The sequence below is a fragment of the Kitasatospora sp. NPDC088264 genome, from assembly GCF_040685715.1.
Classification (GTDB): domain Bacteria; phylum Actinomycetota; class Actinomycetes; order Streptomycetales; family Streptomycetaceae; genus Kitasatospora.
The window spans coordinates 1-56,213 of sequence record NZ_JBFBIR010000005.1; the positions used below are offsets into that span (position 1 = coordinate 1).

Genomic DNA, 56,213 nt, shown 5'->3' on the forward strand with positions numbered 1-56,213 from the left:
GCGGGGGGCGGGGCGGGGGGGGGGGGGGCGGCCCCCCCCCCCCCCGCCCCCCCCCCCGCGGCCGCGCGGGTCGAAGACGAGGATCCGGCGGTCGCCGTCCAGCAGGGCGCGGTAGCGCTCGGCGCGGGTGCGGGCCTGCTCGTGGTCCTGCGGGGTGAGCGCCGGGTCGGTGGCTCGGGCGAGTTCGCGGCCGAGCTCCGCGGTGAGGGCCAGCGTGTTGGCCCGGTACCGGAGTTGGACCGGGGCGCCGTCCAGGTTGCCGACCACCAGTGGGTGCCGGACGGCCAGCGCGTCCTGCTGGGCGGGCGTCAACTCGGCGAAGAAAGCGGCGACTTCGGCCGGGGTGGCGGTGGCCGGGTCGGGCGGGTGGACGCCGAGCGCGGTGTCGGCCACCCAGGCGGCGCTGCCCGGCGGCGGGCCGGTGACGGCCTGTTGGGCATCCGTGGAGAAGCCGCCGAGACCGAGCACCGCGGCCAGCATCACCGTACTGGCCGCGATGGCTCTCTTGACCCGAAACTTCCCCATGTCCGGCCCCTCCCTCGTCCGTTCGACTTCGACGGAAAGGAAGGTAGAAATGCGACGGCCCCGCGGACGTCACACCGCGGGGCCAACTCCCGGGTGCTACCGGGGTACTACTCGGGGTATCGCTCGGGGTACCACGGGGGTGCCGCCCGGGGGGCGGTGGCCGGGACCACCGGCCCGGCGGGCGTCACTGGCCCGGCGTCACGAGGCCGGACTCGTAGGCGAGGACGACGGCCTGGGCGCGGTCGCGCAGGTCGAGCTTGGCGAGGATGCGCCCGATGTGGGTCTTGACGGTCTGCTCGGCCAGGACCAGCCGGCCGGCTATCTCCTGGTTGGACAGGCCGCGGGCGATCAGCTCCAGCACCTCGGTCTCGCGCGGGGTGAGGCCGTTGAGCCGCAGTTTGGGGTCCCGCCGCCGGGCCGGCCGGTTGCGGGCGAAGTCCTCGATCAGCCGGCGGGTCACCGAGGGGGCGAGCAGCGCCTCGCCGGCCGAGACCACCCGGACCGCGGAGATCAGGTCGGCCGGCGGGGCGTCCTTGAGCAGGAAGCCGCTGGCCCCGGCGCGCAGCGCCTCGTACACGTAGTCGTCCACGTCGAAGGTGGTCAGCATCATCACCTTGGGCCGGTGCGCGCCGGGGACGGCGGGGTCGAGCAGTCGGCGGGCGGCCTCCAGACCGTCCATGACGGGCATGCGGACGTCCATCAGCACCAGGTCCGGGTGGGTGCGGCCGCTCACCTCCAGGGCCTGCGCGCCGTCCGCCGCGTCCCCCACCACGTCGATGTCGCTCTGGGCGTTGAGCAGGGCGGCGAAGCCGGCCCGCACCATGGCCTGGTCGTCGACGATGATCACGCGGATGGTCATGCGGGCTTCTCCCGGGGGGTTTCGAGGGGCAGGACGGCGGCGACCTTGTAGCCGCCGTCCGGCATCGGGCCGGTCTCCAGCCTGCCACCGACCAGCCGGGCGCGTTCCCGCATTCCGATCAGTCCCTGTCCGGTGCCCTCCATAGAGGCCTCCAGCGACTCGGTGTGCTGGGGCGGGGGCGTGTTCACCACGGTCAGCAGCAGGGTGGCGCCCTCGTCGACCAGGGATATCCGGGCCCGCGAACCGGGCGCGTGGCGCACCACGTTGGCCAGCGCCTCCTGCACGATCCGGTACGCGGACAGGCCGACGGCCTTCGGCACCGCCTCGGCCAGCCCCGGATCCACCGTCAGCTCGGCCGGGACCCCGGCCCGCCCCACCGTCTCGATCAGCTGCGGCAGCTGCTCGATCCCGGGCTGCGGCACCTTCTCGGCGGCGGACTCCTCGCTGCGCAGCACGCCCAGCAGCCGGCGCATCTCGGTCAGCGACTCGCGGGCGGTGCCGGCGATGGCGGTGAACTCCTCGGTGGCCGCGGCCGGTACGCCGGTGATCCGGTACGGCGCGCTGGCCGCCTGCACGGCGATCACCGACATGTGGTGGGCGACCACGTCGTGCAGTTCCCTCGCGATCCGGGCGCGCTCCTCCAGCAGGGTGCGCCGCTCGCGTTCGGCCTCGCTGATGTGCTCCTGTTCGGCGAGCAGCCGGCGGGCCTCGGTGCGGTCCTGGACGGCCCAGCCGAGCAGCAGGGCGGCGCCGCCGAGGGCGACCAGCAGCATGGTGGTGCCGTCGTCGGCGTGCGGGAAGCCGAGCGTGGTGGTGAGGAGGGTGAGCAGGATCGTCGCGATCCAGACCGCGATCAGGGTGGCCCGGCTCTCCCGCAGCGCGAGCGCGATCAGCAGGAAGACGTACGCCAGGACCATCGGCGCCGTCCACGGCCAGGTGCCGCCGAACTGGTGGTGCCGGGCGGTGATGGAGGCCGTGGTGACGAGGGTGGCCGCGCTGATCCACCAGGCGGCCAGCGGCCGGGTGATGGCGAGCAGCAGCGGTGCGGTCTGGGCGACGGTGAGCGCGCCGGCGATGGGCACGGCGACGCCGTAGAAGTCGACCAGCGCGACGATCCCGGTGGGGATCAGCGAGGCCTGCATGATCAGCGCGACGACGTACGGAAGCCGGCGCAGCCAGGCGCGGGGCGAGTCCCCGAGCAGCGGGGCGTACCCGCCGGTCGGGGTGGTGAGGTGGTGCCGGAGCGAGCGGAGCAGCCGGAGGGCCTGCGCGCGGACTTCGGTCGTGGTGATCGTCTTCATCGCGGGCCAGCCTAAGAGGGTGCCGTCCGCCCGTCGTCGCACTGGGGTCGAACATCGGAGTGCTACCGGAGTAGGGGGTGCTACCCGGGTACTACTGCTCCCGGCACGGTTCCGGGGCCGGGAGTGGTGCCCGCGGTACTACCGCGGGCCGGTACTACCGCGTGGCCGGTACTACTGCGGGCCGGTGCGCCAGTGGCCGGCCAGGGCCGGGCCGAGCTGGTCGAAGTGGCGCTCGATGACGGCGACCATGCCCTCGGGCCCGGCGGGCTCCTGGTCGGGGGTCCAGGACAGGTGGGCGGCGCGCAGCACGCTGCCGAAGACGGCGGCGAGCACGGTGGGGCGCAGGTCCTCGGCCGGGTCGAGGCCCTCGCGCTCGGCGAGCACCCGGACGACCACCCGTTCCTGCTCGGTGACCCGGCGCAGGTGGGTGGCGAGCAGGGTGGGGGTCTCCTCGATCATCCGCATCAGTTCGAGGGCGGTGGTGATCGAGCGGGGGCCGCTGCGGTGTTCGGCGCCGAGTTCGCGCCAGGACTGGACGATCGCGGCGCGCAGGGCCTGGAGCGGGGACTCGTGGGCCGGGCGGCGGCACAGGCACTCGATGAAGTAGTCCTCGGCGTCGGCCATCACGGCGAGCGCGACCTCGTCCTTGTTGGCGAAGTAGCGGAAGAAGGTGCGCTGGGAGACCTCGACGGCGGAGGCGATCTCGTCGACGGTGGTGCGGGCGAAGCCCTGGCCGAGGAAGAGCACGTGGGCGGCCTGGACGAGGGCGTCCCTGGTCTGCTGCTTCTTGCGCTCGCGCAGCCCTGGCAGCCGTTCGGGGGTGCCCGGGGCGGCGGTGGGGGTGGGGGTGCGAGCGGCCATGGCGGGGCCTTCCGAGCGCGTGCGGGCGGGGTGAGGAGCACAACCTTAGCGCTCTGACAAATGTCAGCCAGAGTCAGAAGTCAGTGTTTGCCGAATGTCAGTGGCTGACATAATCTGCCGGAAGTGGCGCTCGCCGACCGGGCACTCGTGGGGACGGGTGGGTCGCGGCGCCACGCCCACGTTCCGTTCTCTGCCACGCCCCCGGAGGGCCCCAGATGAGCCAGTCCGTCGTCAAGAACGCCAAGGCGGACGTCCCGCCGCAGCGCACGCCACCGGGCGGGGGAGGGCTCAAGGGGCACCCCTGGCTGACCCTGCTGACCGTCGCGGTCGGCGTGATGATGGTCGCCCTGGACGGCACGATCGTCGCCATCGCCAACCCCGTCATCCAGGCGGACCTGAAGGCCGCGCCCTCCGAGATCCAGTGGGTGACCAGCGGCTACCTGCTGGCCCTGGCGGTCTTCCTGATCACGGCCGGCAAGATCGGCGACCGGTTCGGCCACAAGAACACCTTCCTGGTCGGCGCCGTCGGCTTCGCCGCCACCTCGGCCGCGATCGGCTTCGCCGGCAACATCCAGACCGTGATCGCCTTCCGGGTGCTCCAGGGCCTGTTCGGCGCGCTGCTCCAGCCGGCCGCGCTCGGCCTGCTGCGCGGCGCCTTCCCGGCCGAGAAGCTCAACATGGCGATCGGCATCTGGGGCGGTGTGATCGGCGCCTCGACCGCGGCCGGCCCGATCGTCGGCGGCCTGCTGGTCGAGCACGTCAACTGGGAGTCGGTCTTCTTCATCAACATCCCGGTCGGCCTGATCGCGCTCGGCCTCGGCCTGTGGATCCTCAAGGACGTGCGGGCCGAGAAGGCCGCCAAGTCCTTCGACCTGCCCGGGATCGCGCTGCTCTCGGTGGCGATGTTCGCGCTGGTCTTCGGCATCATCAAGGCCCCCGAGTGGGGCTGGGGCGACGCCCGCACGCTGCTGTTCCTGGGCGGCGCGGTGGTCCTGATGGTGCTCTTCGCGTTCTGGCAGGCCCGGGCGAAGGAGCCGCTGATCCCGCTCAGCCTGTTCCGTTCGGTGCCGCTGTCGGCGGGCACCCTGCTGATGGTGCTGATGGCCTTCGCGTTCTTCGGCGCGATCTTCTTCGTGACCTTCTACCTGCAGAACGTGCACGGGATGTCGCCGGTGTCGGCCGGTGTCCACCTGCTGCCGATGACCGGCATGATGATCATCGGTTCGCCGGTGGCGGGCATCGCGATCGGCAAGCTCGGCCCGCGGATCCCGATCGTGGCCGGCATGCTGATCACCACCACCGCGATGTTCGGCATGTCCACCCTGGACGCGGGCTCCGGCACCGGCGTGATGTCGCTCTGGTTCGTCCTGATGGGCCTCGGCATCAGCCCGGTCATGGTCGGCGCCACCGAGGTGATCGTCGGCAACGCCCCGCTGGAGCTGTCCGGTGTGGCCGGTGGCCTCCAGCAGGCCGCGATGCAGGTCGGCGGCAGCCTCGGCACCGCGGTGCTCGGCGCGCTGATGGCGGCCAAGGTCACCGACGTGCTGCCGGGCAACTGGGCCAGGGCCGGCCTGCCGCCGGTCCAGGGCGCCGAGGCCGAGGGCCTCAAGCAGGCCGCGCAGCTCGGCATCGCCCCGCCGGCCCCGGCCGGCACCCCGCAGCAGGCGGTGGACGCGATGGCCGGCGCCGTGCACGACTCCTTCGTCAGCGGCATGTCGCTCGCCTTCGCGGTCGCCGCCGTGGTGGCCTTCGGCGCCGCCGTGCTCGGCCTGCTCACCCGCCGGGGCACCGTCGACGCGGGCCCGGCCGTCCACATCTGATCCCGCGCGGCCGACGGCCAACGGCCGACGACCAGCGGCCCCGGACTCGATGGAGTCCGGGGCCGCTGCGTGCCCTCATCCGCCGCCGCGGGCCGGTGGGACCAGCGGGACCCGCTCGGGTGCACCCGGGAACGCCGAAGGGCCGGACCTCCGTGGTCGGAGGCCCGGCCCTTCAGGGTCTAGCGGGTGATCAGGCGTCGCCGCCGGCGGCGCCCGGGTCGGCCGCGGCCACGTCGAGCAGCTGGTAGCGGTCGATCGCGTCCTTCAGCGCGCTGCGGTCGACCTTGCCCTGCTTGGCGAGCTCGGTGAGCACCGCCAGGACGACCGACTGCGCGTCGATGTGGAAGAAGCGACGCGCCGCACCGCGGGTGTCGGCGAAGCCGAACCCGTCGGCGCCCAGCGACTGGTACTGACCGGGCACCCAGCGGGAGATCTGGTCCGGCACCGCGCGCATCCAGTCGGACACGGCGACGACCGGGCCCTCGGCACCCTGGAGCTTCTGGGTGACGTACGGCACGCGCTGCTGCTCCTCGGGGTGCAGCAGGTTGAACTCCTCGGCCTCCACCGCGTCGCGGCGCAGCTCGTTCCAGGAGGTCGCGGACCAGACGTCGGCCTTGACGTTCCACTCCTCGGCGAGGATGCGCTGGGCCTCCAGGGCCCACGGCACGGCCACGCCGGAGGCGAGGATCTGGGCCGGGATCTGGCCGGCGGTGCCCGGCGCGTACTTGTGCAGACCCTTGAGGATGCCCTCGACGTCCACGTTCTCGGGCTCGGCCGGCATCTTGATCGGCTCGTTGTAGACGGTCATGTAGTAGAACACGTCCTCGCCGTGCGGGTGCTCGGCACTGGTGCCGTACATCCGCCGCAGACCGTCCTGGACGATGTGCGCGATCTCGAAGCCGTACGCCGGGTCGTACGCGACGACGCCGGGGTTGGTCGAGGCCAGCAGCTGCGAGTGGCCGTCGGCGTGCTGGAGGCCCTCGCCGGTCAGCGTGGTGCGGCCGGCGGTGGCGCCGATGACGAAGCCGCGGGCCAGTTGGTCGGCCATCTGCCAGAACTGGTCGCCGGTGCGCTGGAACCCGAACATCGAGTAGAAGACGTACACCGGGATCAGCGGCTCGCCGTGGGTGGCGTAGGAGGAGCCGGCGGCGATCAGCGAGGCGGTGCAGCCGGCCTCGGAGATGCCGTCGTGCAGCATCTGGCCGGTCGGCGACTCCTTGTAGGCCAGCAGCAGGTCGCGGTCGACCGACTCGTAGGTCTGGCCGAGCGGGTTGTAGATCTTCGCCGACGGGAAGAGCGAGTCCATGCCGAAGGTGCGGTACTCGTCGGGTGCGATCGGCACGAAGCGGTTGCCGATGCCCTTGTCCCGCATGAGGTCCTTGAGCACCCGGACGAACGCCATGGTGGTGGCGATGGTCTGGTTGCCGGAGCCCTTCTTGACCGCCTTGTACGCGTCGTCGCCGGGCAGTTCCAGCTGACGCGGGCGCACCTTGCGGGTCGGCACGTAGCCGCCCAGCTCGCTGCGGCGGTCGTGCATGTACTGGATCTCTTCCGAGTCGCGGCCCGGGTGGTAGTAGGGCGGGTAGCCCTCGTCCAGCTGCTTGTCGGTGATCGGCAGGTGCAGCCGGTCGCGGAAGCGCTTCAGGTCCTCGACCGTCAGCTTCTTCATCTGGTGGGTGGCGTTGCGGCCTTCGAAGTTGGGGCCGAGCGTCCAGCCCTTGACCGTCTGGGCGAGGATGACCGTCGGCTGGCCCTTGTGCTCGCGGGCCGCCTTGAACGCCGCGTAGATCTTCTTGTGGTCGTGGCCGCCGCGACCCAGGTGCTGGACCTGCTGGTCGGTCATGCTCTCGACCATCTTGCGCAGGCGCAGGTCGCTGCCGAAGAAGTGCTCGCGGATGTACTGACCGGTCTCGGTGGCGTAGGTCTGGAACTGGCCGTCCACCGTGGTGTTCAGCTTGTTGACCAGGACGCCGTCGCGGTCCTGCGCGAGCAGCGGGTCCCAGCTGCGGTCCCAGACCAGCTTGATCACGTTCCAGCCGGCGCCCCGGAACTGGGACTCCAGCTCCTGGATGATCTTGCCGTTGCCGCGGACCGGGCCGTCCAGGCGCTGCAGGTTGCAGTTGACCACGAAGGTCAGGTTGTCGAGGCCCTCGCGCGAGGCCAGCGACAGCTGGCCCAGCGACTCCGGCTCGTCCATCTCGCCGTCGCCGAGGAAGGCGTAGACGTGCGAGTCGGAGGTGTCCTTGATCCCGCGGTGCTCCAGGTAGCGGTTCATCCGGGCCTGGTAGATCGCGCCGAGCGGGCCGAGGCCCATGGACACGGTCGGGAACTCCCAGAAGTCCGGCATCAGCCGCGGGTGCGGGTAGCTGGAGAGGCCGTACGGGGCCTTCGACTTCTCCTGGCGGAACGCGTCGAGCTGCTGCTCGGACAGTCGGTCCAGCAGGAACGCGCGGGCGTAGATGCCGGGGGAGGCGTGGCCCTGGAAGAAGATCTGGTCGCCGGACTCGCCCTCGGCGTCCTTGCCGCGGAAGAAGTAGTTGAAGCCGACGTCGTACAGCGACGCGGAGGAGGCGAAGGTGGCGATGTGCCCGCCCACGCCGATGCCCGGGCGCTGTGCCCGGGAGACCATCACGGCCGCGTTCCAGCGGGTCGCGTTGAGGATCTTTCGCTCGATCTCCTCGTTGCCGGGGAAGAACGGCTCGTCCTTGGTCGCGATGGTGTTGACGTAGTCCGTGCTGCGCATCTCGGGCACGGCGACACGCTTCTCGCGGGCGCGCTCGATCAGGCGGAGCATCAGGTAGCGGGCGCGCTCGCGCCCCCGCTCGTCGATGGCCGCGTCAAGCGACTCCAGCCATTCCGCGGTCTCCTCGGGATCGAAGTCCGGGACCTGACTCGGAAGGCCGCCAATGATGATCGGGTTGCGATCGGATCCGGAAGCCACGCTGTTCCTTCACTGTCGGTCGAAACTGAGGTGTGTCGCGCCGCCTCCATCGTGCTACCGCGCTCGGAGATCCGTCATCTCTACCGATCGGTAACCGTTCCGCCTGGTGGGCGGGACGGTCTGGCGGTGCGCGGGTCCGGGCGACTTCGCCCGCCCCGCACACCCCCGGGTGCTACGTACAGAGGTGGTCCGACCTGGTGTCCCGTCCGCCCGATGGCGGGCGGCCGGGGTGAGGGCCAACAGGAGACTCTACGCCCGCGCACGCGCGGACCCGAATGCCGTTCGTATCTCGGGCATCCGTACGCCCTGTGGGCCGGGACCACCCGAAGCATCCTTGTCTCATGCAGAGAAGGGCAAATCGGTGTGATTCCCGACACATCGAACGGCGTGTCCCCGCTGTGGCACGTCAACCTTTGGGGGGGATCGGGGGGCGGGTACTTGCGCGAACCGCCGCGCCCGTGTGGACTACGGCCACAGCCTCGGCATGGACGCCGGGCCGAATACTGGAGGTTATTCCCGTGAGCGCGACCGCGGACCCCGCGGACAAGTCCAACCCGGCGACCCGTCTCGGCTTCGAAGAGGGCCAGATCATCCAGGAGCTGGGGTACGACGACGACACTGACCAGGATCTCCGCGAAGGCATCGAGGAGCTCACCGGGACGGATCTCGTCGACGAGGACTACGACGACGTCGCCGACGCCGTCCTGCTGTGGCACCGCGACGACGACGGGGACCTCACCGACTCCCTCGTCGACGCCCTGGAGTACCTGGCCGAAGGCGGTCTGATCTGGCTGCTGACGCCCAAGACCGGGCGCGACGGCCACATCGAGGCGTCCGACATCGCGGACGCGGCCCGCACCGCCGGTCTCTCCCAGACCAGCTCGATCGCGGTCGCCAAGGACTGGGCGGCCACCCGGCTCGCCACCAAGTCCACGGCCAAGCCGGCCGGCAAGCGCTGAGCGGGCTCTGAGGCCCCGCACCGGGCCCCGCCGGAGGATCCCTCCGGCGGGGCCCGATCGTTTTCCGGGTCCGGAACCGGGGGCGGCGTCGCCCTCGTCGTCACGGAGCGTGGTCGCCCGGGGTCGCGTCCGCCCCGGGGCCGGCCCGGAAACGCGTTCGCCCAGGGCGAAAGCGGTGGAGCGCGCGGGTGCCGCCCTCATCCATTCGGCGGAACGTGCCCGAACGGATGCGAGGATGGCGCTGGCCGCGCCGCCCGCGCGGCGCGGTCGCGTCAGAAAGGTCACGTCCATGGCCATCGAGGTCGGCACCGAGGCTCCGGACTTCGAGCTCAACAACCAGCACGGCGAAGCGGTCCGCCTCTCCGACTTCCGGGGCGAGCGGAACGTCGTCCTGGTCTTCTACCCGTTCTCCTTCACCGGCGTCTGCACCGGCGAGCTCGGCGCCATCCAGCGGGAGCTGGCGCAGTTGCAGAACGACCGGGTCCAGGTGCTCGGCGTCTCCTGCGACTCGCAGTTCACCCAGCGCGTCTTCGCCGAGCGGGAGGGCCTGGAGTTCCCGCTGCTGGCCGACTTCTGGCCGCACGGCGAGGTCGCCCGCGCCTACGGCGTCCTCGACGAGCGGAAGGGCTGCCCCGTGCGCGGCACCTTCGTGATCGACACGGCGGGCACGGTGCGCTGGAGCGTCGTCAACGACCTCCCGGACGCCCGGGACGAGCAGGAGTACCTGAAGGCCCTCGGCGCCCTCTGAGGCCCCGCGTGGAGGCCCGTGGCGGTGGCCGCGGGCCCGGCCCCGCGAACTTCGAACAGCCGCGCCGGGCCCGTTCGCACGTCCGGACGGGAACCGCGCACTACGCTCGGTCCGTTGGCCGGGTGGGGCACGTGAGCCGCTCGCCGGCCGGCGCCTCGAACCGCACCACGGGGGCACCAGGGCGTGCCTCCCGATTCTTGGAGGACAAGTGGGTGTCAGCCTGAGCAAGGGCGGCAATGTCTCGCTCACCAAGGAGGCCCCGGGGCTTTCGGCCGTGGTCGTCGGCCTGGGCTGGGACGTCCGGACCACCACCGGGACGGACTTCGACCTGGACGCCAGCGCGCTGCTCTGCAACGAGCAGGGCAAGGTCGCCTCGGACGGGAACTTCGTCTTCTTCAACAACCTGAAGAGCGCGGACGGCTCCGTCGAGCACACCGGTGACAACCGCACCGGCGAGGGCGAGGGCGACGACGAGGCGATCAAGGTCAACCTGGCCGGCGTCCCGGCGGACGTGCAGAAGATCGTCTTCCCGGTCTCGATCTACGACGCCGAGAACCGCGGGCAGAACTTCGGCCAGGTCCGCAACGCGTTCATCCGCGTGGTGAACCAGGCCGACAACACGGAGCTGGCCCGCTACGACCTCTCCGAGGACGCCTCCACCGAGACCGCGATGGTCTTCGGCGAGCTGTACCGCAACGGCGCGGAGTGGAAGTTCCGGGCCATCGGCCAGGGCTACGCCTCCGGCCTGCGCGGCATCGCCCAGGACTTCGGCGTCAACGTCTGACCGGACGACACCGGACGGCGCGGGGCGGCGGCGGACGACGGCCGGTCGCCCGGCGCGGGAGCCTTCTACGGGGCGGCCCCGGACCTCCAGAGGTCCGGGGCCGCCCCGGCTTCGTGTCGGCTCCGTGCGCTGCGAGGATGTGAGTTCAGGAAGTTCAGCCGGCCAAACGGGGCCGGCCCGGGCCGTGGGGGACTACACCTTGTAGGCGCGCCCCGGGAGAAGGCAAGGGAGGAAGAACAGTCATGGTGGTCACGCTCGCCAAGGGCGGGAACGTCTCGCTCACCAAGGCCGCGCCGAACCTGACGCAGGTCCAGATCGGCCTCGGCTGGTCCGCCCGTTCGACCACGGGCGCACCGTTCGACCTCGATGCGAGCGCCCTGATCTGTGGTGGCGGCCGGGTGCTCGGTGACGAGTACTTCGTCTTCTACAACAACCTCAAGAGCCCCGAGGGCTCGGTCGAGCACACCGGTGACAATCTCACCGGCGGCGAGGACGACGGCGACGACGAGGTGGTCCTGGTCAACCTGGAGCTGGTTCCGGCGCAGGCGGACAAGGTGGTGTTCGCGGTGTCGATCTACGACGCCGAGGCGCGGCTGCAGAACTTCGGGCAGGTCCGCAACGCCTACATCCGGGTCGCCAACTCCCTCGACGGCGAGGAGATCGCCCGTTACGACCTGTCCGAGGACGCGTCCAGCGAGACCGCGATGATCTTCGGCGAGCTGTACCGCTACGCGGGCGAGTGGAAGTTCCGCGCGGTGGGCCAGGGCTACGCCTCCGGCCTGCGCGGCATCGCCCTCGATTTCGGCGTAAACGTACAGTAAGGGCGAAAAGGCGAAAATCAGAACAATCGCACCCAACCTACGATCATGAGAACAGAAGGCAGTGCGGGGGTGACCTGACCGGGCCCGGCCCGGTCAGGGCGTCTCGGGACGAGGCCGCCCCCGGCACGGCCCGAAACCCGAAAGGTAACCAAGTCCCGTGTTCCTCCGCACTTTCGGCTGGTCGTTCGCGATCACCGTCCTAGGCCTGATCGCGGCCGGACTGCTCTGGGGGGCCCAAGGATTCGGCATCGTGCTGATCCTCTCCATCCTGGAGATCTCCCTGTCGTTCGACAACGCGGTGGTCAACGCCACGGTGTTGAAGCGGATGAACCCGTACTGGCAGAAGATCTTCCTGACCGTCGGCGTGCTCATCGCCGTCTTCGGCATGCGGCTGGTCTTCCCGCTGCTGGTGGTCGGCCTCACCGCGAAGCTCAACCCCGCGACGGTCGTCGACCTCGCGCTGCACTCCGACAAGACGCACGCCGGCCTGACCTACGGTCAGTACCTGGAGGCGGCCAACCCCGCCATCGCGGCCTTCGGCGGCGTCTTCCTGCTCATGATCTTCCTCGACTTCGTGTTCGACGACGAGAAGGAGCACAACTGGCTGGGCTGGATCGAGCGCCCGCTGGAGAAGGTCGGCAAGCTGGACGCCTTCTCCAGCGTCGTCGCGCTGGTCGTGCTGGTGCTGGCCTCCAACTTCTTCGCCGGGGAGCACGCTGAAACCGTTCTGCTCGCCGGTGTCCTCGGCCTGATCACCTATCTCGTGGTCGGCGGCCTCTCCTCGATCTTCGAATCGGGTCTGGAGGAGGACGCCGAGCGCGAGGAGGAGGCCGAGAAGTCCGGCAAGTCGATCCTCCAGGTCGGCGGCAAGGCCGCGTTCTTCCTCTTCCTCTACCTGGAGGTCCTGGACGCCTCGTTCTCCTTCGACGGCGTGGTCGGCGCGTTCGCCATCTCCAGCGACATCTTCCAGATCACCCTGGGCCTGGGCATCGGCGCGATGTACATCCGCTCGCTGACCGTCTTCCTGGTCCGCAAGGGCACCCTGGACGACTACGTCTACCTGGAGCACGGCGCGCACTACGCGATCGGCGCGCTCTCGGTGATCCTGCTGGTCGGGATCAAGTACCACATCCCGGAGATCGTCACCGGCCTGATCGGCGTCGCCTTCATCGGGCTGGCGCTCGGCTCGTCGATCCTGCGCAACCGGCGCGAGGCCGCGCGGGACGAACCGGAACTGGTGAGTACGGGTACCGGCGAATAGCCCGCCGGGTACGCGAAACGGCCGCCTCCGGGAATCCGGGGGCGGCCGTTTCGCGTCGCGGTGCGCCCGCTCAGCCGAGCTGCTGCTCGATCGCGCGCAGCTTGCGCTCCAGCGAGTCCAGCTTGGGCATCGACAGGGTGTCGTCGTCGGCCGTCAGGTCGATGGTCGAGCTGCGGTAGGACGAGCCCGAGGCCGATCCGGCGGACGAGGACGAGGAGTAGGACGACGAGTAGGACGAGGACGAGGAGGACGCCGAGGAGGACGGCGCGTACGACGAGCCGACGGCGGCACGCGGGCGGCGGCCGGCGTCCAGCGCGGCCGGCTCCAGCGGGCCCGAGGCGGCCTGGTGCGAGGAGGCGGTGTCCGACTCGGCGGCTAGGGCAGGCTCCGTAGCGGTCTGGCCGTCGCCGGCAGCCGTGAGCGCGGGCACCTGGCGGCCGCCGCGGGCCCGGGCGAGCATGCCGCCCTGGCGGGAGATGGCCTTCAGCTCGGCCCGCTCGCGGCGGTCGGCCGTGCGGGCCCGCACCTTGGCGTCCAGCTTGGCCTGGCGCTCCTCGCGCACCTCCTCGACCGCCTCGTCCAGGCTGCGGACGTTCTCCAGCAGCATCAGCGACCAGGCCGCGTAGGTCTCGCGCGGGGCGCGCAGCCAGCGGACGATCCGGATCTGCGGCAGCGGGCGCGGCACGAGCCCCTGCTCGCGCAGCGCGGCCTTGCGGGTCTGCTTCAGCGCGCGGTCGAACAGGATCGCCGCCGAGATCGACATGCCGGAGAAGAACTGCGGGGCGCCGTCGTGCGACACGCCGCGCGGCGCGTGCACCCAGTTGAACCAGGCCGAGGCGATCGCGAACACCCAGACCAGCAGGCGGGAGCCGAGCGCGGCGTCACCGTGGCTGGCCTCGCGGACGGCGAGCACCGAGCAGAACATCGCGGCGCCGTCGAGGCCGAACGGGACGAGGTACTCCCAGCCGCCGGACAGCCCCAGGTTCTCCTTGCCGAAGCCCACCAGGCCGTGGAAGGACAGCGCGGCGGCGACACCGGCGCAGCAGAACAGCAGCGTGTAGGAGGAGATGCCGTAGATCATCTCCTTGCGCCGCCGACGCTCCTCGCTGCGCTCCCAGGAGTCGCCGGCCTCTTCCTTCTTCGTGTTCTTGAAACGCAGCGTCGCCAGCAGGACGGCGACGAACAGCAGGGCTGCGCCGCCGACGACGGTCCAGACCAGCTGTATGGAGGTCAGGTTCATTGCGGGTCGGGCCTCGGGTTTCCGCAGGGGACGGGTTCACAGAGCGACACAGGCGGTCAGCTCCCGGTACTCGGGTCGCGCCTGACGGTTCGTTCGTCGCCGCACGGCGTACCCGCCGCACCCGCGCAGGGGCGGACGGGACACCTGTGCGGCTAGACGATATCGCGTCCGAAGGGGCGGCATGTTACGGGAGGGGGGCTTCCTCCCGCCAATCGACCCGCCGGCCGCTCCACTCGTCGACCCGGCGGTGAGCGCCGGGGGGCCCGACGGGGTAGGGGAGGGGAAGGTTTGGGTATCCGAGGGCCGGGCTGATGCCCGATCATGGAGCGGCGAACCGTCAGATCGCCTGACGGGAGCAGGGGGAGAGGGCGGGATGGTCTCGATCTGGGAGTACCTGCGCGGGGAGCGGAACTACACCTTCGACAACCCGGGCGGTCAGCACAAGGTCATACTCACCAAGTCGACCCCGCAGCACGCGATCACCGGGTCCGCGGCCACCACCGGCTACCTCTACGTCAACCTGCACTGGACCACCCGCTCCGGGGCCGTCCGGCCGAGTGCCCGGGAACGCGCCAAGCGCCTCTTCAGCCCCCGCATCCTGCGCCCGCTGGAGCCGGACTCGGTGCAGAACGAGCAGGTCAACGTCGACCTCGACCTGGCGTGCATGTACGAACTGTCCGACGGGAGCAGCGGCGTGGTGCAGCCGCTCGGCGGCTACTTCGGCGACCTCCGGCAACCGCCGTACATCAAGCTCAGCGGCGACGACCAGTACGGGGCGCCGTCCGGCGAGACGATGTACGTCAACCTGGAGAAGAAGGACAAGTTCAAACGGCTGCTGATCTTCGTCTACATCTACGACGGCACGCCGGCCTTCGAGCAGTCCCACGCGGTGGTGACGATCGTGCCGCAGACCGGGCCGCGGATCGAGATCAAGCTGGACGAACGGGCCCGGGCGGCGCGCTCGTGCGCGGTGGTGCTGATCGAGAACGCGGGGGACAACCAGCTGACGGTGCGCCGTGAGGTGCGGTACGTCAACGGGTTCCAGGCGGACATCGACCGGCTGTACGGGTTCGGGATGCAGTGGCAGCGCGGGTACAAGAGCCAGGGCGGTTCCGACTAGGCCCCGTCCGGCCTCGGCCCTGCCCGGTCTGGTCGGAGCCGGGCGGCGGTGGTGCCCTGAGCAGGCCGGTCAGCGGGGCTGGAACTGCGGGCCCTGCGGCGGCAGGGCGAACTCCTCGCCGGTGGGCGGCTGGGCCGGGGCCTGGGCCGGTGGTTGCGCGGGGGCCTGGGCCGGCGGCTGCTGGCCGGTGCCGGCGTGCGGGTAGCCGTAGCTGCCGGGGTGCTGCTGCGGGGCGGGCTGCTGCTGGTGCGGGTAGCCGTAGCCGGTGCCCTGCTGCTGCGGGTACGGCTGGGGAGTGGGTTGCGGGTACCCGTAGCCGGTACCGGGCTGCTGCTGCGGATAGCCGTAGCCGGTGCCGGGCGGCTGCTGGGGCTGTGGCTGCTGCGGGTAGCCGTACCCGGTGCCGGGCTGGTGGGCCGGGGGTGCGGTCGGAGCCGGCGGCGCGGCCGGGGGAACGGTGGGCGGGGCGGTCGGCGGGGGCGGCACCGGGCCCGGGGCGGCCTCGGCGGGCTGCTGGGGCCGGCTCTGGGGGGTGGCCGACGGCTGCGGGACGGCCGGGGCCAGGGTGAAGGTGCCGGGCTCGGGCGGGGCGGTCGGGCGCGGGGCGGGCAGCGGGGTGCTGCGCGGGTCGACGGCGGCGGTGGGGGTGGCCGTCGAGGCCGCCGCCGGGGCCGCGTCGGCCTCCGCCTCGTCGTCGACGGTAATGCCGAAGTCGGTGGCCAGGCCGATCAGGCCGGAGGTGTAGCCCTGGCCGATCGCCCGGAACTTCCAGGCGCCGGAGCGCCGGTACAGCTCGCCCGCGACCAGGGCGGTGACGTTCTCGCCGTCGGAGATCGCGAACTCGGCGAGTGCGGGCGTGCCGTCCCCGGCCGTGGCGTCGAAGAGCAGCAGGCGCAGCCCGGGCACCGCGCGGAAGGAGCCGCCCTCGGAGGAGCCGGCCAGCACCACCCGGTCGACGTCGGCGGGCAGCTTGGCGAGTTCGACCTCGATCGTGTCGATGATCTCGGCGCCGCCGGAGGTCTGCTGCTTGGGCAGGTGGCGCACCAGGCCGGAGGGGTGTCGCGGCTGGTTGTAGAAGACGAAGTCGGCATCCGAACGGACCTTGCCGGTGGCGCCGAGCAGCAGCGCGGACGCGTCCACGTCCGGCGCACCGGGCGTGGCGCTCCAGCGCAGCACGGCGCGGACCGCCGCAGCCGGCAGTGCGATGTTGGCGCCCTTGGCCATCACGTGCGTCATAGCCGACCATCCTGCCCGTTCGCCACCCCTTCGGACAACGTGACCGGGACCGTCGGAACCGGGTCGAACTTTGCCAAGACTTGCGCTTGCCGGGGGTTTGCCGGTGCTCGACCGGTGATCGGTGATCTGGACGGCGATGTTCCGGGAGTTCAGTGCCGAGGAACCGGGGACGGCCGGAATCCGTCCGTACGATGGGCGGTCCAAGGGCCCGCCGGGGTCGGGCGGAGGGGGCCCGCCGGCGTCCGTCCGGGAACCACGGAGCCCCGTGGACCGGTTAACCATGGTGTCGCACCGCTGGATCGCGGTGTCGTCCCGCGCCGCCGCACGCCCCGGCAACGGACCGGTGGCCGTCAAACCTCTGAGGAGAGCACCTTGCGCCATTTCGGCCACCTCGCCGACGACGTACGCGGTCGCCTCTTCCTCGAACCGCCCCGGCCGTTCACCGCGCGGAGCGAGGCCGCGGTGCTGGCCACCGCCCTCGGCGGCACCCTCTACAGCCCCGCCACCCGGCCCGCGCTGGCCGCCGACATCCGCAAACAGGCTGCTCGGGGCGTGGTGTCGATGGTGCTCTGCCTGGAGGACGCGATCGCCGACCACGAGGTGGACGCGGGGGAGCGGAACCTGGTCGAGCAGTTGAATGACCTGGTCAGGGATTTCACCGACTGCACACAAGGCCACCCCCTGCTCTTCATCAGAGTTCGAGCCGCCTCCCAGATCCTCGACCTGGCCGAGCGGCTCGGGCCGGCCGTCGAGCTGCTGAGCGGGTTCGTCCTGCCGAAGTTCACCACGGAGACCGGCGGCGCGTACCTGGCCGCCCTGGCCGCCGCCGAGGCCGCCACCGGGCGCCGGCTGTTCGCCATGCCCGTCCTGGAGTCACCCGAACTCGCCCACCTGGAGACCAGGCGCCAGCAGCTCTTCGGCATCGCCGACCTGCTCGCCGGGCACCGGGAGCGGGTGCTCGCCGTCCGCCTCGGCGTGACCGACCTGTGCTCCGCGTACGGCCTGCGCCGCTCGCCCGACCTCACCGCGTACGACGTCGCCCTGGTCTCGGCGGTGATCGGCGACGTGGTCAACGTGCTCGGCCGGGCGGACGGCACCGGGTACACCGTCACCGGTCCGGTCTGGGAGTACTTCCCGGTCCAGGAACGGATGTTCAAGCCGCAGCTGCGCCGCACGCCGTTCGCCGAGGCCCCCGGGACGGCCCGGGCCTCCGGCGAGGAGGTCCGCCGGCGGATCATCGAGCACGACCTGGACGGGCTGATCCGGGAGGTCGAGCTCGACCGGGCCAACGGCCTGCTCGGCAAGACCTGCATCCACCCCAGCCACGTCCCCGCCGTGCACGCCCTCTCGGTGGTCACGCACGAGGAGTACTGCGACGCCCGGGACATCCTCCGGCAGGAGCAGGACGGCGGCGGGGTCCTGCGCTCGGCGTACACCAACAAGATGAACGAGGCCCGGCCGCACCGGGCCTGGGCGGAGCGGGTGCTGCTACGGGCGGAGGTGTTCGGGGTGGCCCGGGAGGACGTGAGCTTCGCGGAGCTGCTCGCGGCCTGCCTGTGCGGGGGGTGAGGGGGGCTGCGCGCGGCTGAGGGGGCTGTCCGCGGCTGACCTGAACGGCCCCACCGATCCGACCCATCCGGCCGATCCGACTGATCCGACTCCGACCGATCCGACTGATCCGACTGATCCGACCGATCCGAAGACCGCACCACCGCACCATGCGAAGGCAGGACCAGCAGTGACAGCACAGCAGACGTGGACCGGCCGTTGGGTCGCCGACCGGGCCGGCATCGCCCTGACCGGATCGGACCGCCTCCCCGAACTCGTGGGCCTGGCCCTGCGTTCCCAGAACCCGAAGCGCGCTCACCTGCTGGTCTCCACCGTGCTCGGCAAGCACGTCCCGCAGCGGCCCGCGGTCGTCCACGGCGTCGGGCTCGAACTCGGCCGGCAGGTACGCGAGTTGCTCGGCGACGAGGCCGCCGCGCGGGCCGTCGTCCTCGGCTACGCGGAGACGGCCACCGGCCTCGGCCACAGCGTCGCCGACGGCCTCGACGCCCCGTACCTGCACTCCACCCGCCGCCCGGTGGCCGGCGTGCCCCCGCTCGGCGGCTTCGAGGAGGAGCACTCGCACGCCACCTCGCACCTGCTGCTCCCCGCCGATCCCGAACTCCTCACCGGTGACGGACCGTTGGTGCTGGTCGACGACGAGTTCTCGACCGGCCGCACGGTCCTCAACACCATCCGCGAACTGCACGCCCGCCACCCCCGCGACCACTACGTCGTCGTCGCCCTGGTCGACCTGCGCTCCGCCGCCGACCGCCGCCGGCTCGCCGACACCGCCGCCGAACTCGGCGTCCGGCTCGACCTGGTGGCCACCGCCAGCGGCGCCGTCCAGCTGCCCGCCGACGTCCTGGACCGCGCCGAGCGGCTGATAGCCGAGGCCGCCCCCGCCCCCGCCGCGCCCCCCGGACCGCCCGCACCGCTCGCCCGGGTCGACCTGGACTGGCCCGCCGGGCTCCCCGACGGCGGCCGGCACGGGTTCACCGCCCGCGACCGCGTCCGACTGGACGCCGCCCTGCCCCGCCTGGCCGCACAGCTGGCCGACGCACTGCCCGCTACGGCGCGGCGCGTGCTGGTCCTCGGCTTCGAGGAACTGATGTACGCCCCGCTGAGGCTGGCCGGCGCACTCGCCGACCGGCTGGGCGGCGACCGCGTCCGCTACTCCACCACCACCCGCTCGCCCGTCCTCGCCGTGGACGACCCCGGCTACGCCATCCGCACCCGCCTCGCCTTCCCCGCCCACGACGACCCGCAGGACGACGCTTCGCGCGAGCGCTACGCCTACAACGTCGCCCCCGGCAGCGACCCGGCCCGCCGGTTCGACGCGGTCGTGCTGGTGGTCGACGACGTCGCCGACACCCCCGCCCTGCGCGAGGGCGAGCGCGCCCTGCTCGGCCAGCTGCGGCAGGTCACCGACCAGGTGGTGCTCGCGGTGCTGCCCTCCCACAGGCCTTCCCCCCGGCCGTCTGGGCTGCCGTCCCCGTTGTACGGCCCGGCGTTCTCCTCCTACCGGCCCGACGAGGTGGCCTGGCTGCTCAAGGACCTCTCCGGCGTCCCGCTCGAAGCCCCCACCGAGGAGCGCGAGGAGGCCGTCCAGAACGGCGGCGCGCACTACGCCGAATCGCTGCCGGTCGAGTACCAGCCCAGCCCCGAGTACCAGGAGCTGTTCCACCAGGCGCTGCGCGCCTCCGCCCGCCGCATCGCGCTCGCCGCCGGCACCGTCGCCGAGACCCTGCTGCGCGAGCGCGGCCCCGGCCTGGTGCTCGCCTCGCTGGCCCGGGCCGGCACGCCCGTCGGCATCCTGATCCGCCGCTGGCTCGCCCACGCCCACGGACTCGACACCCCGCACTACGCCGTCTCCATCGTCCGCGGCCGCGGCATCGACCCGGTAGCCCTGCGCTACCTGGCCGCCCACCACCGCGCCGGCGACGTGGTCTTCGTCGACGGCTGGACCGGCAAGGGCGCGATCAGCCGCGAACTCGCCGAGGCCCTGGCCGGCACCGGATTCGACCCGGACCTCGCCGTCCTCGCCGACCCCGGCCGCTGCGCGCGCACCTACGGCACCCGGGACGACTTCCTGATCCCCTCCGCCTGCCTCAACTCCACCGTCTCCGGCCTGGTCTCGCGCACCGTGCTGCGGCCCGGCCTGATCGGCCCGGACGACTTCCACGGCGCCAAGTACTACGCCGAACTGGCCGGCGCGGACGTCTCCGCCGCCTTCCTCGACACCGTGGCCGACCACTTCGACGCCGTCCGCCCGGAGGCCGTCGCCGCCGCCGACCGGCTGCCCACCGCCCCGGACCGCGCGCCCGACTGGGCCGGCTGGGCCGCCGTCGAGCGGATCAGCACCGAGTACGGCATCGACAGCGTCAACCTGGTCAAGCCCGGCGTCGGCGAGACCACCCGGGTGCTGCTGCGCCGCGTCCCCTGGCGGGTCCTCGCCCGGCGCGGCGCCGGCGCCGACCTCGACCACGTCCGGCTGCTCGCCGCCCAGCGCGGCGTCGAGGTCGAGGAGGTGGACGGCCTGCCGTACTCCTGCGTCGGCCTCATCCACCCCCGCTACAGTCGGGGAGCGACCGGGGCCTCCGGTAGGACCGTTGTGGTGAAGGAGTCCTGATGAACGCCGATGTTCTCGTCGCCAGCGACCTCGACCGGACGCTCGTCTACTCCAACCGGGCCCTCGCCCTGGACGTCCCCGACCGGCTCGCGCCCCGGCTGCTCTCCGTCGAGGTGCACGACGGCAAGGCGCTCTCGTTCATGACCGAACAGGCCGCCGCGCTGCTCGCCGAACTCGTCCGGCAGGCCTGGTTCGTCCCCGCCACCACCCGCACCCTCGCCCAGTACGAGCGGATCAACCTGCCCGGCCCGACGCCCGGTTGGGTCCCCGCGTACGCGATCTGCGGCAACGGCGGGCACCTGCTCGTCGACGGCGTGCCCGACCAGGACTGGCGCACCGAGATCACCGCGCGGCTCGCCTCCGGTGCGGCCCCGCTGGAGGAGGTCGTCCGGCAGCTCGCCCTGAGCGCCGACCCGGAGTGGACGCACAAGCGCCGCGTCGCCGACGGGCTGTTCGCCTACCTCGTCGTCGAGCGCGCCGCGCTGCCCGTCGGCTGGCTCGACGAGCTGACCGGCTGGTGCGCCGAACGCGGCTGGACGGTCTCGCTCCAGGGCCGCAAGGTCTACGCCGTCCCCGCGCCGCTCAGCAAGAGCGCCGCCCTCGCCGAAGCCGTCCGGCGCACCGGCGCGAGCACCGTGCTCGCGGCCGGTGACTCGCTGCTCGACGCCGACCTGCTGCTCGCCGCCGACGCCGCCTGGCGGCCCGGGCACGGCGAACTCGCCGACGGCGGCTGGACCGCCCCCGGCGTCACCGCCCTCGACGAGGTGGGGGTGGCGGCGGGGGAGGAGATCGTCCGACGGTTCCTCGCCCGGGTGGCCGCCGCTTCCGTCGCCCCCGCCGCCCCTGCCGCCCCCGTCGCCCCCGTCGCTTCCTGAGCGGAAGCGGGAGCGGTCAGCCGCAGCATCCGCCGCCGCAACAGCCCCCTCCGCCACCACCGTTGCCGGAGGGGGCCTGGCGCGGGGCGCCGCCCGAAGCGGAGCCGGTGACGGCGATGGCGGACAGCAGCTTCACGGTGTCCTCGTGGCCCTGCGGGCAGACGGCGGGGGCGCCGGCCTGCGCCATCGGGCGGCGGAGTTCGAAGGTGGCGCCGCAGGAGCGGCAGCGGAAGTCGTAGCGTGGCATACCGGCAGGGTACCCAGGCGGTGCCCTGCCGGCGCCCTACCGGTGTCCTATCGGTGGGTGCTGCCGGTGTCCTGCCCGGCCGGCGCTACCGGCGCTACCGGTGCCCGCCCAGATCGCCGCGGATCAGCCCGATCACCTGCGCCGCCGTCTCCCGCACGCCCGCCAGCTCGGTCAGGAAGTGCCAGTAGTCGGGGTGCCGGCCGGCCGCCTCCAGGGTGGCCACGGCCCGGTCCAGCCGCGCCACCGCCTCGTCCAGCGGGGCGGCGTGCCGCGGGTCCGGCGCGCTGCGGCCCGTCATCGCCAGCCGCTGCGCGTCGCGCAGGGCGAACCGGGCCCGCTCCACCTCCCGGTGCGGGTCGTGCTGCACCTCGTTCAGCTGCCGCAGCCGCTCGTTCACCGCGACCACCGACCCGTCCGCGGTGTCCAACAGCGCGCGCACCGTACCGATGGCGCCCGTCGCGTCCGCCCAGCGCTGCTCGTCCCGGGCCCGGGCGGCCTCGGTGAGCTTGCGCTCCGCCGCCCGCCCGGTCTCCGCGACCTGCTCCGACACCCGCTGGAGGTCCTGCCAGCAGGCCGCGCTGAACCGGCGGCGCAGTTCGCTCAGCGCCGGCTCGACCGTCTCCGCCTTGGTCTCCAGCGCCTGGATCCGGGTCCGCAGGCTCGCCACCCGCCGGTCGATCTCCCGTGCCCGCTCCGGCAGTTGACCGGCGTCGGCCGCGATCGCCTCGGCGCGCCGGCCCACCTCGTCCGCGCGCCGCAGCGTCGGCGCCACCCCGTGCCGGGCCGGCCCCTCGTTCAGCAGCCCGAGCTCCGGCGCCAGTTCGGCCAGCCGGGCCGCCAGGTCGTCCGCCCGCAGCCCGGCGCCGCGCACCGCGTCCAGCGCGTTGCTCGCCTGGAGCAGCGCGCGCTTCGCCTGCTCCACCGCCGGGGTGACCCGCATCAACTGCTGCTCGGCGCGCTGGAGGGTCGGCTGAAGCCGCTGGAGGAAGTCGTTCAGCTCCGCCCGGGCCGAGCCGAGCTGCCCCTTCACGTCCTCCAACTGCCGCCGGGCCCGCGCCGCGGTGCCGGCGTCCAGCGCCTCGTCGTCCAGGTTGTACGCGTCCAGCGCGCCCAGGTAGTTCACGGTGACCTGGTCCACCCGGCCGGTGATCCCCTCCAGATCCGCCAGCGCCCGGCGGGCCGTCGCCTCGTCCTCGGCCGCCCGGACGGTCTCCACCGCCAACTGCACCTCGCGCTGCGTCGAGTCCAGCTCGTAGAACGCCTCCTGCGCGGCGTCCCGGGCCGCCTTGGCGTCCGCCCGCACACCCTCCCCGCCGCGCCGGCCCCACCAGCCGCCCGTCCCGGCCGAGGCCAGCCCCAGCGCACCCAGCGCACCCGCCAGCACCACCGGCACCACCAGTGCGTCGGCCAGCGCACTCCCCGCCCGACGCCGCCCCCGCCCGCTCCCGCCGGCCACCGTCACTGCGCGCTCCCTGCTCCGACCCGCTGATCCACCCCCATTCTTCCCGATCGCCCCACCGCACCGGCACCCCCACCCGCCCCACTCCCCGACCACCCGCACCACAGCACCCCCCGGGACCAGGTACCCTAGGCAGTCGTCGTGCCCCCACCGGGCCGCGACAGGGGGCGCGTAGCTCAGTGGTAGAGCGCTGCTCTTACAAAGCAGATGTCGGCGGTTCGAAACCGTCCGCGCCCACCAGCCAAAATGCCCCGGACCGATCATGGTCCGGGGCATTTGACATCTCAGCCTGACATCAGTGGCGCCGTTTGAGCAGCCGGTCCATGTTGCCGAGGGCCTCCCGCTGGGTGTCCTGGGCCACGTGGGTATAGACGTTCATCGTCAGCCCGATCTGGCTGTGGCCGAGGATCTCCATCACCACCCGCGGCGGCACCCCGCACGCGACGAGCAGCGTCGCGCACCCGTGCCGAGCGTCGTGCAGCCGGATCGCGGGGACGTCGGCGGCCTTGGACACCCGGACGAACGAGCGGTAGAGGTTGGTCGGCTCGATCGGCCGGCCGGTCCGGGTGGTGAAGACGTACCCGGTCTCTTCCCACTTCGCCCCGGCCGCGCGCCGGGCCTCGCCCTGTCGCATCCGGTGCCAGCGCAGAGCTGCCACGCAGATCCGGGGGAGTGGCACGGGGCGGCGCTTGCTGTTCTTGGTGGTGTCCTCGTACAGCTCACCGCCGACCCGCTGGAGCTGTCGGCCCACCCATACGACCCGGCTCTCCAGGTCCAGCCACGACCAGCGCAGACCGACGATCTCCCCACGCCGCATGCCGAGCGCGATGGCCAGCACGAACGCGGCGTAGAGCGGATCGATGCGGGCGGCCGAGAGAAAGGCGAGCGTCTGGTCGAGCGTCCACGGCGTGATCTCACGGCTCGTCACCCGGGGCGGCGGGACGAGCATCGCGACGTTCCGCACGATCAGCTCGTCCCGGCACGCGGCGCTCAGAGCCGAGCGGAGCACTCGGTGCGACTCCTTCGCGGTGGCGGCGCTTCGTCGCCGAAGGCGTGTGCGGGGCCGGTGGCCTCGGCGAGGTCGGCCAGCAATCGCGCCCCTGCATGGCTGACCACCCCACGCTCGCCGACGGCGGCGAGGCGATCGCCGACCTGGCCCTCCCACACGACCAGCCCGACGTCTTTGGCCCGGTCACCTCTGCTCCGACCACCTGGTGGCTGCTGGCAGACATCGACCCGCCGGCACTCGGTGCGCTGCGGACGGCCCGAGCCGCCGCCCGGGAGGTCGCCTGGCTGCAGGCCGACGAGACCGGCCATGGCATCCCAGCCCCGAAGGCGGGCGGACGTGAACTGCCCGGACTGGTCCTGGACATCGACGCCACCCTCGTCACCTACAGACGTTCAAATGCGGCATGTTCGCCACGCCGATGAGGTTCTTAGCTCGACTCAAGAAATGCCTGGTGCCGGGAGCCTGCCACCACAAGGAGCTCTTTTCGGAGGCTGTGCCGGCTGGACCCGCGTGTCTTGAGTGCATGGCAGTTCGGACACAGCGCGATCATCGTCTCTGGAGTGTCTTGGCCGCCACGCCCGAGGTCATTAACGTGGTCGACCTCCAATATGGGCAAGCCAGCGTCTGTGAGTTCTGACGGGTGCCCGAGACATGCGGGGTTTTCGCACTGACCGTCGCTGCGAAGGATTACAGCCTGCCGGGCGGCTGGTGAGCGAAGGTATCGCTCGACCTGTGTGAGCTTCGACCGGCGGGATCGGCTAGCGGTGGTTCGATGGGCCGCCTCATTCAGCTTTCGGTACCTGTTGCGGCTCTCGGTCGGGCTTTCTTCTCGATCCGGAGCTGCGGACACAGCGGGTACGTCAAGGGAGTCGTCATGAAGCCACCCGTCATCCTCGTTGAGAGCGTCGACGACCTCCGCAGTCCACGTTTCACGCAGAGGCGACGGGACGGGGGCAAGAACCCACACGAACTCCCGGCGAGGTTCGCCATCCTGTCCGCGACCCCACCGCAGCCGCCGTTGGACGATCACCGCCCAGGTTTCAAAGGTCCAGTGCCCGCGGTGCGGCTTGTGCCAATAACGCAACGCCCTTTGCTGATCCTGATATTCGGCCATGGATCTGTTTCCGCCAGCAAGCATTTGATCGCCCGACAAGCCGTCGCCGGTGTAGGCGATCCAGTCCATCCCAGGGATTCGCTGGTCCGCGTAGGGCCCCTTGTCGTCCGAGTAAACGGTGAGGACGCCATCAGCCAGCGGGGTGATACCGAGGACCCGGTTGCCGCCGTAGGCGTCTGCGATGACGTCTCGGTTCGAATGCGGCTCACCCGCGGTCGGGTGAAGAGACGAGTCGATGCGCCCTTCCATCAACTCCGTGAGTGAGAGAGCTTCCAACAGGCCGGCTGGTGCCGGCGTAAAGAAGCGAAGTAGCAACGTGGCGATGGCCCATGCAGCCAGCTCCGGATCCTCGACCAGTTGGTCGTGGTCCTCCTTGGACAGTCCGGCAAGGGGGTCTGCCGCGTCAAGGGCGGAAGTCTTGGGGCGGCGCCGGTCACTCGTTAGTGGGAGTTCGGTAGCTTCCGCCACCTGCCAAAGACCATTTCCTTGCAGTGCCCAGAAGGGGTACACCACGGCCCGTTCTCCGTCTGGCGCATCTGCGAACGCGGTTAGGAGCGGCGCAACGGCGGACTTCACTGCGGACCACGGTTGCTCACGGGGCTGCCCGTGCACAGCTTGGGAAATAGCCCACAGCAAGAGAATGGGCCGATGCAGAGCTTGACCAGTTCGCCTACGGGCAGGCTTCACCTTCCCGATCCGCTTGATCAAGTCCAACCTGCTGGTTCTCATTGACACCTCTCACCCAGATCTTGAAGCGGTGAAGCGGGTCTCTTCTGAGAGAAACCCGCCAGGTGGCACCGTTCCTTGGCTACATAGGCGCGGGCGGAGGGCTCAGACCTTCCTGCGCCGCGTGGCGGTCCTGTTGCACGACATGAACCGGTTAACACCGGGCACGACGACGATGGTCAGGGTCAGCACGAGGGTTGCCCACCAGGGCATCACGTCGTGACTCTCCCGAACCATGAGCAGCGCCCCTCCGGTCGGGATGACCGTGTAACCGATCATCTCGATCAACTGGCTGGCGCTGAGGGCAGGCACCTGCATCCGTCCGTGGATGTCCGGCGAGAGCTTGATCTCGACCGATGCTCCATCGCTGGGCATCTCGGCCGAAACGGGAAGCTCCTGGCTCGTCCAGATCTTGACCTCAGCGCTCGCTGACGGAGCGATGCGGTTGGAGTCGCCGTACATCGCGGGATCGGTGTTTGTCACTGGGAGTCCTTCTTGGGATGCCTCAGCTAGAGATCGGCGATCTCCTGACAGGCTGCCGCATCCTCAATCGCAAGTCCCAGGCGGTAGCAGTCCGGGCTAGGGAGCCCCGGAGTGGTTGACGCCTAGAACTGGATGGACCGTCGTGGCCATCGGATTCCTTTCGTGTCAGTGATCTAACGTGCCTCCCCGCCGGCCGTAGTCGGCGGAGAGGCAGCGCTCACACTGTAACCAAAGACACCGACAGTGCACCAATCTGGTGCTGATCTGGTTCACCATTGGTGCTTCATGAGATGCTGGAGCGCGTCAGGCACGTCAGGCGTGCACACCCAGTAACAGAGAGGCTGTAACAGTGACCGACTCAAAGAGTGCAGGGGCGCCGAGTGAGCGGTTCAGTATCACGTTGATTGGTGCAGCCGTTCGAGCGCTGGCTGACCTCACCTTGGCTACTGGACTTTCCAAGACCGATGCGATCAACCGGTCGGTCCAGGTCTACGGCTTCCTCGCCCAGCAGATGACTGAGGGCAAGGAGTTGCTCCTTCGAGACAAGGACGGAGTCCTTGAGCGGGTCCACATCGTCTAGTGGAGTCTCAGTGCGCCGCGGGAACGGGCGAGCATGTCGGCGGGAGCATTCAGGAGGGACCATGGTCAACTACCTGAGACGACGATGCCGCAGGGCGCGGCAGCACTAACGACTCCCACACCCAGCCTGCCCGGTCCTACCATCGGCTGACACGCGGCCTGAAAGTGGAAGGTCGCTGGTTCAACCTCCACCCCTGGGCACACGCGCGAAGTCACGCAGAGATCAATCTGTGAGGCTCTGCGTGGCTGGGATGCCCTTCTCTGCGTCAGTAACCCAGCTGATAGCTGCGTCTACGGCTTTGTTGGAGACAGTTGTTCTCGATGTCGTGCCCCGCCATGCTCCTACCGAGCGTGTCATCCTGAACGCCCTGGTCGCCCCTGACAATCAAGCATCCAACGTCTGCCTGACTCGCTTCGGCCTCAAGCCTCAGGGTCGCTCAGAGGGCGGCAAGTACATACTTCACACGGCGCGCATCAGCTAACGGCCCCAACCAGCCTTCGGCAGCGCCGGCGAGACTGCAGGCCCGGTTTGACCTCGGTGTCGGTGGCCCGGCCATCTCGGCGGTAGCCTGCCTCGGATCTGCGGCGGCCGCACCTGACCCGACATCTGCTCCTGACATCAACGACAGCGGACATCAGCAACCCTGTTGGTGTTCAGGTGGATCACTGCCGCGTCGTGATCGCGGGCGTGCGCAGCTACCGACACCGCCCGATCGAACTTACAAAGCAGATGTCGGCGGTTCGAAACCGTCCGCGCCCACAGCAGGGGTGTGGGTCCGCGAGGGCCCGCACCGAGATCGAAGAACATCGAGAACACATCACGCCGCAACTCCTGTGGCTGGAGCCTCCAGGGCGGCCGACTCGGCAGCGAGTTCGGCCGCTTTTCTGTTCGGCCGACTCCCGGGCCTTCGAGCGCGGGTGGCCAGAACCCCCCCAGTGTCTGCGACGCCGCCCCGTGCTCCCGGTGGCTCCGGCGTGAGATCGCCGCCTCGACACGCGGTGTGAACTCCCACCGCCGCCGATGTCTGCATTGCGTAGTGTGCGGAGGTCTGTGAATGTGCTGAGGAGGCCGCCATGCTCCTGACCCTCTGACCGTTCGCCCCGCGCGGGTGAGCGGGCCCACCGCCGGTGCGGTGCCGACGCTGGAACTGGAGGACATCCAGGGCGCCGTGCTGCGCTGTCGCCCGGACGTCTACCACGGTGTCTACTTGCTCTACCGGATCGACGACCCAGCCGCGGAGAAGCGGTCGCTGCGCGAGATCCTGCCGGAGGTCACCAGCGCGGCGGACTGGGAGCGGCCCCGCCCGTTCACCCTCAACGTGGCCTTCACGTACCGGGGGCTGGCCCGGCTGGGAGTGCCGCCGGATTCGCTCGCCTCGTTCTCCCCGGAGTTCCGGGCCGGCATGGCCGCCCGGAAAGGAGGTGCTGGGAGACCTCGGTGCCAGCGCCCCCGGCAACTGGCCCCCGCCGCTGGGCGGCCCCGACGTGCACATCGGGGTGGTGATCATCGCGACGGCCCCCGAGGGGCTCCACGAGTCGGTGGCGGCGGCCGGACGGCTGGCCGGGGTGAGCCTGGTCTACCGGCTCGACGTCGGTTCCCCGGTTGTCGGGCGCGAGCACTTCGGGTTCCGGGACGGCATCTCCAGCCCGTACCTGCTCGGCAGCGCCGACCGGCCGCTGCCCGGCCAGGACGCCGTCCAGCCCGGCGAGTTCCTCTTCGGCTACCCGGACGAGTCCGGGGCAGCGCCGGCGGGGCCCGCGCCGGACGTGCTCGGCCGCAACGGCTGCTACCTGGCCTTCCGTCAGATGCGCGCGGACGTGGCTGCGTCCCGCAGGTACCTGCGGGACCAGGCCCGCTCGCCCGAGGACGAGGAACTGCTCGCGGCCAAGATCGTCGGCCGCTGGCACTGGCGCCGGAGCACGACGATCCGGACCTTGGCGCCGATCCGACGCGCAACAACGACTTCCGCTACCACGACGACCCGCGGGGCCTGGTCGTCCCGCGCGGCGCGCACATCCGGCGGACCAATCCTAGGGACGGCCTGGCGGACCCCGTGGTCGAGACCGGCATCCACCGGGTGCTGCGGCGCGGCGCGGCGTACGGTCCGCTGCTGCCGGCCGCGGCCTTGGAGGACGACGGCGCGGAGCGCGGGATCATCTTCATCTTCATGGGCGCCAGCCTGTCCAGGCAGTTCGAGTTCGTGCAGCAGGTGTGGCTCAACGACGGCGACTTCGCCAGCCTCGGCCCCGAGCAGGACCCGCTGGTCGGCAACAGCGGCGGCGCCGGTGTGTACACCATCCCGGCCCGCCCGGTCCGCCGCCGGCTCACCGGGCTGCCCCGGTTCGTGACCGTGCGCGGCGGCGAGTACTGCTTCCTGCCCGGCCTCGCCGCGATCGTCTGGCTCACCACACTGCCGGACCTGGCCGGCGGCCCGTCCGCCGCGCCGCACTCTCGACATCGGAGGACGACAGGCGACCCCGCCCGAGAAGGACTTCACCCCCGTGCGGTACTCACCCGATCTCGTACCACCGGAACCGGACTTCGACCGGCACCTCCAGCAGTGCATCGAGGTCGTCGAGGACTTCGAGCGGGGCTCGGTGGCGGGCGAGGGCGAGAACCGCGCGGTCCGCTTCGCCCATGCGAAGGCGTACGGGCTGGTACGCGGCACGTTCGAGATCCTCGACGGCGTGCCGCCCGAGTACGCGCAGGGCGTCTACGGCAGGCCCGGGACGCACGACGCGCTGGTCCGCTACTCCAACGGGCTGTCCCACCTGGGTGCCGACCGGATGCTGGGCAACGTCGTGGGCATGGCCACCAAGGTGTTCGGGGTGGACTCCACCACCACTGCAACACCGCGGCCCACTACACCTTCCTCTCGAAGCTCTTCGTCGACCTGCCGAAGTACCGGCTCGACGGCCGCCGGGGCAACCACCGGATGTACTGCGACTGGGTCACCGGGTACGGCACGCTGCCGCCGGAGGAGTGGGCCTGGGACGAACTCGCGAGGTGTACCGGCGCTCGTCGGTGCTGCGCCACGAGCTGAACGGCCAGCGCCGCGCCGAGCCGGCCTCGGCCGCCGACGTGCTTCCCGACCCGTCCTGACGCTTCGCCCGAAAGGAATCCAGATGTACGACTTCGCCCCGTCGACCTGCCAGCCGATCTCACCGGACGTGTCGGTCGAGGAGATCGCCAAGGCCTTCCAGAGCCCCCGTCAGCAGACCGAGGGCGTCGGCCTGCGGGCGGTGAACCGGTCGGAATTCACCCTGATCGCACCGGTCATCCAGCCGACCGGGCCCGCCGTCTTCCTGGAGCGCGCAGAGAAGGCCTGCATCGAGGCGCCCTACTGGGAGAACCGCCTCGGGACGGTCCACGACCTGTGGGTCGCGCTCGTCAACGACGGTCATCAGGTGCTGTTCTGCGTGACCTAGAGTGATGAGTTCAAGCCCTACGTCATCGACGTCATCCGCTTCGCCACCCCCTGGATCGACCACATGTTCAACGACGTGGCGGCCGGCTACCCGGGCCTGGCCTCCGATCAGGCGATCGACTACATCGCGAAGTACCAGGTGCAGGCCAACGTCTGGTACGGCGGGCCGAACCCGGAGGCCAGCCCCAGGGACATCGGCAAGGCCATCGCGGTGGCCGCCGCGTTCGATGACCTGCTGGACGCCGCCCAGAGCTGACCGCGTGCGTCGACGGGCGCGCCGGCGCCGGGCGTCAGGGGGCGGGGCTCGGGAGGCGGGGTGGGGCGGGCTGTGTTTGGGTGGCTGCACACCGCTTGGGAGAGGTGATCCTCCGTGACCATGCCCCCGTTCGGATCGAGCGATCCGTTCTCCGATCTACTCAGCCGCTTCTTCGGGATGAGTCCGATGGCCTCCCCGCCCGCCGTGCAGCGGGTGCCGATCGGGCGGTTGCTGAGCGAGTCCTCGCAGGAACTGCTGGGGCTGGCCGCGCACCGGGCCGGCGAGGACGGGACCAGCGACCTCGACACCGGGCACCTGGCCTGGGCGGCCACCCGGGTGGAGCCGTCGCGCCGGATGCTGGAGCGGGCGGGGATCGACCCGGACCAGCTGGCCGGTGACCTGGAGCGGTCGCTGCCGTCCGGGGACCCGGCGGCGGTGGACGGCGGGCAGCCCGCGCTGACGCCGTCGGCCAAGCGTGCGCTGCTGGCGGCGCACGCCCGTTCGCAGGCGGCCGGGGCCTCGTACATCGGGCCGGAGCACATCCTCGGCGCGCTGCTGGACCAGGAGCGGTCCGGGGCGGGGACGGCACTGCGCAACGCGGCGCCCTCGCAGGAGGCGCTGAAGACGGTGCTGGAGGGGCGCGGCGTCGGCGGGGAGCGCAGCAGCACGGGCGCGCACCCGAGCGAGACGCCGACGCTGGACGAGTACGGGCTGGACCTCACCGAGGCGGCGCGCTCGGGCCGGCTGGACCCGGTGGTCGGGCGGGCCGAGGAGATCGAGCAGACCGTCGAGATCCTCTCCCGCCGGACCAAGAACAACCCGGTGCTGATCGGCGAGCCGGGTGTCGGCAAGACCGCGATCGTGGAGGGGCTGGCGCAGCGGATCGTCTCCGGGGACGTGCCGCAGAGCCTGCGGGACAAGCGGGTCGTCACCCTCGACCTGACCGCCCTGGTGGCCGGCTCCAAGTACCGGGGCGAGTTCGAGGAGCGGCTGAAGAAGGTGATCGACGAGGTCACGGCGGCCGAGAAGAGCGTGATCCTGTTCCTGGACGAGCTGCACACCGTGGTCGGCGCGGGTTCCGGCGGCGAGGGGTCGATGGACGCCGGCAACATCCTCAAGCCGGCGCTGGCCCGCGGCGAACTGAGCGTGGTCGGCGCGACGACGCTGGACGAGTACCGCAAGCACGTGGAGAAGGACGCCGCGCTGGAGCGCCGCTTCCAGCCGGTGCTGGTGCCCGAGCCGAGCGTCGAGGAGACGATCGAGATCCTGCGGGGGCTGCGGGACGCGTACGAGGCGCACCACCAGGTGCGGTTCACCGACGAGGCGCTGGACGCGGCGGCGACGCTGTCCGACCGGTACGTCAGCGACCGCTTCCTGCCGGACAAGGCGATCGACCTGCTGGACCAGGCCGGCGCCCGGGTGCGGCTGCGCAGCCTGAGCGGCTCGACCGAGGCGACCGGGGTGCAGGACCGGATCACCAAGCTGAAGCGGGAGTTGGACGAGGCCGTCGCGGACGAGGAGTTCGTGCGGGCGGCCAACCTGAAGGCCGAGCTGCGGCAGACCGAGGACGAGCTGGCGGCCGTCGCCGAGTCCCGCGAGGAGGTCGTCGACGTGACCGCCGACGACATCGCGCAGGTGCTGTCGTCCCGGACCGGCATCCCGGTCGCGGAGTTGAACGCGACCGAGCGGGAGCGGCTGCTCAAGCTGGAGGAGCACCTGCACGAGAAGGTGATCGGCCAGGACGAGGCGGTCACCGCGGTCGCCCAGGCGGTGCGCCGCGGCCGGGCCGGGATGGGCGACCCGGACCGGCCGACCGGCTCCTTCCTCTTCCTCGGGCCGACCGGCGTGGGCAAGACCGAGCTGGCGAAGGCGCTGGCGGCGCTGCTGTTCGGCGACCCGGACCGGATGATCCGCTTCGACATGAGCGAGTTCCAGGAGAAGCACACCGTCTCCCGGCTGGTCGGCTCCCCGCCCGGGTACGTCGGCTACGACGAGGCCGGGCAGCTGACCGAGGCCGTCCGCCGCAAGCCGTACAGCGTGCTGCTCTTCGACGAGGTGGAGAAGGCGCACCCGGACGTCTTCAACCTGCTGCTCCAGGTGCTGGACGACGGGCGGCTGACCGACGCCCAGGGGCGGACGGTCGACTTCCGCAACACCGTGGTGATCATGACCAGCAACATCGGCTCGCAGCGCATCCTCGACCACGCCGGGAACGTGGACGAGATCCGCGACGACCTGATGCGCGACCTGCGCCAGCAGTTCCGGCCGGAGTTCCTGAACCGGATCGACGAGGTGATCGTCTTCCACGCGCTCACCCGGAAGGACCTGCTGTCGGTGGTCGACCTGCTGCTGGAGCGCAGCCGGCGCCGGCTCAAGGCGCAGGACGTGCGGTTGGAGGTCACCGAGGCGGCCAAGGAGTGGCTGGTCAACCGCGGGTACCAGCCGGAGTTCGGGGCCCGGCCGCTGCGCCGGACGATCCAGTCGGAGCTGGACAACCGGGTGTCCAACCTGCTGCTGGACGGCACGGTGCAGGAGGGCGACACGCTGATCGCGGAGGTGAGCGACGGCGACCTGGTGGTCACGCTCGCCCGGCCGGAGGCGTCGGCGACCTTCGAGGAGGCGCAGGAGAAGGCGCAGGAGAAGGCGCAGGAGAAGGCAGGGGAGGAGGCGGGGGAGCAGGCGCGGGGGGCCTGATCCGTCGGAGATCTGCCCCGCCGCCGGACGGTCGGGCGGCGGGGCAGGGCGCACCTACGCCTGCGGGAAGACCTCGCGCAGCAGCGGCTCCGGCAGCCCGCGCTTGCGCCACTCGCGCGGGTAGCCGAGCGAGACCTCCTCGAACGGGACACCGTCGTAGCTGGTCTTGCGGGGGATGTGCAGATGGCCGTAGATCATCGCCGCGGTGTTGAAGCGGCGGTGCCAGTCCGCGGTCAGTTCGGTGCCGCACCACTGGGCGAACTCGGGGTACCAGAGGATCTCGGTCGGGTGGCGGACCAGCGGGTAGTGGTTGACCAGGACGAGCGGTACGTCCGGGTCGCAGGCCGCCAGCCGCTGCTCGGTCAGCCGGACGCGCTCGCGGCACCAGGAGTCGCGGTCCGGGAACGGGTCCGGGTGGAGCATCCGCTCGTCCGCGCAGACGATGCCGCTCTCGTAGGCGGCCGCCAGGGACTCCTCCTTGGTGGTCGTGCCCGGCGCGCGGAAGGAGTAGTCGTACAGGAGGAAGAGCGGGGCGATGCGGACCGGTCCGCCGGCGCCCTGCCAGAGCGGGTACGGGTCCTCGGGGGTCAGCACGCCGAGGCTCCGGCAGAGGTCGACCAGGTGGTCGTAGCGGGCCACGCCGCGCAGCTGCACCGGGTCCTCGGGGTGGGTCCACAGCTCGTGGTTGCCGGGGGCCCACACCACGCGGGCGAAGCGTTCGGCGAGTAGCCCGAGCGCCCACTCGATGCTGGTGGTGAGCTCGGCGACGTCTCCGGCGACGAGCAGCCAGTCGTCGGGGCTGGTGGGCCGGAGCTTCTCCACGAGGTCGCGGTTCTCCTGGTAGGAGATGTGCAGGTCGCTCACGGCGAGCAACCGCCCACCCGCCCCCGTGGGCTCCGACGGCGCGTCGCTGCGGTACTCGGTAGTCACTCCTGCCCCCTGTGGTCACCCGTCCGATGTCGCCACAGTACGTGGCGGACGGGGGCCGTGGGGCGGGTTGACGCGATCGGCGGTGCGAAGGGAGGGGTCGGCGCACCGCCGCCACCGCGCGAACGAGCCATTGCGGCCGAAGTGCTTTCTTGGTGTCGTCTTGACTCTTGACAGTGAGTCATGTCCGCGACAGCTTTGGTGCACCCCCACACCGAGAGGTCTCTCATGAAGAAGCCGCTCATAGGCATGCTCGCCACCGTCCTGGTCGCCGGAGCAACCGCCCTCGCCGGCGCCCTCCCGGCCCAGGCCGCCACCGCGGAGGCCCCCGCCGCCGTGTCCGTCGCGGCCCGGGACGGCCAGTCCCTGAGCGACCAGGCCCAGGTCACCGACACCAAGGCGGCCCCCCGCGCCGTCAACTTCGCCGGGACGGTGGCGCTCAACAACTGTTCCGGTTCGCTGGTCCGGATGCCAGGCTCGGCCGCGAGCGACCCGGCCCTCGTCCTGTCCAACGGCCACTGCCTGGAGTCCGGCATGCCCGGCCCCGGTGAGGTGATCCTCAACCAGCCCTCCAGCCGGACCTTCACCCTCCTCAGCTCCAGCGGCAGCGGGCTCGGCACCCTGCGCGCGACCAAGGTGGTCTACGGCGCCATGACCGACACCGACGTGTCGATCTACCAGCTGAACACCAGCTACGCCTCGATCCAGTCCCGGTACGGGATCGCCCCGCTGACCATCTCCGCCGCCCACCCCACGCAGGGCACCTCGATCAAGGTCGTCTCGGGTTACTGGAAGAAGATCTACTCCTGCTCGATCGACGGCTTCGCCTACCAGTTGAACGAGGCCGACTGGACCTTCAAGGACTCGGTCCGCTACACCTCCGGCTGCAACGTGATCGGCGGAACCTCCGGCTCGCCGGTGGTGGACGCGAACACCGGGCAGGTGGTCGCGGTCAACAACACGATCAACGAGAACGGCGAGTCCTGCACCCTCGACAACCCGTGTGAGGTCGACGAGAACGGCTCGGTGACGGTGCACCAGGGCATCGGCTACGCCCAGGAGACCTACGGCATCCCGGCCTGCTTCGCCGCCGGCAACCGGTTCGACCTCACCCTGCCCGGCTGCACCCTGGTCCGGCCCTGACCCGACCGTCGGGACGGCGCTGACCCGACCGTCGCGAAGGCCTTGACTCGACCGTCGCGAAGGCCCTGACCTGACCTGGCCGTCGCGAAGGCCCTGACCTGACCTGGCCGTCGCGAAGGCCCTGACCCGACCTGACCTGACCGCCGCCCCGTGCCCGACCGTCACGACGTGACGGAACCGGGGCGACCCCGCTGACCAGCACCGATCCCCGATGGGCCACCCGTGAACGGCGGGTGGCCCATTCGGCCGTCCACCGGGCGGCCGCCGCACCACCCGCGCCGCACTGTCGGTCCCGACAGGGCGGCAGTCATATCCGTGTGACCAATGGAGAGTTGATGACCACCACGCTGCGAAGGCTGCTGGTTTCCGTCCTGCTGATACCGCTGCTCGCGCTCGGCGGCCTGGCGACCCCGGCGCTGGCCGCCGGTGCCCAGGGCGCCGACGCCGCCGGGGCCGCCCACGGCCGGAGCCCCGCCGACGACCCGAATGCCGACATCAAGGACCGGCTGGCGGCGATCCCCGGGGTGACGATCACCGAGGAGAAGCCGACCACCACCGGCCACCGCTACTTCCTGCTCACCTACACCCAGCCGATCGACCACTTCCGCCCCTGGCTGGGCACCTTCCAGCAGCGCTTCAGCGTGCTGCACCGGGGCTACGACCGCCCGACCGTCTTCTACACCAACGGCTACACGTTGGGCACCAACCCGTCCCGCACCGAGCCGACCCGGCTGGTGGACGGCAACCAGGTGTCCATCGAGTACCGGTACTTCACCCCGTCGCGCCCCGAGCCGGCGGACTGGTCCAAGGCCGGCATCCGCCAGCAGGCCGCCGACTCGCACCGGCTGGTGACCGCGCTCAAGCGGATATACCAGCAGGAGTGGCTCTCCACCGGCGCCAGCAAGGGCGGCATGTCCTCCACCTACTTCCGCCGCTTCTACCCGGACGACGTCGCGGGCACGATCGCGTACGTGGCGCCGAACAACACCGACGTCAACGACTACGCGGCCTACACCAACTTCTTCCGTACCGTCGGCACCCCCGAGTGCCGGGCCGCGCTGAACGCCGCCCAGCGCGAGCTGCTGGTGCGCCGCGACCGCCTGGAGACCCGCTACGTGGCCGACAACAAGGCCGCCGGCTCGACCTTCAACACCCTCGGCACGCCGGACCGGGCGTACGAGGCGGGCGTGCTCGACGTGGTCTGGGCGTTCTGGCAGTACAGCACCGAGGCGGACTGCGCCAAGGTCCCGGCCGCGGCCACCGCGACCGACGACGCGCTGTACGCGTGGTTCGACTCGCAGTCCGGCATCACCGGCAACAGCGACCAGTCGCTGGCGAAGTACACCGCGTACTACTACCAGGCCGCGACCGAGCTGGGTGCGCCGTTCTTCGACGTCTCGCACCTCAAGGGCGTGCTGCACTACGACTACAAGGAGCTGTACTCGGCCCGGTCGTACGTGCCGAAGGAGATCCCGATCTCCTTCAACCCGAACGCGATGCGGGACATCGACCGCTGGGTGAAGCACGACGCCGAGCGGATCATCTACGTCTACGGCGGCAACGACCCGTGGGGCGCCAAGCCGTTCAAGCTCGGCCGGGGCAGTGACGACAGCTACGTCTACACCGTGCCGGGCGGCAACCACGGCTCCAACATCGGCCAGCTGCCGGCCGCGCAGTCGGCGGAGGCGACCGCCAAGGTGCTGGAGTGGGCCGGCCTGGGCGACCAGGACGCCGCCCGCTCGCTCGGCAAGAAGCAGCAGATCCCGCCGTTCGGCCCGCTCGACGAGGAGGGCCTGAAGCTGGAGTCGCAGCGCCACCCGCTGTAGAGCGCCACCCGCTGTAACCGGCAGGCCGTGACACCGTGTGACGCCTTGGAGGAGGCCGTCCCCAGCCGGGGGCGGCCTCCTCGCGCATCTGGCGGGGCCGACCCCTCACCGAAGCACTGAATCAGTGCTTCAATACTTTCATGGCCTACCGACGCACGCCCGCCGTCCAAGCCCGGCTGGACACCCAGCGCGAGGCCGTGCTGCAGGCGGCCGTCCTGCTGCTCGCCGAACGCGGCTACGGCGGCTGCACGATGGCCGCCGTGGCGGACCGCGCCGGGATCGCCACCGGAAGCCTCTACCAGCACTTCGCCAACAAGGCCGAGCTGTCCGTGCAGCTGTTCCGCCGGGTGGTCACCCACGAGATGGCGGCCGTCAACGCGGCCGTCGCCCTCCGGGAGGGCCCGCGGCAGCGGATCGCCGCGGTCGTCGAGACCTTCGCCGCCCGCGCCCTGCGCGCGCCCCGGCTGGCGTACGCGCTGCTGGTCGAGCCGGCCGACGCGGTCGTGGACAGCGAGCGCCTGGTGTTCCGCCGGGCGTTCCGGGACGTGATCGCCACCGAGATCGCCGCCGCCGTGGCGAGCGGCGAACTCCCCGAGCAGGACCCGGTGCTGACCGCCGCCGCGCTGGTCGGTGCGGTCGGCGAGGCGCTGGCCGGCCCGCTCGCGGCCGCGCCCGCGCCCGCGCCCGCGCCTGAGGCAACGGCCGCGCCCGCACGGACGGCCGCGCCCACGAAGCCGGCGGGCACCACCGACGTGGTCCCCGCCCTGGTCTCCTTCACTCTGCGTGCCCTGGGAGGACGCGATGACAGCGACGCATGAGGTCACCAACCAGGTGCCCCTGCCGTACGGACACGACACCGCCGCCGATCCGACCCTGCTCGCCGCCCTGCACCGGGCCGGCGCCGGCTGGGCCGAGGCCGAGCTGCACGAGCTCGGCCGCCTGGCCGGCTCCGAGCAGGCCGCCGAGTGGGGCCGGCTGGCCAACGAGAACCCGCCCGTCCTGCGCACCCACGACCGCTTCGGCCACCGCGTCGACGAGGTCGAGTTCCACCCGGCCTGGCACGAGCTGATGCGCACCGCCGTCTCCCACGGCCTGCACGCCGCGCCCTGGCGGGACGAGCGGCCCGGCGCCCACTCCGCCCGGGCCGCCAAGTTCTTCGTCTGGGGGCAGGTCGAGGCCGGCCACACCTGCCCGATCTCGATGACCTACGCCGCCGTCCCGGCCCTGCGCGCGAACCCCTCCCTGGCGGGCGAGTTGGAGCCGCTGCTGGCCGCCACCACGTACGACTTCGGGCTGCGCGAGCCGCGCACCAAGCGCGGGCTGATCGCCGGCATGTCGATGACCGAGAAGCAGGGCGGCTCGGACGTCCGCACCAACACCACCACCGCGACCCCGCACCCGGACGGCACCTACCGGCTGACCGGTCACAAGTGGTTCACCTCGGCGCCGATGTCCGACCTGTTCCTGACGCTCGCCCAGGCGCCGGGTGGGCTCAGCTGCTTCATGCTGCCGCGCGTCCTCCCGGACGGCACCCGCAACCGCCTCCAGTTGATGCGGCTCAAGGACAAGCTCGGCAACAAGTCCAACGCCTCCGCCGAGCTGGAGTACGACGGCGCGGTCGGCTGGCTGGTCGGCGAGGAGGGGCGCGGGGTGGCGACCATCATCGAGATGGTCAACATGACCCGTCTGGACTGCACCGTCGGCGCCGCCTCCGGCATGCGCTACGGCGCCACCCGGGCCGTGCACCACGCCCTGCACCGGCGCGCGTTCGGCCGGCCGCTGGTGGACCAGCCGCTGATGCGCAACGTGCTCGCCGACCTGGTGGTGGAGTCCGAGGCGGCCACCGCCGTCGCGATGCGGCTCGCCCAGAGCACCGACCTGGCCCTGGCCGGGGACGAACCCGAGGCGCTGGTACGGCGGTTGGGCCTGGCGGTGGCCAAGTACTGGGTCTGCAAGCGCGGCCCGGCGCACGCCGCCGAGGCGCTGGAGTGCCTGGGCGGCAACGGCTACGTCGAGGAGTCCGGGATGCCCCGGCTCTACCGGGAGGCGCCTCTGGTGTCGATCTGGGAGGGCTCCGGCAACGTCGCCGCCCTGGACGCGCTGCGCGCCATGGCGAAGCGCCCGGAGACGGTCGAGGCCTTGCTCGGCGAGCTCGACGCCGCCGCCGGGGCGGACCGCCGGCTGGACGCGGCCGTCGCCGACCTGCGCAAGCAGCTCACCGACCAGGCCGACCTGGAGTACCGGACGCGCCGGCTGGTCGAGTCGATGGCGCTGGCCTTCCAGGGCGCGCTGCTGGTCCGCCACGGCAGCCCGGCGGTGGCCGACGCGTTCTGCGCCACCCGCCTCGCCGGCGACCGCGGCTCCGCCTTCGGCACCCTGCCGTCCGGCGTCGACACCGCCGGGATCATCGACCGGGCCCGCCCGGTGCCGGCGTGAGCGAATCCCAGGAGGTCCGCGCGTTCTGGCAGGCCCTGGGCCTGCCAGGCCTCATCGACGTGCACACCCACTTCATGCCGAAGAACGTCCTCGACAAGGTGTGGGCGTACTTCGACGCGGCCGGCCCGCTGGTGAACCGGCCCTGGCCGATCACCTACCGCGAGGCCGAGGCGCAGCGCGTCCAGCGGCTGCGGGACTTCGGCGTCCGGGCGTTCACCTCGATGCTCTACCCGCACAGGCCCGGCATGGCCGGCTGGCTGAACGCGTGGTCGGCCGACTTCGCCGCCCGCACCCAGGAGTGCCTGCACACCGCGACGTTCTTCCCCGAGCCCGAGGCGCCCGGCTACGTGGCCCGCGCGATCGAGGACGGCGCCCGGGTGTTCAAGGCGCACGTGCAGGTCGGCGGCTACGACCCGGCGGACCGGCAGCTGGACGAGGTGTGGGGGCTGCTCGCCGAGACCGGCACGCCGGTGGTCACCCACTGCGGGTCCGGACCGGTGCCGGGCGACTTCACCGGCCCCGGTCCGATCGGCGAGGTGCTGAAGCGCCACCCCGGACTGGTCCTGGTGGTCGCCCACCTCGGCATGCCCGAGTACCGCGACTTCCTCGACCTCGCCGAGCGCCACCCGGCCGTCCGGCTGGACACCACGATCGCCTTCACGGACTTCGCCGAGGCCGACGTCCCGTTCCCGCGCGCCGAACTGCCGCGCCTGCGCGGCCTCCAGGACCGCGTCCTGCTCGGCAGCGACTTCCCCAACATCCCGTACCGGTACGTGCACCAGCTGGAGGCACTGGCCGGGCTGGGGCTGGGGGAGGAGTGGCTGCGGGCCGTCTGCCACGACAACGCCGCCGGGCTCTTCGGGCTGCCGGGCTGAGGCGGCCGGTCGCCGGGGGTGCGGCCCTGAGCGCCCCCGGCCCCGGGCCCTTACCTGCGGGGTAATCGACGCCCGGCGGCCGGGCGGGCAGGGTGGGGGGCCCGGCCGGCGTCACCGCCGCCGGGCCCCATCCCCGTCAGGAGGCTGACCCGCCATGTCCGCGAACACCCTCACGCCCGCCCGCCCCGGCTCCGCCTCCCCCCTGTGGACGGTGCGCGGCGTGCTCGCCCTGGACGCCCTGGTCACCGGCGGCAACGGCCTCGTCTACCTGGCCTTCGCCGGCCCGGTCGGCGAACTGCTCGGGGTCGGCCGTAGTGTCCTGCTCGCCCTCGGGCTCTTCCTCACCGGCTACGCCCTCGGGGTCGGCGCCCTGGCCGCCCGCCGGTGGCCGCCGCGGCTCGCGGTGCGGGCGGTGATCGACCTCAACGCCGTCTGGGTGGTGCTCAGCCTGGTGGCGATGGCGGCCTGGCTGGAGCCGACCACGGCCGGTGCCGTCTGGATCCCGGTGCAGGCGGTGGTGGTGGCCCTGTTCGCCGTCCTCCAGTTCACCGCGCTGCGCCGACGCGACGGTCGCGTCGGCCGCGTCGGGGGCGTCGGGGGCGGCACCGAGGGGCGCCGCACCTGAACCGGGGTCAGCGCTCCGGGCCGACCGCGTCCTGGAGGAACCGCACCGTCTCCGCGTCGGCCGGCAGGAGGGTCTCCATGGCCAGCTCGGAGACCGTCACGTCCAGCGGCGTGTTGAAGGTCGTGATGGTGGACAGGAACGACAGCACCCGCCCCTCGTGCCGGATCCGCATCGGCAGCGCGAACGGGAACAGCCCGGCGCCGTCCGCCTGCTCCCCGCCCGGGCCCGGGTCGTCCGCCGCCGTCGGGTAGCCGGCGACCTCCTCGTACAGCCGCCGCAGCGCCTCGCCGCGCAGCAGCTCGATCCGGTGCTCCACCCGCTCCAGCAGGTGCCGCCGCCACTGCGGCAGGTTCACGATGCGCGGCGCCAGCCCCTCGGGGTGCAGGGCGATCCGCATCGCGTTGAGCGGCGGTTCCAGCAGGTGCGGGGCGACGCCGTCGAGGAGCAGCCCGAGCGAGCGGTTGGCCGCCAGCACCCGGAAGGTCCCGTCGACGACCAGCGCCGGGTACGGGTCGTGGGCGGCGAGCAGCCGCTCCAGGCCGCCGCGCAGCGCGTCCATCGACGGGTCGTCCAACGGCGTCTCGGGGAAGTGCGGGGCGTAGCCGGCCGCGAGCAGCAGGGTGTTGCGCTCGCGGACCGGGACGTCCAGGTGCTCGGCGAGCCGCAGCACCAGCTCCCGGCTCGGGCGGGACCGGCCGTTCTCGACGAAGCTGAGGTGCCGGGTCGAGGAGTCCGCCCGCAGGGCCAGTTGCAACTGGCTGAGCTGTCGCCGTTCGCGCCAGCCGCGCAGCAGCGGACCGACTCCGGTACCTGTCGGGCTGCCCATGCCCGCCATGATCGTCATGGCCAGGACGGTACTGGACCGGGCCCGCCCCGGGGGAGAGGGCCTTCCGGCCCGGTCGGCGTGGCTTCGGCCGGCACGGCCGGGCGGTGGAGTCCCTCGTTCGCTACGGCTTCGGTACGGCTTCGGGGGCCCGGCTCAGACGCCGGTGCTCGACCCCGGCCGGATGACCATCAGCACCACGACCACCGCCCACAGCAGGTTGAACACCCCGGCCGTCATCGGCAGCAGCCGCAGGCCCTGGACGGCCTTGGCGTGCTGCTCCGGCGCGGTGTCGGCGCCGAGCGCGTCCACCGCGGCCTGCTGCCCGGGCAGGACGAAGAGCAGCAGCGAGAGCGCGGCGATCGCGGTGAGCACCATCGAGACGATGATCCAGGACTGCCCGAGCACGTCCATCACCTGGGCGAGGCCGATGCCCATCACCGGCACCGCGACCCCCAGCAGGGCGTAGACCTGGGTGATCCGGTGCAGGATCCGCAGCACGCCCGCGTCCGAGGCCTGGTCCGGCCCGCCGGCCAGCGCGGCCTTGGCCCGGCGCGGGAACATGCTGACGGCCACCGCGACCGGGCCTATGAACAGGACCGACGCGAGGACGTGCAGGCTCAGCAGGAACTTGGCCATGGCGGGGACACCCTTACATCCGGCGGTGGGCAGCTGGTGCGGCGGGCGTCCGGTGGCGGCGCGCCCGCGATCAGGCACGCTAACACCGCTTATCCGGGGGCCCGCCGCGCGGGTGGGCGTGCTCGTTCCGCAGGACGGCGGAGCTCCGCCCTGGTCAGCCCGCCGTCGTCAGCCGGACGATCCTCGGCGCGGCGGTGCTGACCGCCGCGACGGCGGCGCCGTGCTCCGGGTCGGCCCAGTCGAGCAGGTGCAGGTCCTGGTGGCGGCTGCGCAGCGGGGCGCCGGGCGGGACGTCCAGGGGCAGGTCGGACAGGTCGACGGAGGCCAGGGTGTCCAGGGTGGCCCGCCCGATCTTGATCAGCGACTCCTTGCGCACCCACAGCCGCAGGAACGCCTGGTCCGGCTCCGGTGCCGTCTCGACCAGGCGCAGTTCGGCGGGGGAGAGCACCCGGCGGGCGACCGCGCCCAGCGACCCACCGCGCGCGGCCAGCTCGACGTCCACCCCGACCGGCTGGTGGCCGGCTCCGGCCGCGACCACGCCCCGGGTGTGCGACAGGCTCACGTGCACCTCGGGGTGGTCCGGCAGGTACGGCTTGCCGTGGTCGGCCAGGCCGCAGTCCGGGCACTGCTGGGCGAGCGTGAGCGAGGCCGCCGGGACGTCGAGCAGCCGGGCGGCGCAGAGCCGGACCAGCACGTGGCCGGCGGTGAAGTCGATCCGCCCGGACTCGTGCCGGAAGCGGGCGGCGCGTTCGAGTTCGAGGGGGGTGAGCAGGTGCTCGCCCGCTTCGGGGTGCCGCAGTACGGCGTCGGCGGACGCGACGGCGACGAGCGGCGTGCTCTGGTCCTGGGCCTCGGAGGTCATTGCTCCAACCTAACGGGCGCGGGCGTCGGGCGGGGGCGGCGCGGAGGTCGTCCGGGCAGGGCCGGTGGGAGGCGACTGCTGCGCCGCGCGGTGGATTCTCGGATCGGATCTGAGGATCTGTAGGGTAGGAATCGCCCGATTTGATGTTGGATGTCCCGGATCTGCGGGATCGCCAGCAGATAGTACGAACGGGGCAGGTTGTGCGCACCTGCTCCTTTTCCTATGCGCGGAGGAATGTGTCGATGGGTCAGGGCACCGGTACGCCGGATCACAGAACGACCGCCGTGAGAAGAGAACCCGCCACCCGCAGGCGTCGGACCGTCCGGGTCGCCGTGGCGACCGTCGTCGCGGCGCTGCCGCTGGCGGCCGTGCTGACGGTCGGTTCGGCCGCGCCGCTCGCCCCGCCGCTGGGCGCCTGCACGGGCCCCGACTGCCCCGCCACCTGGCCGCCGCCGAACAACGGCGACTTCCCCGGCCGGGACGCCAGCATCAACGTCTTCACCGGCGGCGACTACACCGTGACCGGTCGCGCCGCGGAGGCCGAGGGCAAGATCGTCGCGCTGGGGAACCTGACCGTCGAGAAGAACGGCGGCGGCATCTACAACATGGGCGTCGTCGGCGTCGGCTCGCGCGTCGTGCCGCCCAACGGCAGCGACTTCGTCACCACCGGCGGCAACGTCGACGTCGTGACCGGCAACTCGATCCTGATCGGCGGGAGCGACTCCCACGGCCCGGCCTTCGGCAACCTGCGCCACGCGGGCAGCGTCACCGGCACCGTCAGCATCGACCCCACCGGCCAGTCGATCCAGGACCCGAACGCCGCCGCCCCGTACCAGACGGTGCTCACCCAGATCGAGGAGATCTCCGACTGCGTCGGCAAGGCCGCCGCGACCGGCACCGTCGACATCTCCTCCAGCCAGGCGACCCTCACCGGTGACGGGACCAGCCTGAAGCAGGTCTTCAACGTCACCCAGAACCTCGCCTCGCCGAGCGGCGGGCAGATCGGACTGGTCTTCAACAACATCCCGGCCGGGGCCACCGTCGTGGTGAACATGCTCGGGGACAGCCCGATCATCAACACCTACACGGGCACCGGCCTGGCCGGGGACCAGACCACCGACATGCGGTCGAAGCTGATGTACAACTTCCCGACCGCGACCTCGGCGCAGATCCTCGGCAGCGCCCAGTTCCAGGGCTCGGTCCTGGCTGGCAACCCGGGCGGCACCACGACCATCGCCCAGCCCGGGATGAACGGCCGGGTGTACCTCGCGGGCAACCTGATCCACACCGGCACCGGCGGTTACGAGATCCACAGCTACCCGTTCGACGGGGACCTGCCGGACTGCCAGACGACGCCGAGCCCGTCGCCGTCCACCTCGCCCTCTTCCTCCCCGTCCTCCTCGCCGTCGTCGTCGCCCTCCTCTTCGCCGTCGTCGTCACCGTCCTCCTCGCCCTCTTCCTCCCCGTCCTCCTCGCCGTCGTCGTCGCCCTCTTCCTCGCCGTCGTCGTCACCGTCCTCCTCGCCCTCGGCCAGTCCGTCCAGCTCGGGTCCTGCCCCGACCAGCCACCACCCGTCCGAGCACCCGACCAGTCACCACCCCGGTGGCGGTGGTGAGCTGCCCTCCACCGGCGCGGGCAACGCCCCGGTGGTCTTCGGCCTGGCCGGCGTCGGCCTGCTCGGCCTCGGCGGTCTCGCCGTCCTGGCCGCCCGCCGTCGCGGTCGCCACAGCTAGGGCCTGCCCAGCGCAAGGACGCCCGAGCAGCAACAACGGCCCAGGCCGCCCGTGTCGACCCCGACCGGGCGGCCTGGGCCGTGTCGACGGCCCGCCGCAGGCATGCGTCGGCCCCTCGCCCAGCACGGGCGAGGGGCCGACGGCGGCTCAGCGGGAGCGGAAGAAGCGGTCCACCGTGCGGCGGCCGGCGGCGACGGCGTGCACCGGTTCACCGACCACCCGGCCGGCCAGCGTCACGGCCAACTCTCCTACGTCCTGCCGGAGTTGTTCGGCGGCTTCGGCCCGGTCGGCGGCGATCCGCGCGTGGGTGGCGGTGACCAGCCGGTCCCGGTCGCGGATGCCCTCCGCGCGGGCCGCGGCGACGGCCGCCGCGCCCTGCTCGGCGTACTCCTGTCGGATCCGGGCCGCCTCGTGCCGGGCCTGAGCCAGTTCCTGCCGGCCGGCGTCGTGGGCGGCCTCGGCTTCGGCGCGGATGGCTTCGGCGCGTTCGGCGCGGCCCTCGGTCGCGTCCCACCGCTCGGCCTGAATCCGCTCGACGCGGGGGAGGATGCGGTGGCCCAGCGTCCACGTGATCAGGAAGAACAGGGTCAACCCCAGGGCCAGCATGAAGGGTTCGGGCGAAAGCGGTCCGAGTTCGATGTTCACGCAAACCTCCCCTTGTGGCTGACGGTGAGTCAATCAGGAGGTTTCCCAAGGGTGATGAGGGTCGAACTTTACCTGGGCATGACGTGCGTCACTGTTCCATGGCGGGCCGCGGCGCGGCGCCGGGCCTCAGGTCACCTCGCCCCGGAGGGAGAACCGCTCCTCCCGCCACTCCCCGCCGGCCAGCACCTCGGCCAGCTCCCGGGCCGCGTCCCAGGCGTCGGTGTACGAGAGGTACAGCGGGGTGAAGCCGAACCGCATGAGGTCGGGCGCGCGGAAGTCCCCGATCACGCCGCGCGCGATCAGCGCCTGCACCACCGGATAGCCGTCGGCGTGCCGCAGCGCGACCTGGCTGCCCCGCCGGGCGTGCTCGCGCGGGGTCACCACCTCGATCCCGTCCAACCCCTCGACCAGTCCGATGAACAGGTCGGTCAGGGCCAGGCTCTTCGCCCGGACGGCGGCCGGGTCGGCGCGCTCCCAGACGTCCAGGCTCGCGCCCAGCGCGGCCTGCCCGAGCAGCGACGGCGAACTGGTCAGGAAGCGCCCGATGCCCGGCTTGGGGTCGTACCCGGGCTCGAAGGCGAACGGGCGGGCGTGCCCGAACCAGCCGCTCAGCGGCTGCCGCGGGCCGGCCGCGAGGTGCCGCTCGGCGACGTACAGGAAGGCCGGCGAGCCGGGGCCGCCGTTCAGGTACTTGTAGGTGCAGCCGACCGCGAAGTCCGCTCCCGCGGCGCCGAGTCCGACCGGCAGCGCGCCCACCGAGTGGCAGACGTCCCAGATCATCAGCGCGCCCGCGGCCTGCACCCGGGCGGTGATCCCGGGCAGGTCCAGCAGCTCGCCGGTGCGGTAGTCCACGTGCGAGAGGACGACCGCGGCGACGTCGCCGTCCAGGTGCCGGTCCAGCTCCTCGGGCCGGACCAGCACGCTGCGCGCGCCCTCGACCAGGCCGGTGGCGCCCTCGGCGATGTACAGGTCGGTCGGGAACGCCTCGCCGTCGCCCAGCACCGTGCGCCGCCCGGGGCGCAGCCGCAGCGCGGCGACGAGCACCTTGAACAGGTTCACCGAGGTGGTGTCGCAGACCACCACCTCCTCCGGCCCGGCCCCGACCAGCGGGGCGATCCGCCGCCCCAGCCGGTAGGGCTGCTCGAACCAGCCCGCGTCGTTCCAGCTGCGGATCAGCTCCCGGCCCCACTCCTCCTCGACCACCTGCCGCACCCGCTCCGCGGTGCGCACCGGCAGCGCGCCGAGCGAGTTCCCGTCCAGGTAGACCACCCCGTCCGGCAGGGCGAACTCCTTGCGGAACGCCGCCAGCGGGTCGACGGCGTCCAGCGCCGCGCACTCCTCGCGCGTGACCATGCCCATCCCCTCGTTCACAGCTCGTCCCGGATCGTCCACAGCTCCGGGAACACGTCCTGCTCGGCGGACCTGCGCAGCCAGCTCAGCCCGCTGGAGCCGCCCGAGCCGGGCTTGCCGCCCATGGTCCGCTTGACCGCGGACAGGTGGCGCTGGCGCCAGCGGGTGACCCGCTCGGCGACGTCCAGCAGCGCCTCGGCGAGCGGCCGCAGTCCGGCGTGCTCCGGGTCGGTGTAGACCAGGCGCCAGGCCGCGGCGACCTCGTCGCTGGCGCGGTAGCGCTCCTCGGAGGGCTCCGGGCGCAGCGGCAGGCCGCGCCGTGCCAGCAGGGCCAGCGCGTCGTCGTACAGGCCGGGGGAGCGCAGCGCCTCGGTCAGCTCGGCCTGCGTCCGCGGCATCCCGTCGTACATCGTGAGCAGTGCGGCGTTCTTGTTGCCGAGCAGGAACTCCAGGTGCAGGAAGGCCGCGGACTGGAAGCCGGAGGCCTGGCCGAACGCCGCGCGGAAGCCGTTGAACTCCTGCGGCGTCATGGTGGCCAGCAGGTCCCAGGACTCCACCAGCACGTCCTGCACGTGGGTGCCGCGCCGCAGCGCGGCCAGTGCGGCGGGCAGGTCGTCCTCGCGCAGCGCGCGCTGGGCGAGCGTCCACTCGTGCCGCAACAGGTCGAACAGCAGCTCCATCACCTGCGTGGTGACGATGAACGACAGCTCGGCCGGCACCTTGCTGCGCGGGTGCTGCAGGCTGTGCAGCTCGTCCAGGCACACGTAGCGGGCGTACGGGGTGCCCCGATCCGGCTCCCCGCGCCGACCGAACGACAGGCTGGGCGTCTCCACCGTGTCGTGCCCCATCCCGATTCCTCCTGATCCACCCGGGCCCGTCGCCCGGACCGGCGACCAGACGGATGGCCTGGTTCCACCGGGGTGCCCATTGTGCGGCGGTGCGACCCCCCGGTTGAATGGTCGACGGACACCGCAACCGCGATCCGGGCTGTTGTTCGCGAGGCGTTCGGCCGATTCGCTTTACGATCGCGAAACCACCCGTTCCAGTCACTCCGGGAGCCGCCATGGACGCCGTCGACCGCCGCCTGCTGGCCGAGTTGCAGACCGACGCCAGGCTCTCCTACAACGAACTCTCCCGCCGGGTGAGCCTGTCCGCACCCGCGGTGGCCGAACGGGTCCGCCGACTGGAGTCCGACGGCGTGATCACCGGGTACCACGCCCACGTGGACCTCAGCCGGGCCGGACTGCCGATCACCGCGCTGGTCCAGATCCAGTGCTACGGCCCGCGCTGCGTGCTGCGCGACCCCCAGGTGGCTGCCTGGCCGGAGGTGCTCCAGTTGCACCGGGTCACCGGAGGGGCCTGCTGCGCGCTGCTGGTCGCGGTGCCCACGATGGCCGATTTCGAGGCCCTGTGCGACCGGCTCGGCGGCTACGGCCAGCCGTCCAGCTCGATGATCCTCTCCAGCCCGGTGCCCTGGCGGCCGGTGGTCGCGCCCGCCGGGGCGTAGGAGCCGTAGCGCCACAGCGCCACAGCGCCACAGCGCCACAGCGCCACAGCGCGATGGCGCCGTCGCGACCGCAGTGCGGCCCGGGGCCGGAACGGTAGGTTCCTCGGCATGCCGAACGAGCGCCACATCCTGCTGCTGCCCGGGAGCCTGCGGGCCGGTTCCGCCAACGAGACGGTGCTGCGCACCGCCGCCGCCGTGGCCGCCGCCACCCCGGGCCTGCGGGCCACCTACTACGCGGGGCTGGCCGGCCTGCCGCACTTCAACCCGGACCACGACACCGACCCGCTGCCCGGGCCGGTGGCCGCCCTGCGCGCCGCCGTCAGGGCCGCCGACGCGCTGCTGGTCTGCACCCCCGAGTACGCCGGGACGCTGCCCGGCTCCTTCAAGAACCTGCTGGACTGGACGGTCGGCGGGACGGAGATCGCGGACAAACCCGCCGGCTGGATCAACGCGGCGGGCCCGGGCCGGGGCCAGGGCGCCGAGGCCACCCTGCGCACCGTCCTCGGTTACACCGGCGCGGCGGTGGTGGACGGGGCCTGCGTCCGCATCCCGCTGGACCGCGGGGCGGTCGGCCCGGACGGGCTGGTCGCCGATCCGCTGGTGCGGGAGCGGATCGGCGAGGTGCTGGCCCGGCTGGCGGCGGCCGCGGCCTGACGGGTGGCGGTCTGACGGGCGGCGGCCGGGCTCAGTGCCCTTCGGGCAGGTGGACCCCGAGCCCGGCCAGGCCGGTCAGGAACAGCTCCACGCCGACCGCCGCCAGCAGCAGCCCGAGCAGCCGGGAGAGCACCTCCAACGAGGTGCGGTGGGTGCGCTGCATCAGCGGCGCCAGCAGAGCCACGCAGACGTAGTTGATCACCACGACCGCGAGGTAGGCCCCGCCGATGGTGGCCTTCCAGCTCCAGTCGTTGCGGGCGAGCGAGGCGACCAGCACGGCGGTGACCGCGAGCGGGCTGGCGATGTACGGCAGCAGCAGTTCGCGGATGCCGTCCACCATCGGGTTCGGCAGGTGGTCGTCGTCCTCGTTCTCGCCGCCGAGGTGGACGCCGAAGACCAGCGCGACCGCGTAGATGAAGAAGATCGTCCCGCCCGCGAGCTGCAGCGACTGGTCGCTGATGTGGAAGAGCGTGGTGACCTCGTCCGCGGTGAAGCCGAGCACCAGGCCGATCACCGCCGAGATGATCGTGCTCCACGCCGCCAGCCGTCGCAGTTCCCGGGTGCTCCGGGTGGAGGCCAGCCGGGCGAAGGCCAGCAGGACCTTGGGCGGGCCGACCACGGCGAAGAAGGTGATGAAGGCGCTGCTCAGATTGAAGACGAACATGCGCCAAGCATGACCGCGGTGGCCGGTGCGGCCGCTCCGCCACGCCACGCCCCGCGGTCGGGCGTGGCGTGAATCTCGCCGGGGAGCGGTTCATTCCCGGTCGCCGACGAATTCGCCCGGATGGCCGTCCTGGCTCGAACGGGTGCGCGCTCTCGGCTCCCATGGAAGTCGGATCACCTCCCCGGGAACGAGGATGCGACATGTGTCTGAACCGTAAGGACCTGGGCCTGCTGGCCCTGCGCGGCGCGGTCGGCGGGGTGCTGATCGCGCACGGCACCCAGAAGCTGTTCGGCTGGTTCGGCGGCGGAGGCCTGGAGGGCACCGCCCAGGCGATGGAGCACATGGGCTTCCACCCGGGCCGGCAGAGCGCCATCGCGGCGGGCGCCGGTGAGGCGGGCGGCGGCGTGCTGCTGGTCGCCGGGCTGGCCACCGGCGCGGCCGGCGCGGTGGTGGCCGGGACGATGGCCGGCGCGGTGGCGGTGCACGCCCCCGGGGGCTTCTTCGCGACCTCCGGCGGCTACGAGTACCCGGCCTTCCTCGGCGCGGCCGGGCTGGCGCTCGGCCTGGCCGGTCCGGGGCGGTACTCGCTGGACCACCTGACCTGTCACGTCCTCGACCAGCCGTGGATGGGCCTGGTGGCCTTCGCGGGGTCCGTCGCCGGGGCGTACGGCGTGGTGGCGCGGCGCCGGCACGTGGTGCGGCTGCGCGAGGAGCGGGCCGCGATGGAGGCGGACGAGCAGGAGGGCTCGGGGCTGTCCTGACGCGCCGGCGGCCCCCGGGCGGCCCTCGCCGGCCTGCTCGCCCCGGTCACCCGGAGGCACCAGTCCTGCTGGCGGCCCCCGGGCGGCCCTCGGAGGGTGGTCGGGAAGGCGTGCCGGGCAGCCCGGCGCCGGGGCAGAAACGAGGGACCGCATGGACCGCCTGGACCGCATGGACCGCCAGCCGCTCACCCGGATCGGTTCGAGGCCGCGGATCACCGCGCGGCAGCTGGACGCGCCGGTGCGCCGCCAACGCCGGGCGGTGGCCGGGGTGTTGGCCGCCACCATGGTCGCCGCGGCGGCGCTGGCGGGCTGCTCCTCCGGAAAGAGCGCGAGCAGCGTGGCCACCTCGGCCTCCGCCGCGATCGAGCGGGGCGCCTCGGCCGCGGCCTCCGCCGCCTCGGCGCTGGCCTCGGTGGCGGGCGGGGCGGGGGCGGTGATCGCCTCGGCGGAGGCGCGGGCCTCGGCGGCGGTGTCGGCGGCCTCCTCGGCGGTCTCCGGGATCAAGGGCGGGCTGGACGCCAAGGGGGACGTGGCCGTCGGGGCGGTGAGCACCGGCTCGGACGGCAGGGCGCAGGTGGAGCTGACCGTCACCAACCACGGGCAGCAGTCGTACCGGTACGTGATCCAGGTCGACTTCACCGACGACTCCGGCACGGTGCAGGACGCGACCGCGGTGACGGTCCAGGACGTGGCGGCCGGCCGGAGCGCCCAGGCCACCGCGCGCAGCAACCGGGACCTCTCGGGCAGCCTGAAGGCCGTGGTGGCGAACGCGCTGCGCTACTGACTTCCCCGCCACTGACTTCCCCCACTGACTTCCCGCTGCTGGCTCGCAGGTCAGCGCGGGTGCCGGGCGGGGGCCGAACCTTAAGCGCGGCTCAAGGCCCAACGGGACCCCTTGACGGGGGAGTTGGTCTAGTCCATTTTTATTGCCCAGGTGCAGGGAGCCCCTGAACCGGCGTCAACGGCCTCGTGCCGCGGGCGCCGGTTCGGCACATCCCGGTGTCCGTCCAGGCCCGATCCCGCTGATCCCGCTCGATTCCCCGCACGATTCCCCGCACTGAGCTGTCATGTCCCGGTCGCCCGACCCCACCTCGGGCGCACCCCCACGGGACGACGGAAAACCCCCACAACCAGGAGTCACGCACCCATGCTGCGTTCACGCATTGAAAGGGCCGGGACCCCGGCTCCGACGGGCGGCCGTCGACGCCGCCCGAAGAGCCTGGCCGCCGTCGCGGCCGGCACCGCCGCCTCCGTGCTGCTCGGCGCGGGCCTCGCGCTGACCGGCGGCGCCGCGGCCAACGCCGCGACCACCAACACCACCGGCGCGGCCGCCACCAGCGGCGGCATCAAGGTCGCCTACTACGACCAGTGGTCGGTCTACGCCAACGCGTACTACCCGAAGACGATCCAGGACACCGGCGTGGCCGGGAAGCTCGACTACCTGATCTACGACTTCGCGAACATCCACCCGACCGACCTGGGCTGTTTCGAGGCGACCAAGGCCGCCGACACGAACGACAACAACCCCAACGCGGGTGACGGCGCGGCCGACGCGTTCGCCGACTACCAGAAGAGCTTCGGCGCGGACATCTCGGTCGACGGCGTCGGCGACGTCTGGAACCAGCCGATCGCGGGCAACTTCAACCAGCTGAAGAAGCTGAAGGCGAAGAACCCCAACCTCAAGATCCTGCTCTCGATCGGCGGTTGGACCTACTCCAAGTACTTCTCGCCGGCCTCCGCCACGGACGCCTCGCGCAAGCACCTGGTCTCGTCCTGCCTCGACATGTTCATCAAGGGCAACCTCCCGAGCGACGCCGGCTACGGCGGCCCGGGCTCCGGCGCCGGCATCTTCGACGGCATCGACATCGACTGGGAGTACCCGGGCGGCGGCGGCCACACCGGCAACATCTCCAGCCCGGCCGACAAGCAGAACTTCACGGCGCTGCTGAAGGAGTTCCGCACCCAGCTGGACGCCCAGGGCAAGGCCGACAACAAGACCTACGCCCTGTCGGCGGCGGTCGGCGCCGGCCAGGACAAGATCATGAACGTCGAGACCGACAAGATCGGTCAGTACCTCACCTTCCTCGACGTCATGACCTACGACATGCACGGCGGCTGGGACGCCCAGGGGCCGACCAACCACCAGGCCGCGCTCTACGCGGGCCCGAACGACCCGTCGACCCCGGTCAAGCCGGGCCACGGCAAGTACTCGATCGACAACGCCATCAAGGCGTGGACGGTCGGCGACGCGGACTACGGGATCCCCGGCGGCTTCCCCGCCAACAAGATCAACATGGGTGTGCCGTTCTACTACCGCGGCTGGACCGGCGTCCAGAACAACGGCAAGAACGGCCTGTTCCAGCCCGCCGCCAGCCCGGCGACCGGCGCGGCGATGTCCGGCAACGTCCCCGGCATCCAGATGTACAAGGAGCTCGCGGGCTTCGTCGACAACCCGTCCAGGACCTTCTGGGACGACGACGCCAAGGCCACGTACTTCTACGACGGCAACACCTTCTGGAGCGGTGAGGACACCCGGTCGATCCAGGCCAAGCTCGACTACGCGCACTGCAACGGCCTCGGCGGCTCCTTCGCCTTCTCGCTGTACGACCTGGGCACCAAGACCGGCCTGTTCGACACGATGGTGAACGCCACCAACGGCTCCGCCGCCGGTTGCCCGGCCCCGCCGACCGGCACCCCGAGCAGCACGGCGACCCCGACCCAGACCCCAACCGGCACGCCCACGGGCACGCCGACCGGCACCCCCACGGGTACCCCGACCGGTACCCCCACCGGCACCCCGACCTCGCCGGCCGGCTGCCCGGCCGCCCCGAGCTGGGACGCCAACACCACCTACGCGGCCGGCGGCACCAAGGTCTCGTGGAAGGGCCACTACTACACCAACAAGTGGTGGACCAAGGGCGATGACCCGAGCCAGAGCGGCCAGTGGGGCGTCTGGACCGACAACGGCGCCTGCTGACCCCTCGGGCGGCACGGACTGAGGGCCTGACGGACCCTCGCAGCACCTGAACCAAGCGGTCCGGCCCGCCGGGGGAGCACCCCCGGCGGGCCGGACTCGTTGCGTTTCGGGGGCGCGACCCGGGGGCGCGACCCGGGCGCGCGGCTCAGGCCAGGTCGGCGGTGCGCCCGAGCGCGTCCGGCTGGCTCTCCTCGATCCGCCGCAGCATCCGCGCCAGCATCGCGGACAGCACGGCCCGCTCCTCGCCCGTGACGTCCTGGAGCAGCTCCTCCTCGAACACCGCCGCCATCCGCATCGACTCCAGCCACTTGTCGCGGCCGTTCTCGGTCAGCTCGATGATCACCCGGACCCGGTTGGTCTCGTCGCGCTCCCGGGTGACGAGGTCCTCGGTCACCATCCGGTCGATCCGGTGCGTCATCGCGGCCGGGGTGAGCCCGAGCCGCTTGGCCAGCTCGCCCGGTCCGAGCTGGTACGGGCTGCCGGAGACCACCAGTGCCTTGAGCACCTCCCACTCGGCGGCCGTGATTCCCAGCACAGTCAGCTGCCGGTCGTAGGCCACGCCCATCCGCCGGGCGACCCGGGACAGGGTCTGCACGATGGTCTCCACCTGGGGGTCGACGGTGGGGAATTCCCGCTGGTAGACGGCCACCTGCTCGGTGATGCCGAGCTCCCTGGCGGTGGCCGGCGGGGGCTTGTCCGTAGTCATGCGGACCAGTGTCGCACGGGGGCGTGCATCTCTTAAGCCTTTGACTCCACACTCTTCCAGTGCTAAGAATTTATCTTGTCAAACTTTAGCTCTGAAATCTTCTGGACTTAAGAGTATCCAGTTGAATCCAGGAAGGGATGTGCACGGTGACCGGCACGGTGAAGCAGCAGGGGCGGCAGCGACGCGGGGCGGGCGGCCCGCTGCGCCGCGTCCAGATCGGCAACGCGCTCAGCGCGTTCGGCAGCGGCTTCACGATGCCGTACATGTTCGTGTACGTGGACCAGGTGCGCGGGCTGGGTTCGCTGGCGGCCGGGATGGTGTTCACCGTCTTCGCGCTGGCGGCGCTCGCCGTCCTGCCGTTCACCGGTCGCGGCATCGACAGGTACGGCCCCCGTCCGGTCCTGCTGGCCGGTACGGCGCTCGCCGCCACCGGCGCGTTCGCCTTCGGCCACGCCACCGGCACCCCGGCCCTGCTGGTCTCCTCCTTCCTGTTCGGCGCGGGTGTCACCACCTGCCAGCCGGCGCTCGCCACGATGATCGTCCGCTGCTCGACGGCCGCGACCCGCTCGCACGCCTTCGCGCTCCAGTTCACCCTGGTCAACCTGGGCATGGGCATCGGCGCCCTGGTCGGCGGCCAGATCGTGAACGTCGCCGACCCGGCCAGCCTCACCCGGCTGTTCACCATCGAGGCGGCGACCTTCCTCGGCCTGGCCCTGGTCACCGGCACCGCCCGGATGCCGGCCAACCCGCTGATCCCGCTCCAGGAGAAGAGCGACGGCCCGACCGGCCTGCGCGCGCTGGTCGCCGACAAGGCGATGCTGCGGCTCTGCGTGCTCGCCGGGCTGATCTTCTTCACCTGCTACGGCCAGTTCGAGTCCGGCGTCGCTGCCTTCGCCACCGACACCGTCGGCACCGCGCCCTCCACCCTGGGCTTCGCGATCGGCGCCAACGCGCTGACCATCGTCGTCCTGCAGATGTTCATGGTGCGGATCACCGCGCGCCGCCGCCGCACCACCGCGATGGCCGCGGCCGGCGTGGTCTGGCTCGGCGCCTGGGCGATGGCCCTGGTGGCCGGCCTGATCCGGACCGAGACCATGGCCGCCACGGTCGCGATCGTCTCGATCTACGCCCTGTTCGGCGTCGGCGAGTCGCTGCTCGCGCCCACCATGGGCCCGATCGTCGCCGACCTCGCCCCGGCCCGGCTGCTCGGCACCTACAACTCCGGGTACGCCCTGGTGAAGCAGATCGCCATCGCGGTCGGCCCGGCCGTCGGCGTGCTGCTGGTCGGCTCCGGCACCTGGCCGCTCTACCTCGCGGCCATGGCGGGCTCCACGCTGCTGGTCGTCGTCCTGGCGCTGCGGCTGCGCCCGTACCTCACGCCGGAGCAGGACAACGCGGCCCCGGCCGTGGTCCGCACCACGGTCGTCCGGGAGTTGCAGACGGCGGCGTGACCGCCGACGGGGGGCTGTGGGCGGCTGCGTGACCGCCGACGGGGGTTGCAGACGGCGGCGTGACCGCCGATCGAACAGGCGTGTCG

The 56,213-nt window shown here is 72.0% G+C and carries 49 protein-coding genes, 1 tRNA gene and 2 pseudogenes; 29 read left to right on the forward strand and 23 right to left on the reverse strand.

Annotated features, from left to right (window positions below; translation table 11 throughout):
- The 4 genes and pseudogenes from AB0O82_RS06140 to AB0O82_RS06155 form a co-directional block, all read right to left on the reverse strand.
- Positions 1–525 (reverse strand): annotated as a pseudogene (locus AB0O82_RS06140) (hypothetical protein); the annotation flags it as partial.
- 184 nt (positions 526–709) lie between these two features.
- The gene (locus tag AB0O82_RS06145) at positions 710–1,384 is read right to left on the reverse strand and encodes a response regulator transcription factor (protein WP_063347446.1); all 675 of its coding nucleotides are present in this window, start codon (positions 1,382–1,384) and stop codon (positions 710–712) included.
- Entirely contained in the window at positions 1,381–2,685 is a 1,305-nt protein-coding gene (locus AB0O82_RS06150; RefSeq protein ID WP_363580684.1) for a sensor histidine kinase, read from the reverse strand. The genes AB0O82_RS06145 and AB0O82_RS06150 overlap by 4 nt, the downstream gene beginning before the upstream one ends.
- A gap of 171 nt (positions 2,686–2,856) precedes the next feature.
- Positions 2,857–3,546: a TetR family transcriptional regulator gene (locus AB0O82_RS06155; protein WP_363580686.1), complete on the reverse strand. Its 690-nt coding sequence runs from the start codon at positions 3,544–3,546 to the stop codon at positions 2,857–2,859.
- Positions 3,547–3,761: 215 nt separating this feature from the next.
- Here AB0O82_RS06155 and AB0O82_RS06160 point away from each other — a divergent pair, with 215 nt between their 5' ends.
- Positions 3,762–5,366: an MFS transporter gene (locus AB0O82_RS06160; protein ID WP_363580688.1), complete on the forward strand. Its 1,605-nt coding sequence runs from the start codon at positions 3,762–3,764 to the stop codon at positions 5,364–5,366.
- A 190-nt stretch (positions 5,367–5,556) separates the two neighbouring features.
- On the opposite strand, the gene aceE is transcribed toward AB0O82_RS06160, so the two are convergent.
- Positions 5,557–8,307 carry a pyruvate dehydrogenase (acetyl-transferring), homodimeric type gene (gene aceE / locus AB0O82_RS06165; protein WP_363580690.1) on the reverse strand — a complete coding sequence of 917 codons (2,751 nt, stop codon included), beginning with the start codon at positions 8,305–8,307 and terminating at the stop codon, positions 5,557–5,559.
- 518 nt (positions 8,308–8,825) lie between these two features.
- Between aceE and AB0O82_RS06170 the strand changes: the two genes are divergently transcribed.
- From AB0O82_RS06170 to AB0O82_RS06190, 5 genes are all read left to right on the forward strand, one after another.
- Entirely contained in the window at positions 8,826–9,266 is a 441-nt protein-coding gene (locus tag AB0O82_RS06170; protein ID WP_363580692.1) for a DUF3052 domain-containing protein, read from the forward strand.
- A 289-nt stretch (positions 9,267–9,555) separates the two neighbouring features.
- Positions 9,556–10,014 (forward strand): peroxiredoxin, encoded by a 459-nt coding sequence (locus AB0O82_RS06175; protein WP_363580694.1) that lies wholly within the window; start codon positions 9,556–9,558, stop codon positions 10,012–10,014.
- 208 nt (positions 10,015–10,222) lie between these two features.
- Positions 10,223–10,798 carry a TerD family protein gene (locus AB0O82_RS06180; RefSeq protein ID WP_363580696.1) on the forward strand — a complete coding sequence of 192 codons (576 nt, stop codon included), beginning with the start codon at positions 10,223–10,225 and terminating at the stop codon, positions 10,796–10,798.
- A 242-nt stretch (positions 10,799–11,040) separates the two neighbouring features.
- Positions 11,041–11,619, forward strand: a complete 579-nt coding sequence (locus AB0O82_RS06185) for a TerD family protein (protein ID WP_363580697.1) — start codon at positions 11,041–11,043, stop codon at positions 11,617–11,619.
- Positions 11,620–11,776: 157 nt separating this feature from the next.
- Positions 11,777–12,880: a DUF475 domain-containing protein gene (locus AB0O82_RS06190; RefSeq protein ID WP_363580699.1), complete on the forward strand. Its 1,104-nt coding sequence runs from the start codon at positions 11,777–11,779 to the stop codon at positions 12,878–12,880.
- A gap of 70 nt (positions 12,881–12,950) precedes the next feature.
- On the opposite strand, the gene AB0O82_RS06195 is transcribed toward AB0O82_RS06190, so the two are convergent.
- Positions 12,951–14,120, reverse strand: a complete 1,170-nt coding sequence (locus AB0O82_RS06195; protein ID WP_363580701.1) for a DUF2637 domain-containing protein — start codon at positions 14,118–14,120, stop codon at positions 12,951–12,953.
- Positions 14,121–14,493: 373 nt separating this feature from the next.
- Between AB0O82_RS06195 and AB0O82_RS06200 the strand changes: the two genes are divergently transcribed.
- On the forward strand, positions 14,494–15,240 hold the full coding sequence (locus AB0O82_RS06200; RefSeq protein WP_350878113.1) for a Tellurium resistance: 747 nt from the start codon (positions 14,494–14,496) through the stop codon (positions 15,238–15,240).
- Positions 15,241–15,309: 69 nt separating this feature from the next.
- Here AB0O82_RS06200 and AB0O82_RS06205 read toward each other — a convergent pair whose 3' ends face one another.
- Positions 15,310–16,476: a TerD family protein gene (locus tag AB0O82_RS06205; protein ID WP_363580703.1), complete on the reverse strand. Its 1,167-nt coding sequence runs from the start codon at positions 16,474–16,476 to the stop codon at positions 15,310–15,312.
- Between the two features lie 372 nt (positions 16,477–16,848).
- Between AB0O82_RS06205 and AB0O82_RS06210 the strand changes: the two genes are divergently transcribed.
- From AB0O82_RS06210 to AB0O82_RS06220, 3 genes are all read left to right on the forward strand, one after another.
- Positions 16,849–18,045, forward strand: coding sequence for an HpcH/HpaI aldolase/citrate lyase family protein (locus AB0O82_RS06210; RefSeq protein WP_363580705.1), 1,197 nt, complete (start codon positions 16,849–16,851; stop codon positions 18,043–18,045).
- 169 nt (positions 18,046–18,214) lie between these two features.
- Positions 18,215–20,653 carry a phosphoribosyltransferase gene (locus AB0O82_RS06215; RefSeq protein WP_363580707.1) on the forward strand — a complete coding sequence of 813 codons (2,439 nt, stop codon included), beginning with the start codon at positions 18,215–18,217 and terminating at the stop codon, positions 20,651–20,653.
- Positions 20,653–21,528: an HAD family hydrolase gene (locus tag AB0O82_RS06220; RefSeq protein ID WP_363580709.1), complete on the forward strand. Its 876-nt coding sequence runs from the start codon at positions 20,653–20,655 to the stop codon at positions 21,526–21,528. Before AB0O82_RS06215 ends, AB0O82_RS06220 begins: the two co-directional genes overlap by 1 nt.
- Positions 21,529–21,544: 16 nt before the next feature.
- Here the strand turns inward: AB0O82_RS06220 and AB0O82_RS06225 are convergent, their stop codons facing one another.
- On the reverse strand, positions 21,545–21,775 hold the full coding sequence (locus tag AB0O82_RS06225; RefSeq protein WP_363580711.1) for a zinc ribbon domain-containing protein: 231 nt from the start codon (positions 21,773–21,775) through the stop codon (positions 21,545–21,547).
- A gap of 94 nt (positions 21,776–21,869) precedes the next feature.
- On the reverse strand, positions 21,870–23,237 hold the full coding sequence (locus AB0O82_RS06230; RefSeq protein WP_363580713.1) for a hypothetical protein: 1,368 nt from the start codon (positions 23,235–23,237) through the stop codon (positions 21,870–21,872).
- A gap of 162 nt (positions 23,238–23,399) precedes the next feature.
- Here AB0O82_RS06230 and AB0O82_RS06235 point away from each other — a divergent pair.
- Positions 23,400–23,474: transfer RNA gene (locus AB0O82_RS06235), tRNA-Val, on the forward strand.
- A gap of 55 nt (positions 23,475–23,529) precedes the next feature.
- On the opposite strand, the pseudogene AB0O82_RS06240 reads toward AB0O82_RS06235, so the two are convergent.
- Positions 23,530–24,288 (reverse strand): annotated as a pseudogene (locus AB0O82_RS06240) (site-specific integrase); the annotation flags it as partial.
- Between the two features lie 50 nt (positions 24,289–24,338).
- On the opposite strand from AB0O82_RS06240, the gene AB0O82_RS06245 reads away from it, so the two are divergent.
- Entirely contained in the window at positions 24,339–24,665 is a 327-nt protein-coding gene (locus AB0O82_RS06245; protein ID WP_363580984.1) for a hypothetical protein, read from the forward strand.
- A gap of 5 nt (positions 24,666–24,670) precedes the next feature.
- On the opposite strand, the gene AB0O82_RS06250 is transcribed toward AB0O82_RS06245, so the two are convergent.
- Both AB0O82_RS06250 and AB0O82_RS06255 read right to left on the reverse strand, forming a co-directional pair.
- Positions 24,671–25,870 (reverse strand): HNH endonuclease signature motif containing protein, encoded by a 1,200-nt coding sequence (locus AB0O82_RS06250; protein ID WP_363580715.1) that lies wholly within the window; start codon positions 25,868–25,870, stop codon positions 24,671–24,673.
- Positions 25,871–26,188: 318 nt separating this feature from the next.
- Positions 26,189–26,566 carry a hypothetical protein gene (locus AB0O82_RS06255; protein WP_363580717.1) on the reverse strand — a complete coding sequence of 126 codons (378 nt, stop codon included), beginning with the start codon at positions 26,564–26,566 and terminating at the stop codon, positions 26,189–26,191.
- A gap of 439 nt (positions 26,567–27,005) precedes the next feature.
- Between AB0O82_RS06255 and AB0O82_RS06260 the strand changes: the two genes are divergently transcribed.
- The gene (locus tag AB0O82_RS06260; protein ID WP_363580719.1) at positions 27,006–27,146 is read left to right on the forward strand and encodes a hypothetical protein; all 141 of its coding nucleotides are present in this window, start codon (positions 27,006–27,008) and stop codon (positions 27,144–27,146) included.
- A gap of 1,801 nt (positions 27,147–28,947) precedes the next feature.
- Here the strand turns inward: AB0O82_RS06260 and AB0O82_RS06265 are convergent.
- Both AB0O82_RS06265 and AB0O82_RS06270 read right to left on the reverse strand, forming a co-directional pair.
- Positions 28,948–29,643 carry a hypothetical protein gene (locus AB0O82_RS06265; RefSeq protein ID WP_363580721.1) on the reverse strand — a complete coding sequence of 232 codons (696 nt, stop codon included), beginning with the start codon at positions 29,641–29,643 and terminating at the stop codon, positions 28,948–28,950.
- A gap of 13 nt (positions 29,644–29,656) precedes the next feature.
- Entirely contained in the window at positions 29,657–29,785 is a 129-nt protein-coding gene (locus tag AB0O82_RS06270) for a hypothetical protein (protein ID WP_363580723.1), read from the reverse strand.
- A gap of 486 nt (positions 29,786–30,271) precedes the next feature.
- On the opposite strand from AB0O82_RS06270, the gene AB0O82_RS06275 reads away from it, so the two are divergent.
- The 3 genes from AB0O82_RS06275 (at position 30,272) to AB0O82_RS06285 (ending at position 33,523) form a co-directional block, all read left to right on the forward strand.
- The gene (locus tag AB0O82_RS06275) at positions 30,272–30,574 is read left to right on the forward strand and encodes a hypothetical protein (protein WP_363580724.1); all 303 of its coding nucleotides are present in this window, start codon (positions 30,272–30,274) and stop codon (positions 30,572–30,574) included.
- 63 nt (positions 30,575–30,637) lie between these two features.
- Positions 30,638–30,829: a hypothetical protein gene (locus tag AB0O82_RS06280; RefSeq protein ID WP_363580726.1), complete on the forward strand. Its 192-nt coding sequence runs from the start codon at positions 30,638–30,640 to the stop codon at positions 30,827–30,829.
- Positions 30,830–30,949: 120 nt separating this feature from the next.
- Complete coding sequence (locus AB0O82_RS06285; protein WP_363580972.1) at positions 30,950–33,523, forward strand: AAA family ATPase; 2,574 nt, start codon at positions 30,950–30,952, stop codon at positions 33,521–33,523.
- 54 nt (positions 33,524–33,577) lie between these two features.
- On the opposite strand, the gene AB0O82_RS06290 is transcribed toward AB0O82_RS06285, so the two are convergent.
- Entirely contained in the window at positions 33,578–34,453 is an 876-nt protein-coding gene (locus tag AB0O82_RS06290; protein WP_350878102.1) for a metallophosphoesterase, read from the reverse strand.
- Positions 34,454–34,678: 225 nt separating this feature from the next.
- On the opposite strand from AB0O82_RS06290, the gene AB0O82_RS06295 reads away from it, so the two are divergent.
- The 6 genes from AB0O82_RS06295 (at position 34,679) to AB0O82_RS06320 (ending at position 41,355) form a co-directional block, all read left to right on the forward strand.
- Positions 34,679–35,593: a serine protease gene (locus AB0O82_RS06295; protein WP_363580728.1), complete on the forward strand. Its 915-nt coding sequence runs from the start codon at positions 34,679–34,681 to the stop codon at positions 35,591–35,593.
- Positions 35,594–35,928: 335 nt separating this feature from the next.
- Positions 35,929–37,419 carry a S28 family serine protease gene (locus AB0O82_RS06300; RefSeq protein WP_363580730.1) on the forward strand — a complete coding sequence of 497 codons (1,491 nt, stop codon included), beginning with the start codon at positions 35,929–35,931 and terminating at the stop codon, positions 37,417–37,419.
- A gap of 140 nt (positions 37,420–37,559) precedes the next feature.
- Positions 37,560–38,237, forward strand: a complete 678-nt coding sequence (locus AB0O82_RS06305) for a TetR/AcrR family transcriptional regulator (protein ID WP_363580732.1) — start codon at positions 37,560–37,562, stop codon at positions 38,235–38,237.
- Complete coding sequence (locus AB0O82_RS06310) at positions 38,221–39,855, forward strand: acyl-CoA dehydrogenase family protein (protein ID WP_363580734.1); 1,635 nt, start codon at positions 38,221–38,223, stop codon at positions 39,853–39,855. The genes AB0O82_RS06305 and AB0O82_RS06310 overlap by 17 nt, the downstream gene beginning before the upstream one ends.
- Positions 39,852–40,730, forward strand: coding sequence for an amidohydrolase family protein (locus AB0O82_RS06315; protein ID WP_363580736.1), 879 nt, complete (start codon positions 39,852–39,854; stop codon positions 40,728–40,730). Before AB0O82_RS06310 ends, AB0O82_RS06315 begins: the two co-directional genes overlap by 4 nt.
- A gap of 154 nt (positions 40,731–40,884) precedes the next feature.
- The gene (locus AB0O82_RS06320; RefSeq protein ID WP_363580738.1) at positions 40,885–41,355 is read left to right on the forward strand and encodes a hypothetical protein; all 471 of its coding nucleotides are present in this window, start codon (positions 40,885–40,887) and stop codon (positions 41,353–41,355) included.
- Between the two features lie 7 nt (positions 41,356–41,362).
- Here the strand turns inward: AB0O82_RS06320 and AB0O82_RS06325 are convergent, their stop codons facing one another.
- From AB0O82_RS06325 to AB0O82_RS06335, 3 genes are all read right to left on the reverse strand, one after another.
- Positions 41,363–42,199 carry a helix-turn-helix transcriptional regulator gene (locus tag AB0O82_RS06325; protein ID WP_363580740.1) on the reverse strand — a complete coding sequence of 279 codons (837 nt, stop codon included), beginning with the start codon at positions 42,197–42,199 and terminating at the stop codon, positions 41,363–41,365.
- Between the two features lie 135 nt (positions 42,200–42,334).
- Positions 42,335–42,817 carry a DUF2269 family protein gene (locus tag AB0O82_RS06330; protein WP_063347418.1) on the reverse strand — a complete coding sequence of 161 codons (483 nt, stop codon included), beginning with the start codon at positions 42,815–42,817 and terminating at the stop codon, positions 42,335–42,337.
- A 154-nt stretch (positions 42,818–42,971) separates the two neighbouring features.
- Positions 42,972–43,679 (reverse strand): 4'-phosphopantetheinyl transferase superfamily protein, encoded by a 708-nt coding sequence (locus tag AB0O82_RS06335; protein WP_363580742.1) that lies wholly within the window; start codon positions 43,677–43,679, stop codon positions 42,972–42,974.
- A gap of 284 nt (positions 43,680–43,963) precedes the next feature.
- On the opposite strand from AB0O82_RS06335, the gene AB0O82_RS06340 reads away from it, so the two are divergent.
- The gene (locus tag AB0O82_RS06340; protein ID WP_363580744.1) at positions 43,964–45,412 is read left to right on the forward strand and encodes a choice-of-anchor A family protein; all 1,449 of its coding nucleotides are present in this window, start codon (positions 43,964–43,966) and stop codon (positions 45,410–45,412) included.
- Positions 45,413–45,559: 147 nt separating this feature from the next.
- On the opposite strand, the gene AB0O82_RS06345 is transcribed toward AB0O82_RS06340, so the two are convergent.
- The 3 genes from AB0O82_RS06345 to AB0O82_RS06355 all read right to left on the reverse strand — a co-directional run bounded on the left by AB0O82_RS06345 (position 45,560) and on the right by AB0O82_RS06355 (position 48,255).
- Entirely contained in the window at positions 45,560–46,057 is a 498-nt protein-coding gene (locus AB0O82_RS06345) for a hypothetical protein (RefSeq protein ID WP_363580746.1), read from the reverse strand.
- A 126-nt stretch (positions 46,058–46,183) separates the two neighbouring features.
- On the reverse strand, positions 46,184–47,410 hold the full coding sequence (kynU, locus tag AB0O82_RS06350) for a kynureninase (RefSeq protein ID WP_363580748.1): 1,227 nt from the start codon (positions 47,408–47,410) through the stop codon (positions 46,184–46,186).
- Between the two features lie 14 nt (positions 47,411–47,424).
- Entirely contained in the window at positions 47,425–48,255 is an 831-nt protein-coding gene (locus tag AB0O82_RS06355; protein WP_363580750.1) for a tryptophan 2,3-dioxygenase family protein, read from the reverse strand.
- A gap of 215 nt (positions 48,256–48,470) precedes the next feature.
- Between AB0O82_RS06355 and AB0O82_RS06360 the strand changes: the two genes are divergently transcribed.
- The gene (locus AB0O82_RS06360) at positions 48,471–48,914 is read left to right on the forward strand and encodes an Lrp/AsnC family transcriptional regulator (protein WP_063347413.1); all 444 of its coding nucleotides are present in this window, start codon (positions 48,471–48,473) and stop codon (positions 48,912–48,914) included.
- A 108-nt stretch (positions 48,915–49,022) separates the two neighbouring features.
- Positions 49,023–49,568 (forward strand): NAD(P)H-dependent oxidoreductase, encoded by a 546-nt coding sequence (locus AB0O82_RS06365; RefSeq protein ID WP_363580752.1) that lies wholly within the window; start codon positions 49,023–49,025, stop codon positions 49,566–49,568.
- A gap of 31 nt (positions 49,569–49,599) precedes the next feature.
- Here the strand turns inward: AB0O82_RS06365 and AB0O82_RS06370 are convergent, their stop codons facing one another.
- Positions 49,600–50,232: a MarC family protein gene (locus AB0O82_RS06370; protein ID WP_363580754.1), complete on the reverse strand. Its 633-nt coding sequence runs from the start codon at positions 50,230–50,232 to the stop codon at positions 49,600–49,602.
- 200 nt (positions 50,233–50,432) lie between these two features.
- On the opposite strand from AB0O82_RS06370, the gene AB0O82_RS06375 reads away from it, so the two are divergent.
- From AB0O82_RS06375 to AB0O82_RS06385, 3 genes are all read left to right on the forward strand, one after another.
- Positions 50,433–50,993 (forward strand): DoxX family membrane protein, encoded by a 561-nt coding sequence (locus tag AB0O82_RS06375; protein ID WP_363580756.1) that lies wholly within the window; start codon positions 50,433–50,435, stop codon positions 50,991–50,993.
- Between the two features lie 151 nt (positions 50,994–51,144).
- Positions 51,145–51,777 carry a hypothetical protein gene (locus AB0O82_RS06380; protein ID WP_363580758.1) on the forward strand — a complete coding sequence of 211 codons (633 nt, stop codon included), beginning with the start codon at positions 51,145–51,147 and terminating at the stop codon, positions 51,775–51,777.
- Between the two features lie 363 nt (positions 51,778–52,140).
- Positions 52,141–53,970, forward strand: coding sequence for a glycosyl hydrolase family 18 protein (locus AB0O82_RS06385; RefSeq protein WP_363580760.1), 1,830 nt, complete (start codon positions 52,141–52,143; stop codon positions 53,968–53,970).
- A gap of 145 nt (positions 53,971–54,115) precedes the next feature.
- On the opposite strand, the gene AB0O82_RS06390 is transcribed toward AB0O82_RS06385, so the two are convergent.
- Entirely contained in the window at positions 54,116–54,676 is a 561-nt protein-coding gene (locus AB0O82_RS06390) for a MarR family transcriptional regulator (RefSeq protein ID WP_363580762.1), read from the reverse strand.
- A gap of 146 nt (positions 54,677–54,822) precedes the next feature.
- Between AB0O82_RS06390 and AB0O82_RS06395 the strand changes: the two genes are divergently transcribed.
- The gene (locus tag AB0O82_RS06395) at positions 54,823–56,127 is read left to right on the forward strand and encodes an MFS transporter (RefSeq protein WP_363580764.1); all 1,305 of its coding nucleotides are present in this window, start codon (positions 54,823–54,825) and stop codon (positions 56,125–56,127) included.
- Positions 56,128–56,213 lie beyond the last annotated feature (86 nt).

What these genes read in the sequence shown, in the direction of transcription:
- AB0O82_RS06155 (WP_363580686.1), bottom strand. Translation starts at nt 3,546, where the DNA reads ATGGCCGCTCGCACCCCCACCCCCACCGCCGCCCCGGGCACCCCCGAA.
- AB0O82_RS06205 (WP_363580703.1), bottom strand. Translation starts at nt 16,476, where the DNA reads ATGACGCACGTGATGGCCAAGGGCGCCAACATCGCACTGCCGGCTGCG.
- AB0O82_RS06195 (WP_363580701.1), bottom strand. Translation starts at nt 14,120, where the DNA reads ATGAACCTGACCTCCATACAGCTGGTCTGGACCGTCGTCGGCGGCGCA.
- AB0O82_RS06300 (WP_363580730.1), top strand. Translation starts at nt 35,929, where the DNA reads ATGACCACCACGCTGCGAAGGCTGCTGGTTTCCGTCCTGCTGATACCG.
- AB0O82_RS06295 (WP_363580728.1), top strand. Translation starts at nt 34,679, where the DNA reads ATGAAGAAGCCGCTCATAGGCATGCTCGCCACCGTCCTGGTCGCCGGA.
- AB0O82_RS06370 (WP_363580754.1), bottom strand. Translation starts at nt 50,232, where the DNA reads ATGTTCGTCTTCAATCTGAGCAGCGCCTTCATCACCTTCTTCGCCGTG.
- AB0O82_RS06320 (WP_363580738.1), top strand. Translation starts at nt 40,885, where the DNA reads ATGTCCGCGAACACCCTCACGCCCGCCCGCCCCGGCTCCGCCTCCCCC.
- AB0O82_RS06335 (WP_363580742.1), bottom strand. Translation starts at nt 43,679, where the DNA reads ATGACCTCCGAGGCCCAGGACCAGAGCACGCCGCTCGTCGCCGTCGCG.
- AB0O82_RS06280 (WP_363580726.1), top strand. Translation starts at nt 30,638, where the DNA reads ATGTTCAACGACGTGGCGGCCGGCTACCCGGGCCTGGCCTCCGATCAG.
- AB0O82_RS06305 (WP_363580732.1), top strand. Translation starts at nt 37,560, where the DNA reads ATGGCCTACCGACGCACGCCCGCCGTCCAAGCCCGGCTGGACACCCAG.
- AB0O82_RS06220 (WP_363580709.1), top strand. Translation starts at nt 20,653, where the DNA reads ATGAACGCCGATGTTCTCGTCGCCAGCGACCTCGACCGGACGCTCGTC.
- AB0O82_RS06200 (WP_350878113.1), top strand. Translation starts at nt 14,494, where the DNA reads ATGGTCTCGATCTGGGAGTACCTGCGCGGGGAGCGGAACTACACCTTC.
- AB0O82_RS06150 (WP_363580684.1), bottom strand. Translation starts at nt 2,685, where the DNA reads ATGAAGACGATCACCACGACCGAAGTCCGCGCGCAGGCCCTCCGGCTG.
- AB0O82_RS06390 (WP_363580762.1), bottom strand. Translation starts at nt 54,676, where the DNA reads ATGACTACGGACAAGCCCCCGCCGGCCACCGCCAGGGAGCTCGGCATC.
- AB0O82_RS06360 (WP_063347413.1), top strand. Translation starts at nt 48,471, where the DNA reads ATGGACGCCGTCGACCGCCGCCTGCTGGCCGAGTTGCAGACCGACGCC.
- AB0O82_RS06160 (WP_363580688.1), top strand. Translation starts at nt 3,762, where the DNA reads ATGAGCCAGTCCGTCGTCAAGAACGCCAAGGCGGACGTCCCGCCGCAG.
- AB0O82_RS06330 (WP_063347418.1), bottom strand. Translation starts at nt 42,817, where the DNA reads ATGGCCAAGTTCCTGCTGAGCCTGCACGTCCTCGCGTCGGTCCTGTTC.
- AB0O82_RS06365 (WP_363580752.1), top strand. Translation starts at nt 49,023, where the DNA reads ATGCCGAACGAGCGCCACATCCTGCTGCTGCCCGGGAGCCTGCGGGCC.
- AB0O82_RS06270 (WP_363580723.1), bottom strand. Translation starts at nt 29,785, where the DNA reads ATGGGCGAAGCGGACCGCGCGGTTCTCGCCCTCGCCCGCCACCGAGCC.
- AB0O82_RS06175 (WP_363580694.1), top strand. Translation starts at nt 9,556, where the DNA reads ATGGCCATCGAGGTCGGCACCGAGGCTCCGGACTTCGAGCTCAACAAC.
- AB0O82_RS06225 (WP_363580711.1), bottom strand. Translation starts at nt 21,775, where the DNA reads ATGCCACGCTACGACTTCCGCTGCCGCTCCTGCGGCGCCACCTTCGAA.
- AB0O82_RS06355 (WP_363580750.1), bottom strand. Translation starts at nt 48,255, where the DNA reads ATGGGGCACGACACGGTGGAGACGCCCAGCCTGTCGTTCGGTCGGCGC.
- AB0O82_RS06145 (WP_063347446.1), bottom strand. Translation starts at nt 1,384, where the DNA reads ATGACCATCCGCGTGATCATCGTCGACGACCAGGCCATGGTGCGGGCC.
- AB0O82_RS06310 (WP_363580734.1), top strand. Translation starts at nt 38,221, where the DNA reads ATGACAGCGACGCATGAGGTCACCAACCAGGTGCCCCTGCCGTACGGA.
- AB0O82_RS06285 (WP_363580972.1), top strand. Translation starts at nt 30,950, where the DNA reads ATGCCCCCGTTCGGATCGAGCGATCCGTTCTCCGATCTACTCAGCCGC.
- AB0O82_RS06185 (WP_363580697.1), top strand. Translation starts at nt 11,041, where the DNA reads ATGGTGGTCACGCTCGCCAAGGGCGGGAACGTCTCGCTCACCAAGGCC.
- AB0O82_RS06385 (WP_363580760.1), top strand. Translation starts at nt 52,141, where the DNA reads ATGCTGCGTTCACGCATTGAAAGGGCCGGGACCCCGGCTCCGACGGGC.
- AB0O82_RS06375 (WP_363580756.1), top strand. Translation starts at nt 50,433, where the DNA reads ATGTGTCTGAACCGTAAGGACCTGGGCCTGCTGGCCCTGCGCGGCGCG.
- AB0O82_RS06325 (WP_363580740.1), bottom strand. Translation starts at nt 42,199, where the DNA reads ATGACGATCATGGCGGGCATGGGCAGCCCGACAGGTACCGGAGTCGGT.
- AB0O82_RS06245 (WP_363580984.1), top strand. Translation starts at nt 24,339, where the DNA reads ATGGCTGACCACCCCACGCTCGCCGACGGCGGCGAGGCGATCGCCGAC.
- kynU (WP_363580748.1), bottom strand. Translation starts at nt 47,410, where the DNA reads ATGGTCACGCGCGAGGAGTGCGCGGCGCTGGACGCCGTCGACCCGCTG.
- AB0O82_RS06380 (WP_363580758.1), top strand. Translation starts at nt 51,145, where the DNA reads ATGGACCGCCTGGACCGCATGGACCGCCAGCCGCTCACCCGGATCGGT.
- AB0O82_RS06275 (WP_363580724.1), top strand. Translation starts at nt 30,272, where the DNA reads ATGTACGACTTCGCCCCGTCGACCTGCCAGCCGATCTCACCGGACGTG.